The organism is Streptomyces sp. NPDC049837 (assembly GCF_040674455.1).
GTDB lineage: Bacteria > Actinomycetota > Actinomycetes > Streptomycetales > Streptomycetaceae > Streptomyces.
Genome location: NZ_JBFAMP010000007.1, coordinates 115,344 through 173,014, shown reverse-complemented (window position 1 = coordinate 173,014; position 57,671 = coordinate 115,344). Strand labels below are relative to the sequence as shown.

44 protein-coding genes, 2 pseudogenes and 1 riboswitch (2 of these 47 cut by a window edge) are annotated in these 57,671 nt (G+C 72.2%); of the genes and pseudogenes, 13 read left to right on the top strand and 33 right to left on the bottom strand.

Going from position 1 to position 57,671, the window contains the following annotated elements; genetic code table 11:
* Positions 1-220, top strand: the 3' portion of a protein-coding gene (locus AB0J57_RS20880) for a VOC family protein (protein WP_366129728.1). 557 nt of this gene lie to the left of the window's left edge; 220 of the gene's 777 nt are visible here — the last part of the coding sequence; its start codon lies beyond the left edge, outside the window; the stop codon is at positions 218-220.
* On the opposite strand, the gene AB0J57_RS20875 is transcribed toward AB0J57_RS20880, so the two are convergent.
* The 4 genes from AB0J57_RS20875 to AB0J57_RS20860 all read right to left on the bottom strand — a co-directional run bounded on the left by AB0J57_RS20875 (position 189) and on the right by AB0J57_RS20860 (position 5,733).
* Positions 189-878 (bottom strand): thymidine kinase, encoded by a 690-nt coding sequence (locus AB0J57_RS20875; protein ID WP_366129727.1) that lies wholly within the window; start codon positions 876-878, stop codon positions 189-191. The genes AB0J57_RS20880 and AB0J57_RS20875 overlap by 32 nt on opposite strands.
* Positions 879-929: 51 nt before the next feature.
* Positions 930-2,135, bottom strand: a complete 1,206-nt coding sequence (locus AB0J57_RS20870) for a nucleotide pyrophosphatase/phosphodiesterase family protein (RefSeq protein ID WP_366129726.1) — start codon at positions 2,133-2,135, stop codon at positions 930-932.
* Positions 2,135-2,719 (bottom strand): DUF5998 family protein, encoded by a 585-nt coding sequence (locus tag AB0J57_RS20865; protein WP_366129725.1) that lies wholly within the window; start codon positions 2,717-2,719, stop codon positions 2,135-2,137. The genes AB0J57_RS20870 and AB0J57_RS20865 overlap by 1 nt, the downstream gene beginning before the upstream one ends.
* A gap of 173 nt (positions 2,720-2,892) precedes the next feature.
* Positions 2,893-5,733, bottom strand: coding sequence for a GNAT family N-acetyltransferase (locus AB0J57_RS20860; RefSeq protein WP_366129724.1), 2,841 nt, complete (start codon positions 5,731-5,733; stop codon positions 2,893-2,895).
* Between the two features lie 175 nt (positions 5,734-5,908).
* Here AB0J57_RS20860 and AB0J57_RS20855 point away from each other — a divergent pair, with 175 nt between their 5' ends.
* The gene (locus tag AB0J57_RS20855) at positions 5,909-6,190 is read left to right on the top strand and encodes an HPr family phosphocarrier protein (RefSeq protein WP_003993478.1); all 282 of its coding nucleotides are present in this window, start codon (positions 5,909-5,911) and stop codon (positions 6,188-6,190) included.
* 256 nt (positions 6,191-6,446) lie between these two features.
* Here the strand turns inward: AB0J57_RS20855 and AB0J57_RS20850 are convergent, their stop codons facing one another.
* The 4 genes from AB0J57_RS20850 to AB0J57_RS20835 all read right to left on the bottom strand — a co-directional run bounded on the left by AB0J57_RS20850 (position 6,447) and on the right by AB0J57_RS20835 (position 11,288).
* Positions 6,447-7,145 (bottom strand): GntR family transcriptional regulator, encoded by a 699-nt coding sequence (locus AB0J57_RS20850; RefSeq protein WP_366129723.1) that lies wholly within the window; start codon positions 7,143-7,145, stop codon positions 6,447-6,449.
* 203 nt (positions 7,146-7,348) lie between these two features.
* On the bottom strand, positions 7,349-8,137 hold the full coding sequence (locus tag AB0J57_RS20845; RefSeq protein ID WP_366129722.1) for a M23 family metallopeptidase: 789 nt from the start codon (positions 8,135-8,137) through the stop codon (positions 7,349-7,351).
* Positions 8,138-8,149: 12 nt separating this feature from the next.
* Positions 8,150-8,315: riboswitch (cyclic di-AMP (ydaO/yuaA leader) on the bottom strand.
* A gap of 235 nt (positions 8,316-8,550) precedes the next feature.
* A complete protein-coding gene (locus AB0J57_RS20840; RefSeq protein ID WP_366129914.1) occupies positions 8,551-9,918 on the bottom strand; it encodes a pitrilysin family protein in 1,368 nt (455 codons plus the stop codon).
* A 26-nt stretch (positions 9,919-9,944) separates the two neighbouring features.
* Positions 9,945-11,288, bottom strand: coding sequence for a pitrilysin family protein (locus tag AB0J57_RS20835; protein WP_366129721.1), 1,344 nt, complete (start codon positions 11,286-11,288; stop codon positions 9,945-9,947).
* Positions 11,289-11,542: 254 nt separating this feature from the next.
* Here AB0J57_RS20835 and AB0J57_RS20830 point away from each other — a divergent pair, with 254 nt between their 5' ends.
* A complete protein-coding gene (locus AB0J57_RS20830) occupies positions 11,543-13,996 on the top strand; it encodes a DNA topoisomerase IV subunit A (RefSeq protein WP_366129720.1) in 2,454 nt (817 codons plus the stop codon).
* Between the two features lie 48 nt (positions 13,997-14,044).
* Here the strand turns inward: AB0J57_RS20830 and AB0J57_RS20825 are convergent, their stop codons facing one another.
* Complete coding sequence (locus tag AB0J57_RS20825) at positions 14,045-14,188, bottom strand: hypothetical protein (protein ID WP_366129719.1); 144 nt, start codon at positions 14,186-14,188, stop codon at positions 14,045-14,047.
* Positions 14,189-14,266: 78 nt separating this feature from the next.
* The gene (locus AB0J57_RS20820) at positions 14,267-15,331 is read right to left on the bottom strand and encodes a GTP-binding protein (RefSeq protein WP_366129717.1); all 1,065 of its coding nucleotides are present in this window, start codon (positions 15,329-15,331) and stop codon (positions 14,267-14,269) included.
* Between the two features lie 250 nt (positions 15,332-15,581).
* Between AB0J57_RS20820 and AB0J57_RS20815 the strand changes: the two genes are divergently transcribed.
* Both AB0J57_RS20815 and AB0J57_RS20810 read left to right on the top strand, forming a co-directional pair.
* A complete protein-coding gene (locus tag AB0J57_RS20815; protein ID WP_366129913.1) occupies positions 15,582-17,306 on the top strand; it encodes a sensor histidine kinase in 1,725 nt (574 codons plus the stop codon).
* Positions 17,303-17,980 (top strand): response regulator, encoded by a 678-nt coding sequence (locus AB0J57_RS20810; RefSeq protein WP_366129716.1) that lies wholly within the window; start codon positions 17,303-17,305, stop codon positions 17,978-17,980. The genes AB0J57_RS20815 and AB0J57_RS20810 overlap by 4 nt, the downstream gene beginning before the upstream one ends.
* 14 nt (positions 17,981-17,994) lie before the next feature.
* Here the strand turns inward: AB0J57_RS20810 and AB0J57_RS20805 are convergent, their stop codons facing one another.
* The 3 genes from AB0J57_RS20805 to AB0J57_RS20795 form a co-directional block, all read right to left on the bottom strand.
* Positions 17,995-19,620, bottom strand: coding sequence for a cation acetate symporter (locus AB0J57_RS20805; protein WP_366129715.1), 1,626 nt, complete (start codon positions 19,618-19,620; stop codon positions 17,995-17,997).
* Positions 19,617-20,117, bottom strand: coding sequence for a DUF485 domain-containing protein (locus tag AB0J57_RS20800; RefSeq protein WP_366129714.1), 501 nt, complete (start codon positions 20,115-20,117; stop codon positions 19,617-19,619). Before AB0J57_RS20800 ends, AB0J57_RS20805 begins: the two co-directional genes overlap by 4 nt.
* A gap of 187 nt (positions 20,118-20,304) precedes the next feature.
* A complete protein-coding gene (locus AB0J57_RS20795; protein ID WP_366129713.1) occupies positions 20,305-22,422 on the bottom strand; it encodes a DNA topoisomerase IV subunit B in 2,118 nt (705 codons plus the stop codon).
* A gap of 441 nt (positions 22,423-22,863) precedes the next feature.
* Here AB0J57_RS20795 and AB0J57_RS20790 point away from each other — a divergent pair, with 441 nt between their 5' ends.
* The gene (locus tag AB0J57_RS20790; RefSeq protein ID WP_073755413.1) at positions 22,864-23,091 is read left to right on the top strand and encodes a hypothetical protein; all 228 of its coding nucleotides are present in this window, start codon (positions 22,864-22,866) and stop codon (positions 23,089-23,091) included.
* A gap of 175 nt (positions 23,092-23,266) precedes the next feature.
* Here AB0J57_RS20790 and AB0J57_RS20785 read toward each other — a convergent pair whose 3' ends face one another.
* Together AB0J57_RS20785 and AB0J57_RS20780 are read right to left on the bottom strand one after the other, a co-directional pair.
* Positions 23,267-24,085 (bottom strand): serine protease, encoded by an 819-nt coding sequence (locus AB0J57_RS20785; protein ID WP_366129712.1) that lies wholly within the window; start codon positions 24,083-24,085, stop codon positions 23,267-23,269.
* A 142-nt stretch (positions 24,086-24,227) separates the two neighbouring features.
* A complete protein-coding gene (locus tag AB0J57_RS20780) occupies positions 24,228-25,775 on the bottom strand; it encodes an RNA polymerase sigma factor (protein ID WP_366129711.1) in 1,548 nt (515 codons plus the stop codon).
* On the opposite strand from AB0J57_RS20780, the gene AB0J57_RS20775 reads away from it, so the two are divergent.
* Positions 25,708-25,875, top strand: coding sequence for a hypothetical protein (locus AB0J57_RS20775; protein WP_179166852.1), 168 nt, complete (start codon positions 25,708-25,710; stop codon positions 25,873-25,875). The two genes, AB0J57_RS20780 and AB0J57_RS20775, sit on opposite strands and share 68 nt — an antisense overlap.
* Before the next feature lie 409 nt (positions 25,876-26,284).
* Here the strand turns inward: AB0J57_RS20775 and AB0J57_RS20770 are convergent, their stop codons facing one another.
* The 5 genes from AB0J57_RS20770 to AB0J57_RS20750 form a co-directional block, all read right to left on the bottom strand.
* Entirely contained in the window at positions 26,285-27,172 is an 888-nt protein-coding gene (locus tag AB0J57_RS20770; RefSeq protein WP_366129710.1) for a FadR/GntR family transcriptional regulator, read from the bottom strand.
* Positions 27,173-27,332: 160 nt separating this feature from the next.
* On the bottom strand, positions 27,333-29,177 hold the full coding sequence (locus AB0J57_RS20765; RefSeq protein ID WP_366129709.1) for an ATP-binding cassette domain-containing protein: 1,845 nt from the start codon (positions 29,175-29,177) through the stop codon (positions 27,333-27,335).
* A 108-nt stretch (positions 29,178-29,285) separates the two neighbouring features.
* A complete protein-coding gene (locus AB0J57_RS20760) occupies positions 29,286-30,056 on the bottom strand; it encodes an NUDIX domain-containing protein (protein ID WP_366129708.1) in 771 nt (256 codons plus the stop codon).
* A gap of 139 nt (positions 30,057-30,195) precedes the next feature.
* Positions 30,196-32,241 (bottom strand): glycogen debranching N-terminal domain-containing protein, encoded by a 2,046-nt coding sequence (locus AB0J57_RS20755; protein WP_366129707.1) that lies wholly within the window; start codon positions 32,239-32,241, stop codon positions 30,196-30,198.
* Between the two features lie 115 nt (positions 32,242-32,356).
* Complete coding sequence (locus AB0J57_RS20750; protein ID WP_366129706.1) at positions 32,357-33,784, bottom strand: DUF4192 domain-containing protein; 1,428 nt, start codon at positions 33,782-33,784, stop codon at positions 32,357-32,359.
* Positions 33,785-33,986: 202 nt separating this feature from the next.
* Here AB0J57_RS20750 and AB0J57_RS20745 point away from each other — a divergent pair, with 202 nt between their 5' ends.
* Together AB0J57_RS20745 and AB0J57_RS20740 are read left to right on the top strand one after the other, a co-directional pair.
* The gene (locus AB0J57_RS20745; protein WP_366129705.1) at positions 33,987-36,167 is read left to right on the top strand and encodes a RecQ family ATP-dependent DNA helicase; all 2,181 of its coding nucleotides are present in this window, start codon (positions 33,987-33,989) and stop codon (positions 36,165-36,167) included.
* A gap of 217 nt (positions 36,168-36,384) precedes the next feature.
* Positions 36,385-37,014, top strand: a complete 630-nt coding sequence (locus AB0J57_RS20740) for a hypothetical protein (RefSeq protein ID WP_366129704.1) — start codon at positions 36,385-36,387, stop codon at positions 37,012-37,014.
* A gap of 280 nt (positions 37,015-37,294) precedes the next feature.
* Here the strand turns inward: AB0J57_RS20740 and AB0J57_RS20735 are convergent, their stop codons facing one another.
* The 3 genes and pseudogenes from AB0J57_RS20735 to AB0J57_RS20725 form a co-directional block, all read right to left on the bottom strand.
* Complete coding sequence (locus AB0J57_RS20735; protein WP_366129703.1) at positions 37,295-37,942, bottom strand: hypothetical protein; 648 nt, start codon at positions 37,940-37,942, stop codon at positions 37,295-37,297.
* A gap of 128 nt (positions 37,943-38,070) precedes the next feature.
* On the bottom strand, positions 38,071-38,781 hold the full coding sequence (locus AB0J57_RS20730) for a ribonuclease HII (protein ID WP_366129702.1): 711 nt from the start codon (positions 38,779-38,781) through the stop codon (positions 38,071-38,073).
* Positions 38,782-38,959: 178 nt separating this feature from the next.
* A pseudogene (locus AB0J57_RS20725) lies at positions 38,960-39,459 on the bottom strand (TetR/AcrR family transcriptional regulator C-terminal ligand-binding domain-containing protein); the annotation flags it as partial.
* Between AB0J57_RS20725 and AB0J57_RS20720 the strand changes: the two are divergent.
* Positions 39,446-39,707 (top strand): annotated as a pseudogene (locus AB0J57_RS20720) (MFS transporter); the annotation flags it as partial. The pseudogenes AB0J57_RS20725 and AB0J57_RS20720 overlap by 14 nt on opposite strands.
* Positions 39,708-39,787: 80 nt before the next feature.
* Here AB0J57_RS20720 and AB0J57_RS20715 read toward each other — a convergent pair.
* The 4 genes from AB0J57_RS20715 to AB0J57_RS20700 form a co-directional block, all read right to left on the bottom strand.
* On the bottom strand, positions 39,788-41,407 hold the full coding sequence (locus AB0J57_RS20715) for a DUF4173 domain-containing protein (RefSeq protein ID WP_366129701.1): 1,620 nt from the start codon (positions 41,405-41,407) through the stop codon (positions 39,788-39,790).
* 474 nt (positions 41,408-41,881) lie between these two features.
* Complete coding sequence (locus AB0J57_RS20710; RefSeq protein WP_366129700.1) at positions 41,882-42,796, bottom strand: ADP-ribosylglycohydrolase family protein; 915 nt, start codon at positions 42,794-42,796, stop codon at positions 41,882-41,884.
* Positions 42,797-42,808: 12 nt separating this feature from the next.
* Positions 42,809-43,468 carry a histidine phosphatase family protein gene (locus AB0J57_RS20705; protein WP_366129699.1) on the bottom strand — a complete coding sequence of 220 codons (660 nt, stop codon included), beginning with the start codon at positions 43,466-43,468 and terminating at the stop codon, positions 42,809-42,811.
* A 139-nt stretch (positions 43,469-43,607) separates the two neighbouring features.
* A complete protein-coding gene (locus AB0J57_RS20700) occupies positions 43,608-44,213 on the bottom strand; it encodes a YdbC family protein (protein ID WP_366129698.1) in 606 nt (201 codons plus the stop codon).
* A 119-nt stretch (positions 44,214-44,332) separates the two neighbouring features.
* Between AB0J57_RS20700 and AB0J57_RS20695 the strand changes: the two genes are divergently transcribed.
* Together AB0J57_RS20695 and AB0J57_RS20690 are read left to right on the top strand one after the other, a co-directional pair.
* Positions 44,333-45,292, top strand: coding sequence for a DUF1152 domain-containing protein (locus AB0J57_RS20695; RefSeq protein ID WP_366129697.1), 960 nt, complete (start codon positions 44,333-44,335; stop codon positions 45,290-45,292).
* Positions 45,293-45,363: 71 nt separating this feature from the next.
* A complete protein-coding gene (locus AB0J57_RS20690; RefSeq protein ID WP_366129696.1) occupies positions 45,364-45,894 on the top strand; it encodes a TerD family protein in 531 nt (176 codons plus the stop codon).
* Between the two features lie 65 nt (positions 45,895-45,959).
* On the opposite strand, the gene AB0J57_RS20685 is transcribed toward AB0J57_RS20690, so the two are convergent.
* Positions 45,960-48,851 (bottom strand): vitamin B12-dependent ribonucleotide reductase, encoded by a 2,892-nt coding sequence (locus tag AB0J57_RS20685; protein ID WP_366129695.1) that lies wholly within the window; start codon positions 48,849-48,851, stop codon positions 45,960-45,962.
* Positions 48,852-49,005: 154 nt separating this feature from the next.
* Positions 49,006-49,518, bottom strand: a complete 513-nt coding sequence (gene nrdR / locus AB0J57_RS20680) for a transcriptional regulator NrdR (protein WP_366129694.1) — start codon at positions 49,516-49,518, stop codon at positions 49,006-49,008.
* 623 nt (positions 49,519-50,141) lie between these two features.
* Between nrdR and lexA the strand changes: the two genes are divergently transcribed.
* Positions 50,142-50,927: a transcriptional repressor LexA gene (gene lexA, locus AB0J57_RS20675; protein WP_366129693.1), complete on the top strand. Its 786-nt coding sequence runs from the start codon at positions 50,142-50,144 to the stop codon at positions 50,925-50,927.
* 392 nt (positions 50,928-51,319) lie between these two features.
* Here lexA and AB0J57_RS20670 read toward each other — a convergent pair whose 3' ends face one another.
* The 4 genes from AB0J57_RS20670 to AB0J57_RS20655 all read right to left on the bottom strand — a co-directional run.
* Positions 51,320-53,299, bottom strand: a complete 1,980-nt coding sequence (locus AB0J57_RS20670) for an ATP-dependent DNA helicase (RefSeq protein WP_366129692.1) — start codon at positions 53,297-53,299, stop codon at positions 51,320-51,322.
* Between the two features lie 46 nt (positions 53,300-53,345).
* Positions 53,346-55,184, bottom strand: a complete 1,839-nt coding sequence (locus AB0J57_RS20665; RefSeq protein WP_366129691.1) for an IucA/IucC family protein — start codon at positions 55,182-55,184, stop codon at positions 53,346-53,348.
* 251 nt (positions 55,185-55,435) lie between these two features.
* Positions 55,436-56,200, bottom strand: a complete 765-nt coding sequence (locus tag AB0J57_RS20660) for a GNAT family N-acetyltransferase (RefSeq protein ID WP_366129690.1) — start codon at positions 56,198-56,200, stop codon at positions 55,436-55,438.
* A gap of 40 nt (positions 56,201-56,240) precedes the next feature.
* Positions 56,241-57,671: the 3' portion of an IucA/IucC family protein gene (locus AB0J57_RS20655; RefSeq protein ID WP_366129688.1), read on the bottom strand. Its footprint extends 540 nt past the window's final position; only the last 1,431 of its 1,971 coding nucleotides appear in the window; its start codon lies off the right edge, out of view — the gene reads right to left on this strand; its stop codon occupies positions 56,241-56,243.

Here is a 57,671-nt window from a genome sequence, read left to right as displayed (position 1 = left end):
CTCGCTGCGCGGGGTCGGGGGCGCGCTGCCGCGCGACCGGGGCGCCCACTGGATGACCTGGTTCGAGGTCGCGGACACCGATGCCGCCGCCGAGCGGGTGGCCGAGCTGGGCGGCCGGGTGCTTCAGGCGCCGCGCGACGAACCGGCCGGGCGGCTGGCGACCGTCGCCGACCCCGAGGGCGCGGTCTTCACGATCGTACGGTCGGCCGGTCGGGCCTGAGCTCCTCGGCCGGGACCGGCAGGACGTCCGGGGAGAGGGCGGCGGCGCGGGCGGTGGCGGCCGTCATACGGCGCCGGTGGTGGCGGCGGCACAGCACCTCGTAACCGACCTCGCCGGCGTCGTCACCGGCGTTGACGTCGCCGACGACGACCTGGGCGCCCTCGACGACCATCCGGCCGCCGACGGTGCGCGCGTTGTGGGTGGCGCGTGCGCCGCACCAGCACAGGGCCTCGACCTGGAGCACCTCGACCCGGTCGGCGAGTTCGACGAGGCGCTGGGAGCCGGGGAAGAGCTTGGAGCGGAAGTCGGTGGTGATGCCGAAGGCGAAGACGTCCAGTTCGAGGTCGTCGACGACGCGGGCGAGCTGGTCGATCTGCTCGGGCGCGAGGAACTGGGCCTCGTCCGCGATCACGTAGTCGCAGCGGCCTCCCTTGGAGAGGTGGGCGACGAGGTAGGCGTAGAAGTCGAAGCCCTCGGCGGCCTCGACGGCGTCGGTGACCAGGCCGAGCCGGGAGGAGAGCTTGCCCTCGCCGGCCCGGTCGTCACGGGTGAAGATCATGCCCTGGAGGCCGCGTGCGGAGCGGTTGTGCTCGATCTGGAGAGCGAGGGTGCTCTTTCCGCAGTCCATGGTTCCGGAGAAGAACACGAGCTCGGGCATGGGGAAGTGACGACCTTTCGGGTCAGGGTCGGGCGTTGGAGGGGCCGGGTCCTACGAGCGTACTTCGAGCAGCGGAACGAGCTGCTCCACGGGCGTCATCGACCCGTGGACGCCGACCATCGCTGATTCGTTCGGCTCGTTGACGGACGCCGTGATGACGACGTCGTCGTGGGCGGCGGCGACGACGTCGCCGATCCTGCCGTGGACGCGCTCGTCGATCGTCGGGCCGAACCAGCCAGCCGCGATGGCCTCGTCGCGGCTCGCCACCCAGAACTGCTCGCCGAGCACCTCGCGCCAGCACGCCAGTACGTCGGCCTGGGCGCCGGGCACCGCGTAGACGTGGCGGGCCCGGCCCTCACCGCCGAGCAGGGCGACTCCGGCGCGCAGCTCCCAGTCCTCGTCGAAGTCGATGCGGGACTGCTCGTCGAACGGGATGTCGATCATGCCGTGGTCGGCCGTGACGTAGAGCGCGGTGCGGGGCGGGAGCTGTTCGGCGAGGCGCTGCACGAGCCGGTCGACGCACATGAGCTGGCCGCGCCAGGCGTCGGAGTCGACGCCGAAGCGGTGGCCGCTGCCGTCGACCTCGCTGTAGTACGTGTAGACGAGGGAGCGGTCCCCGGCGGCCAGTTGCTCGGCGGCGAGGTCCATGCGCTCCTCGCCGGTGAGCCGCCCGTGAAACGTTCCGCCACTGAGGGCGACCTTGGTGAGCGGGGTGTCCTTGAAGGTCGGTGAGGAGACCTGCGCGGTGTGGACGCCGGCCACGTCGGCGAGCTGGAAGACGGTCGGGTACGGCTGCCAGACGTGCGGCGGCGTCCAGGGCTTCCAGCGGAGCTGGTTCATCAGCTCGCCGATCGCGGGGTCGCGCACGGTGTAGCCGGGCAGGCCGTGCTCGCCGGGCGGCCGTCCCGTACCGACCGAGGCGAGCGAGGTCGCGGTGGTGGCGGGGAACCCGGCGGTGATGGGCCGGCCCGTGCCGCCCCGGGAGCTGCCGAGGAGGGACGTCAGGTAGGGCGCCTCGTCCGGGTGGGCCTTGATCTGCTCCCAGCCGAGGCCGTCGATCAGGAACACGCAGTTCCGGTCGGTGGGGGTCAGCTCGGCGATACGGTGCTCGAACCCGGGTACGCCCAGGCCGGCGGCGAGCGTCGGCAGCAGGTCGGCGAGGGAGCCGGAGCCGTACTCGGGCACGGGCGCGGTGTCGAGGACGAGCGGCATCGGCTCGTCGGGCCAGGCGGACGCCATGTGTGCGGGCTGGGCCATCAGCGGGTGGCCGCGGTGGCTTCGGACAGCGCCTGGGCGAAGGCGAGGGCCTGGCGGACCGTCTCGGGTCCGTCGCCGGCCTCGCTGACGCGCAGGCTCAGGTCGTCGGCCGTCGAGCTGCCGGTGTAGCCGTGGTCGGCGTCGCAGTTCGGATCGCCGCAGGCGGCGGGCTCCAGGTCGATCCGCGAGACGGCGCCCCAGCCGATGGTGAGGACCACTTCACGCGGCAGGGTGCCGGGCGTGTACGACTCGGGGTTGGCGACGACACGGCTGAGGACGACGGACGAGATCCGGCCGAGCTTGACCGACTCGGTGGAGGTGGTGGCGTACGGCGTCGGCGAGCTGGTGTCGGCGTTCTGCTCGTCGGTGTGGCTGACGATGAAGCGGTTGGCCGTCAGGACGAGGACCGTGACGTGGCGGCGCACCTCGTTGGCGTCGAAGGTGGTCTCCTGGTGGACCAGGTACGACGCGATCGGCTCCCCGCCGACGGCGGCCTCCACCGCCTCGGCCACAAGGGCCGGGTAGTAGCCGCTGCGCTCGATCGCCGCGCGCAGCCCCTGGGTGGTCGTACCGGTCTTCGCCATGGACTCCATCCTACGGGGGCGCGGTGACTGCACGGGACGCACGGGAACCGGGTCGTCGGCGGGTCGGTGGCGGGTCGCCGGCGGGTCCGTGGTGGTGGGGCCGGGGCTGTGGCTCGGTGGGCGGGGGCGGCCGTGGTGGCCGGTGGGGGCTGTGGCTCGGTGGGCGGGGGCCGTCAGTAGCTGGGGAGCCGGCGGGGGCCGATGTCGGTGCGGGCGGGGGGCGGGGCGAGCCGGACGGTCGCGCCGAGGACGGAGAGGCCGTGCGTGGCGACGACCACCGGTTCCAGGCCGACGGCGACGATCTCCGGGTGGTCGTCGACCAGCCGTGACACCCGGAGCAGCAGCTCTTCGAGAGCGGCGGTGTCGACGGGCGCGGAGCCGCGCCAGCCGAACAGGAGCGGGGCGGTGCGGATGGAGCGGATCTGCTCGGCGACGTCCCGGTCGGTGGCGGGGACGAGGCGGTGCGCGGTGTCGCCCAGCAGCTCGGAGGGGGCGCCCGCGAGCCCGAAGGACAGGACGGCGCCGACGGCGGGGTCGATGGCGGCGCGTACGACGGTGTCGACGCCGCGCGGGACCATGGCCTGGACGACCGGCTGGAGCTCCTCGGGCTTGCCGAGGGTCTCGGTCAACTCGGCGTAGGCGGTCCGCAACTGCTCCTCGGTGGCCAGGTCGAGGCGGACACCGCCGAGGTCGGGGCGGTGGCGGAGGTGCGGGGCGGTGGTCTTGAGCGCGACGGGGTAGCCGAGGCCGGCGGCGGCACGGACGGCGGCGTCGGCGGTGGGGGCGGGCAGCGCGGGGCGTACGGCGATGCCGTAGCGCCCGAGCAGCTCGCGGGCGGCGTCGGGGGCGAGGGTGACACCCCGCTCGTCCACGTCGTCCGCGAGTGTCCGCTCGATCTGCGCGGCGGCTCCCGCTTCGTCGATGCCCTCGTACTCGGGGACGCGCCCCGGGTCTGTGATCTGGCGCCGCCACTGCCCGTACCTGACGGCCTCGGCCAGCGCCCGGACGGCCCGCTCGGCGGCGGGGTACGCGGGGATGCGGTACTCACCGGCGGGGGTCGGGGCCACGGGGGGCGCCGGGGCGGGCGTATCGGGGCCGGGAGCCGTGCGCGGGGTCCCGGTCGGCGGGGGCGGGGCGGTCGGTGCCGTGCTGGCGGCGGCCGCCAGGGCGTCGGCGAGGGCGCCCATTTCCACGTGGACGACCAGCACCGGCTTGGCCGGTGCCTCGGCGGAGGCGGCCCGCAGCGCCTCGGCCAGGACCTCGCCGTCGCCGGACTCGGTCGCCCCGTTCTCCCCGACCCAGGGGATCGCGGTCACCACGACCGCGTCGCACGCGCCGTCCCGGAGGGCCTCGGACAGGGCGGTACGGAAGTCCTGCGGCGTCGCCGCCGTCGTCAGGTCGCGCGGCCGCTGGGGCCTGAGCCCTTCGGTCAGGCAGGCGTCGTACGTCAGCAGCCCCAGCGACTCGGAGTTGCCGAGGATCGCCACGCGCGGGCCCGCCGGGAGCGGCTGCCCGGCGAGGAGCAGGCCGGCGTCGACCAGTTCGGTGACCGTGTCGACGCGGATCACGCCCGCCTGCCGGAGCAGGGCCGAGACCGTGGTGTGCGGGATGCGGGTGACCGGCACCGCGTGGCCGGGCGGCGCGCTGCCGCTGTGCCGGCCGCCCTTGACGACGACGACCGGTTTCACCGCCGCCGTACGCCGGGCGAGCCGGGTGAACTTGCGCGGGTTGCCGATCGATTCGAGGTAGAGCAGCACGACGTCGGTGTCGGGGTCGTCGTACCAGTACTGAAGGATGTCGTTGCCCGACACGTCCGCGCGGTTGCCCGCCGAGACGAAGGACGACAGGCCGGCGCCGCGCCGGTGCAGTCCGGACAGCAGCGCGATGCCGATGGCGCCGGACTGGGTGAACAGGCCGATCCGTCCCGGCACCGGCGGGTGCGGGGCGAGCGAGGCGTTGAGCCGCACACCGGGCGCGGTGTTGATGATCCCGAACGCGTTGGGCCCGATGATACGCATCCCGTACGAGCGTGCCTGCCGCACCAGTTCCCGCTGGCGCTCACGGCCCTCGGCGCCCTGTTCGGCGTAACCGGCGGTCAGGACCACCAGACCCTGCACGCCGTGTTCCCCGCAGTCGGCGACGGCCTCGGGGACCCGCTCGGCCGGTACGGCGACGACGGCGAGGTCGACCGGCTCCCCGATGTCGGCGACGGAGCGGAAGGCGGGCACCCCGTCCAGGGACGTCGTCGTCTCGGGGAGGGCGCGATTGACCGCGTACGTACGGCCCGTGTACCCGGCGCCGAGGAGGTTGCGCAGGACGGTGCGGCCGACGCCGCCGGGGGCGCGGCCGGTGCCGATGACGGCGACGGAGCCGGGCGCCAGCAGCCGCTGCACGGACCGCGCCTCGGCGCGCTGTTCGCGGGCGCGCTGTACGGCGAGGGCGCGGTCGGTGGGCTCCAGGTCGAGGTGGAGGCGGACGGCTCCGTCCTCGAAGCTGCGCTTCTGGGTGTAGCCGGCGTCCGTGAAGACCTTGATCATCTTGGTGTTGGCGGGCAGGACCTCGGCCGCGAACCGCCGGATTCCACGCTCGCGAGCGACCGCCGCGATGTGTTCGAGCAGCGCGGAGGCGACGCCCCGCCCCTGGTGGGCGTCCTGGACGAGGAACGCGACCTCGGCCTCGTCGGCGGGGGCGCTCGCGGGCAGGCCCTGCGCGTTGATCCGGTCGTACCGGACGGTCGCGATGAACTCGCCGCCGACCGTGGCCGCGAGCCCCACGCGGTCCACGTAGTCGTGGTGGGTGAAGCGGTGCACGTCCTTGGCGGAGAGCCGGGGGTAAGGTGCGAAGAACCGGTAGTACTTCGACTCGTCCGAGACCTGCTCGTAGAAGCTGACCAGGCGCTCGGCGTCATCCGTGGTGATCGGCCTGATCCGCGCGGTGCCGCCGTCCCGCAGCACGACGTCGGCCTCCCAGTGGTCGGGGTACACGTGTTCCGGCTGATCCGACGGGGTCCGCATGGGCCCAGAGTACGGGGCGGACCGCCGGTCGCGGAGGTGCTGTGGACAACGCAGGGTGAGGCGGCCCGACCGGCCGCCGGGGCCCCGTGGAGGCCGGTTCGAGCACCCTGTGGGACATGAGAGACTGGGTTCGACCACTGGTCTAGACAACCGCCGAGACTCGAAGGGCAACACCATGGCTGAGCGCCGCGTCAACGTCGGCTGGGCCGAGGGCCTGCACGCCCGCCCCGCCTCCATCTTCGTCCGTGCCGCCACGGCCGCCGGCGTCCCCGTGACGATCGCCAAGGCAGATGGCAACCCGGTCAACGCCGCGTCGATGCTCGCGGTGCTGGGCCTGGGCGCGCAGGGCGGCGAGGAGATCGTGCTCGCTTCGGACGCCGAGGGCGCGGACGCCGCCCTGGACCGCCTGGCGAAGCTGGTCTCCGAGGGCCTCGAGGAACTCCCCGAGACCGTCTGACCCACCCCCAGTCGCTTCACGGAGCCGTACCCCCGGAAACGGGTGGTACGGCTCCGCTTTTATGGCCGCGAGGTCCGCCGGTACGGGTTTCGCCCCCTGGTGTTCCGCCCCGTGGTGTTTCGCCCCACGGGGTTTCGCCGCACGCTTTCAGGCGCCTCCCGCATTTCGGCGCGGGCAGCCCTTTACCGCACGCGGCCTTTTCGGGCATGCGAATTCACGGGGCACAATTCCCCCGCCTTTGTATACGGTGCCGGTGTTAATTGCGGGCGCTCGCGGTGTTTACGGGGTGTTGCGAAGTCCTCACACGGCCGGCCGGCCGCTCGGGCCGCTCCGGGCGGCGCAGCCGGTGGGAGGACAGCGAGCGTTCGACGTGCAGGGTGGTGAGCGCGCGGGCGCGGTCGGCGTCGCCGCGCGCGACGGCGTCGACGATCGCGCCGTGCTCGGCCCACGCCTCCGCCGGCCGGGCCGGCTGATCGACCGCGTACATCCAGGCGATCTTGTGCCGGAGCTGGGTGAGCAGCGCCGTCAGCGCCGGGCTGCCGGACGCCTGGGCGAGCGTCTCGTGGAACCAGCCGTCCAACGAGCGCAGGTCCTCCCGCTGGCCGCGGCGCGCCCGCTCCTGGCCCAGCCTGACCAGCCCCCGCAGCACCTTCAGGTGCGCCTCCGTGCGGCGCTGGGCGGCCCGCGCGGCGCCCAGCGGCTCCAGCAGCGTACGCATCTCCAGCAGGTCGGCCGCCTCCTGCTCGGTGGGCTCGGCGACGCACGCGCCGACGTGACGGCGGGTGGTCACGAAGCCCTCCGACTCCAGGGTCCGCAGCGCCTCGCGGACCGGGACGCGCGAGACTCCGTAGCGTCGGGCGAGCTGCTCCTCGGTGAGCCGGCTGCCCCGCTCGAACACACCGGTGACGATGTCGTCGCGGATCGCCGTGCATACCGAGTGCGCTGGAATGCGCATACCAGAACCCCCAACTTAATCCGCGCGAAACTCACCCGCTCGACGTCTGTCCAGTGACTCTATTGCAGGGGACCGGAATTTCCGATAGCCACCCTGAATCCATGGAGTTCTTTTTGGCCAGGAGGACCCGGCCAGGAGGACCCGGCACGGCGAAGGCCCCGGTTCGCGTGCCGAACCGGGGCCTTGCCTGACGAACAGGAGGGTCAGACGTTGACGCCGTGCGAGCGGAGGTAGGCGACCGGGTCGATGTCCGAGCCGTACTCGGCGCTCGTCCGGGCCTCGAAGTGGAGGTGCGGGCCGGAGGAGTTGCCGGTCGAGCCCGACAGGCCTATCTGCTGGCCCGGCATGACGGTCTGGCCGGCCGAGACGCTGATGGAGGACAGGTGGCCGTACTGCGTGTACGTACCGTCGTTCATCCGGATCACTACGTTGTTGCCGTACGCGCCGCCCCAGCCCGCCTCGACGACGGTGCCCGCGCCCACGGAGACCACGCGGGAGCCGGAGGCGGCGTGGAAGTCGATGCCGGTGTGGCTGCCGGAGGACCACATGGCGCCGCCGGTCTGGTAGCCGGTGCTGACGTACGTGCCGGCGACCGGAAGCTGGAAGGCGTTGAGCCGCTTGCGCTCGGCCTCGCGGTCGGCGCGCTCCTTGGCCTCGCGGGCCGCCTGCACCCGGATCTCGGCCTTGCGCTTGGCCTCCGCCTCGGCCTTCGCCTGGGCGGCCGCCTTGGCGGCGGCCTCCTGGGCCTCCAGCTCCTGGGCCTCGGCCTGGGCGTCGACCTGCGCGGCGAGCGTGTCGGTGATGACGGCCTGGTTGAGGCCGGTGTCCTCGAGCGAGAGGGGTGCGGCGTCCGGGTTGGCGGCGAGCGCCGGGGAAGCGAGGGTTCCGATGACGCCGGTGGTGGCGAGGGCCGCGACTCCGGCGACGTGTGCGCTCTTACGGCTCAGGCGGCTCGGGGCACGGTGCTTCCCGGTGGCACGGGTGAACGCCATGAAGTGGCTGGTCCTTTCCTTCCTTCTCGCCTACCGGGTTAGCTGACGGGTTCGGAGCAGGAAGGTCTCCTACGGGCCCCTCCGCAACGGGTGCGAAGGCGTCCGATTCACCCCAGGGACTGCGTGGGTCCCCGGCTCCCCAGGCTCGCGCCTGTTGGGGACTCGGCGATGGCTGTCCGGTGCCGCGGGTGCGGCGGGTACCGGTCGGACAGCGCATCAGACGCTAAGCGGCCGATCTTTCAATCACCAAACAGACACGGTTTTTTGTAGCGCACGCCACAGGGCAGACACCGAATCTCCGCAACAAAGCGGACATACGGGCGGACCCCGGCATCGAGCGATGCCGGGGTCCGGTGAGCGGCCGCTCGTGAGAGAGGAACCGCGTCGACTCGTATGAGCGGAAACCGCGTCAATCAGCCGGTGACGACTGTCACTTCACCGATTCCGAGCGCCTCGACGGGCTCCTTGATCTGTGCCGCGTCACCGACGAGGACCGTGACCAGACGGTCCGTCGGGAACGCGCTGACGACCGCCGCGGTGGCCTCCACGGTGCCCGTCTCGGCCAGCCGGGCGTACATCTGGGCCTGGTAGTCGTCCGGGAGGTGCTGCTCGACCTGGTCGGCGAGGGTGCCCGCGACGGCGGCGGCCGTCTCGTACTTGAGCGGGGCGACGCCCACCAGGTTCTGCACGGCCGTCTCGCGCTCGGCGTCGGTCAGGCCCTCGGCGGCGAGGGTGCGCAGCACCTTCCACAGGTCGTCGAGCGCCGGACCCGTGTGGGGTGTGTCGACGGAGCCGCTGATGGCGAGCATGGCCGCGCCGTTGCCCTCGGGGCCGGAGCGCAGCACCTGGCCGAAGGCACGTACGCCGTAGGTGTAGCCCTTCTCCTCGCGCAGGACCCGGTCCAGGCGGGAGGTGAGGGTGCCGCCCAGGCAGTAGGTGCCGAGCACCTGGGCCGGCCAGACCCGGTCGTGCCGGTCCGGGCCGATACGGCCGATGAGGAGCTGCGTCTGCACGGCGCCGGGGCGGTCGACGATGACGACGCGGCCGGTGTCGTCGGCCGTCACGGGCGGTACGGGGCGGGGCTCGGCCATGTCGCCGGTCCAGGCGCCCAGGGTGTCGGCGAGCACCGCGTCGAGGTCGACGCCGGTGAGGTCGCCGACCACGACCGCGGTGGCGGTGGCGGGGCGGACGTGCGCCTCGTAGAAGGCGCGTACGGCCGAGGCGTCGATCCGGGCGACGGTGTCCTCGGTGCCCTGGCGGGGGCGCGACATGCGGGACGTGGCCGGGAACAGCTCCTTGGAGAGCTGCATGGCGGCGCGGCGCGAGGGGTTGGCGATCTCGTGGGGGATCTCGTCGAGCCGGTTGCGGACGAGGCGCTCGACCTCGCTGTCGGCGAAGGCGGGCGCGCGCAGGGCCTCGGCGACCAGGCCGAGGGCCTTGGCGAGCCGGGAGACCGGGACTTCGAGGGAGATCCGTACGCCGGGGTGGTCGGCGTGCGCGTCGAGGGTGGCGCCGCAGCGCTCCAGCTCGGCGGCGAACTCCTCCGCCGAGTGCTTGTCGGTGCCCTCGGACAGGGCTCGCGCCATGATCGTGGCGACGCCGTCGAGGCCCTCCGGCTCCGCCTCCAGCGGGGCGGCGAGGAAGATCTCGACGGCCACGACCTGCTGGCCGGGGCGGTGGCAGCGCAGCACGGTCAGGCCGTTGTCCAGCGCGCCCCGGTCGGGGGCGGGGAAGGCCCACGGCTTGGCGGTCCCGGGGCGGGGCTGCGGGTGGAACTCCATGGACGTCAAGGACGTGGCGGCGTCGCTCACTGGTCGGCCCCCTCTTCTTCCTGCTCGCTGTGGTCGGTGCTGACGGGTTCGTAGACCAGCACCGCCCTGTTGTCGGGGCGGAGGCGGGCCTTGGCGACCGCCTGGACCTCCTCGGCGGTGACGTCCAGGACGCGCTGGACGGCGGTCAGGGCGAGCTGCGGGTCGCCGAACAGCACGGCGTACCGGCACAGTTCGTCCGCGCGGCCCGCGACCGTACCGAGCCGGTCCAGCCACTCGCGTTCGAGCTGGGCCTGGGCGCGCTCCATCTCCTCGGGCGTCGGGCCCTCGGCGGCGAAGCGGGCCAGCTCGTCGTCGACGGCCGCCTCGATGTCGGGCACCTCGACCCCGCCGGACGTCTTGACGTCCAGCCAGCCGAGCGAGGGTGCCCCGGCCAGGCGCAGCAGGCCGAAGCCGGCCGCCACGGCCGTGCGGTCGCGGCGTACCAGGCGGTTGTGCAGCCGCGACGACTCGCCGCCGCCGAGGATGGTGAGGGCGATGTCGACGGCGTCGCACTCGCGCGTGCCGTCGTGCGGGAGCCGGTAGGCGGCCATCAGGGCGCGGGCCGGGACCTCCTCCTCGACGACCTCGCGCAACTGCTCGCCGATGATCTCGGGCAGCGTCCCGTCCCTCGGCGGCTGCTTGCCGTCGTGGGCGGGGATGGAGCCGAAGTACTTCTCGATCCAGGCGAGCGTCTGCGCCGGGTCGATGTCGCCGACGACCGACAGGACGGCGTTGTTCGGCGCGTAGTACGTACGGAAGAAGTTCCGCGCGTCCTCGAGGGTGGCGGCGTCCAGGTCGGCCATGGAGCCGATCGGGGTGTGGTGGTAGGGGTGGCCCTCCGGGTAGGCGAGCGCGGTGAGCTTCTCGAAGGCCGTGCCGTAGGGAACGTTGTCGTATCGCTGGCGGCGCTCGTTCTTGACGACGTCCCGCTGGTTCTCCATGGACTCCTCGTCGAGCGCGGCGAGCAGGGAGCCCATCCGGTCGGCTTCCAGCCACAGGGCCAGCTCGAGCTGGTGGGCGGGCATGGTCTCGAAGTAGTTGGTGCGCTCGAAGCTGGTGGTGCCGTTGAGGGAGCCGCCGGCGCCCTGCACCAGCTCGAAGTGGCCATTGCCCTGGACCTGCTTCGAGCCCTGGAACATCAGGTGCTCGAAGAGGTGGGCGAGGCCGGTACGGCCCTTGACCTCGTGGCGCGAGCCGACGTCGTACCAGAGGCAGACCGCGGCGACCGGGGTCAGGTGGTCCTCGGAGAGCACCACGCGCAGGCCGTTGGCCAGGCGGTGCTCGGTTGCTGTCAGGCCGCCGGAGCCGGCCTGGGCTGTGGCCGTGTGACCCATGGGCATGTACGTCCCTTCGATCGCTGTGTGAAAGGTCCAGCCGCGGACCGCCGCGGTGGTCCTGCCACTGTATGCACCTGCTGCGACCTGCCGCGGACCGCTGTGAAAGTCCTGCCACTGTATGCAAGCGGACTGACACCCGGCGAAGTTCCCCGAATCCGCTTGCGTCCCTCTTCCGGGTCGCGGTCGGCGTTGTCAGTGGGACGGTCCACAATGGTCGGCGTCAGATCAACCTTGTTGGTGAAGGAGCCGCAGCCGCGATGGCCCGCCGCAGCACGAAGACCACGCAGCCCGACGACTTCGAGGAGAAGATCCTCGACATCGACGTCGTCGACGAAATGCAGGGCTCCTTCCTCGAGTACGCGTACTCGGTGATCTACTCCCGGGCCCTGCCGGACGCCCGCGACGGCATGAAGCCGGTGCACCGCCGCATCGTCTACCAGATGAACGAGATGGGCCTGCGGCCCGAGCGCGGCTTCGTGAAGTGCGCCCGGGTCGTCGGCGAGGTGATGGGCAAGCTCCACCCGCACGGTGACGCGTCGATCTACGACGCCCTGGTGCGCATGGCGCAGCCGTTCTCGATGCGCCTGCCGCTGGTGGACGGACACGGGAACTTCGGCTCGCTGGGCAACGACGACCCGCCGGCCGCCATGCGGTACACCGAGTGCCGGATGGCCGACGCGACGTCCCTGATGACGGAGTCGATCGACGAGGACACCGTCGATTTCACGCCGAACTACGACGGGCAGGAGCAGGAGCCGGTGGCGCTGCCCGCCGCCTTCCCGAACCTGCTGGTCAACGGCGCGTCCGGGATCGCGGTCGGTATGGCGACCAACATGCCCCCGCACAATCTGGGCGAGGTCATCGCCGCCGCCCGGCACTTGATCAAGCACCCGGGCGCCGACCTGGAGACCCTGATGCGGTACGTGCCGGGTCCGGACCTGCCGACCGGTGGCCGGATCGTGGGCCTGTCGGGGATCAAGGACGCGTACGAATCGGGCCGCGGCACCTTCAAGATCCGCGCGACGGCGACCGTGGAGAACGTGACGGCGCGCCGCAAGGGCCTGGTCGTCACCGAACTGCCCTTCGCGGTCGGCCCCGAGAAGGTGATCGCCAAGATCAAGGACCTGGTGGCGTCGAAGAAGCTCCAGGGCATCGCGGACGTCAAGGACCTCACCGACCGCGAGCACGGGCTGCGGCTGGTCATCGAGGTCAAGAACGGCTTCATCCCCGAGGCCGTCCTGGAGCAGCTCTACAAGCTGACGCCGATGGAGGAGTCCTTCGGCATCAACAATGTGGCGCTGGTCGACGGTCAGCCGCTGACGCTGGGCCTGAAGGAGCTGCTGGAGGTCTACCTGGACCACCGCTTCGAGGTGGTCCGGCGCCGCAGCGAGTTCCGGCGCGGCAAGAAGCGCGACCGGCTGCACCTGGTCGAGGGCCTGCTCGTGGCGCTGCTCGACATCGACGAGGTCATCCGTGTCATCCGGTCGAGCGACAACTCGGCGCAGGCCAAGGAGCGGCTGATCGAGCGCTTCTCGCTGAGCGAGATCCAGACGCAGTACATCCTCGACACGCCGCTGCGCCGGCTGACCAAGTTCGACCGGATCGAGCTGGAGGGCGAGCGCGACCGGCTGAACCGGGAGATCGAGGAGCTGACCCGGATCCTGGAGTCGGACGCCGAGCTGCGCAAGCTGGTCTCGTCGGAACTGGCGGCGGTGGCCAAGAAGTTCGGTACGGAGCGGCGCACCGTGCTGCTGGAGTCGGCGGGCGCGCCGGTCGCGGCCGCGTCCCTGGAGGTCGCGGACGACCCGTGCCGGGTGCTGCTTTCGTCGACGGGGCTGCTGGCGCGTACGGCGAGCGGTGAGCCGCTGCCGGACAGCGGCGGCAAGCGCACCAAGCACGACGTGATCGTCTCGGCGGTGCCCGCGACGCAGCGCGGCGAGGTCGGCGTGGTGACGTCCACCGGGCGGCTGCTGCGGCTGTCGGTGATCGACCTGCCGCAGTTGCCGGACACGGCGTCCGCGCCGAACCTGTCGGGCGGGGCGCAGGTGTCGGAGTTCCTGACGCTGGAGAAGGATGAGTCGGTCATGTGCCTGACGACGCTCGACGAGTCGTCGCCCGGCCTGGCGATCGGCACGGTGCAGGGCGTGGTCAAGCGGGTGGTGCCGGACTATCCGGCGAACAAGGAGGAGCTGGAGGTCATCTCCCTCAAGGAGGGTGACCGGATCGTCGGCGCGGCCGAACTGCGCACGGGCGAGGAGGACCTGGTCTTCATCACGTCGGACGCCCAGTTGCTGCGGTTCCAGGCGTCCCAGGTGCGGCCGCAGGGCCGCCCGGCGGGCGGTATGGCCGGTATCAAGCTGGCGGCGGGCGCCGAGGTGATCTCGTTCACGGCGGTCGACCCGGCGGACGACGCGGTGGTGTTCACGGCCGCGGGTTCGTCCGGTGCGCTGGACCCGACGGCGGCCACGTCGGCGAAGCTGACGCCGTTCGACCAGTACCCGCGCAAGGGCCGCGCGACGGGCGGTGTGCGCTGCCAGCGGTTCCTGAAGGGCGAGGACGTCCTGGTGCTCGCCTGGGCGGGCGCGGCTCCGGCCCGCGCGGCGCAGAAGACCGGCACCCCGGTGGACCTCCCGGACATCGACCCCCGCCGGGACGGCTCGGGCACCCCGCTGGCCAAGCCGGTGGCGGTGCTGGCGGGGCCGGCGTCGTAACGGCCATGCGTGGGCGCGCCCGTCGAAGGGCGGGCGCGCCGGCGGTCGTCAGCGCCAGGGGATGTTCCGCCAGGGGCTGCCCTCGTCGTCGGTGAGCAGCCGGTGGGCGGCGAGGGCGCCTTCGTCGCCCCGCAGCCCCGCCTCGTAGAGCTGCCGCTCGACGGGCGTGGGCGGCACCCACGTCATGCCCACGGCACGCTCCGGTCCCGGCTCGCGTCAGCTTCGGTCGGCGGTATCCGGTGTGTTGTCCCCGTTATCACGGGAACGATCTTATGGACGGTCCTCGCCGGCAGGTTCCGCAGGCTCCGGTACGTAGCGCAGGACGCCCCACATGGTGTGCTCTTCCGGTACGTCGTGCGGGCCGGTGACGCGGCAGTCGTCCAGGGCCTTGTGGAGGGCCTCGCCATTGGTGCCGGAGCCGATGAGGACGAGCTGGGTGAGGCGCTGTTCGCCGCGGGGCCAGGGCTCGGGGTAGAAGCGGAGGAAGCGGCCGACCGCGTGCAGGGAGTAGCGGTTGGCGGGGTCGGCGGCGCCGAAGTCGATGAAGCCCTTGATCCGGTAGAGGCCCTCGGGCCGGGAGTCGAGGAAGTCCAGCAGCTTGCGGGGGTGCATCGGCTCGCCGGCCGTGAAGGAGACCGTCTCGTACCCGGCGTGCGGGTGGGTGTCCTCGACGACGTACAGGTCGTCGAGGTCCTCGAAGGTGAGCTGGCGTGGGCCGCCGTCGTCGGTGCGGGCGGCGCGGTCGAAGAGCAGCTCGGGGTCCACCCTGCCGTAGGCGGCGTCGATCACCGCGGCGCGGCCGGCGAGTTCGGTGACCGCCGCGTGGACACGCCGTAGCTCGTCCGGGCTGACGCGGTCGACCTTGTTGACGACGACGAGGTCGGCGATGGCGAGGTGCCGGTCGGTCTCGGGATGCCGTTCGCGGGTGGCGTCGAACTCGGCCGCGTCGACGACCTCGACCAGGCCGCCGTACACCACGCGCTCGTTGTCGCTGGCGAGGATCATCCGCACCAGCTCCTGCGGCTCGGCGAGGCCGCTCGCCTCGATGACGATGACGTCGAGGCGGGAGGAGGGCCGGGTGAGGGTCTCCAGGTAGGTGTCCAGCTCGCTCGCGTCGACGGCACAGCACAGGCAGCCGTTGCCGAGGGAGACGGTGGAGCCGACCTGTCCGGCGACGGTCATGGCGTCGATCTCGATGGAGCCGAAGTCGTTGACCATGACGCCGATGCGGGTGCCTCTGGCGCTGCGGAGCAGATGGTTCAGCAGGGTCGTCTTGCCCGACCCCAGGAAACCCGCGAGGACGACGACGGGGATCTGCTGCGGCACGCTGCTCAAGGGGCACCCTTCTCGGTCGGCTCCGCGTTCGGCGGCTTTTTCGGCCCTCAGGATAGGCGGGGACGCGGTCCCGTATGGGCGAGGGCGTGACGCCGGACATTTCGTAAAGGGGGAGGCTGCCCTTACGGTTCCTGGCATGAGCCCCGCAACGACCTCGCCGCCCGCCTCCGCCGCGCCGCCCGCGCGCCGGCCGGCGGTGCGACGCCGACGGTTCGGCTGGCCGCAGCGGGTGTTCTCACAGGTCCTGCTGATGCAGTTGGCCATCGTGGTCGGTGTGACGGTACTGGCCACCGGCCTGTTCCTGGCCCCGCTCAGCGCCCAGCTCGACGACCAGGCGATGCGGCGCGCCCTGGCGATCGCCGAGGCGACCGCGTCCAGCGACGTCGCCGATGAGCTGGTACGTACGCCGCCGAGCGCCATCGGCCCCGTACAGGCGGAGGCCGAGCGGATCAGGCAGGCCACCGGCGCCGAATACGTGGTGATCATGGACCGGCGCGGGGTGCGGTGGTCCCACACCGACCCGGCCAAGATCGGCGAGGTCGTCTCCACCGACCCCAGCGACGCGCTGGCGGGCAAGGACGTGATGGAGATCGACAGCGGCACGCTGGGGCGCTCGGCGCGCGGAAAGGTGCCGCTGCGGAACGGGTCGGGCGAGATCGTCGGCGCGGTGTCCGTCGGTATCGAGTACGACAGCGTGCGGGCCAGGCTGCTCGCGGCGATCCCGGGGCTGTTCGCGTACGCGGGCGGCGCCCTGGCGGTCGGGGCGCTGGCCGCCTATCTGATCTCGCGCCGCCTTCAGCGCCGTACGCACGACCTGGCCTTCTCCGACATCTCGGCGCTGCTCGCCGAACGCGAGGCCATGCTGCACGGCATCCGGGAGGGCGTCGTCGCGCTGGACGGGGCCGGGCGGATCCGGCTGGTGAACGACGAGGCGCAGCGGCTGCTGGGCGTGGGCCCCGAGGCCACCGGCCGGCCGCTGGAGGAGGTGCTCGGCGAGGGCCGTACGACGGACGTGCTGGCCGGACGGGTCACCGGCGAGGACCTGGTCACCGTACGCGGGCACCGGGTTCTGATCGCCAACCGGATGCCGACGGACGACGGGGGCGCCGTCGCCACGCTGCGCGACCGGACGGAGCTGGAGCGGCTCGGGCGTGAGCTGGACTCCACGCGCGGCCTGATCGACGCGCTGCGGGCCCAGGACCATGAGCACGCCAACCGCATGCACACGCTGCTGGGGCTGCTGGAGCTGGAGATGCACGAGGAGGCGGTGGAGTTCGTCACCGAGGTGGTGGGTGTCCACCGGGCGACGGCCGAGCAGGTCACCGAGAAGGTGCACGATCCGCTGCTCGCCGCGCTGCTCGTGGGCAAGGCCACGGTGGCGGCCGAGCGCGGCGTCTCGCTGCGCCTGGCGCCCGGGACGCTGCTGCCCGACCGGCTGGTCGAGCCGCGCGAGCTCGTGACCGTCGTGGGCAATCTCGTCGACAACGCGGTCGACGCGGCGGCCGGGTCGGCGGAACCGCTCGTGGAGGTCGAGCTCCGCGCGGAGGGCCGTACGGCGGTCCTGCGGGTCACCGACAGCGGGCCCGGCGTCCCGCCCGAGCGGCGGGAGCTGGTCTTCACGGAGGGCTGGTCCACCAAGGACCGCCCCGCGCACGGCGGACGCCGCGGGCTCGGCCTGGCCATGGTGCGCCGCCTGGCAGAACGCCAGGGCGGCAACGCCCGCGTGTCCGAGGCGCCGGGGGGCGGGGCCGAGTTCACCGTTGTCCTCCCGGAAGCCCTGACGGAACCGGGGCCGGGGGCGGGACTGGGGCCGGGACTGGGACTGGGGCCAGGACTGGGACTGGGGCCGGGGCCGGAACCGGAACCGCGACTGGGGCTCGAACCGGGGCCGGGGGCCGAACCGGCAGAAGGCCCGAAGCCGCCGCAGACGCGCACCTCCGGGACGGAGACGGCCGCACCGGGAGCGTCGCGATGATCGGCGTCCTGGTCGTGGACGACGACGTCCGGGTGGCGGAGATCAACGCCGCGTACGTGGCCAAGGTGCCCGGCTTCGAGGTCATCGCGCTGGCTCACACGGCGGCGGAGGCCCTCGCCCGGGTCGAGGAGGTGCCGGTCGACCTCATCCTGCTCGACCACTACCTGCCGGACGAGAACGGCCTCGCGGTCGTACGGGAGCTGCGCCGGCGCGGGCACCAGACCGACGTGATCATGGTGACGGCCGCCCGTGACGTGGCCACCGTGCAGGCGGCTCAGCGCCATGGCGCGCTCCAGTACCTGGTGAAGCCGTTCAACTTCGCGGGCCTGCGGCCCAAGCTGGAGGCGTACGCGGCGCTACGGCGCACGCTCGACGGGGGCGGTGAGGCCGAGCAGGCGGAGGTGGACCGGATCTTCGGCGCCCTGTCGGTGAGTTCGGGCGCGCCCGACCTGCCCAAGGGCCACTCCCCCACCACGGCCGAGCTCGTGCGGCAGGTGCTGCTGGCCGCCGAGGGACCGCTGTCCGCGCAGGAGATCGCGGAACTGGCGGGGGTGAGCCGGCAGACGGCCCAGCGGTACCTGAAGCTGCTGGAGCGGGCGGGCCGGGTGCGCCTGTCGCTGAAGTACGGCGAGACGGGCCGCCCGGAGCACCGCTACACCTGGGCCACGTCCTGAGCCGGGTCCCCGGCCTACACCGCGCCCGCGCCCGTCAGGGCACGCACCTCCGTCTCGGCGTGCCTGGCCTCGTCCGGGGCCTCAGGGGAGGTGACGGTGCCGAGCCAGCCGGCGAGGAAGCCCAGCGGGATGGAGACCAGGCCGGGGTTCTGGAGCGGGAAGACCTGGAAGTCCAGGCCGGGGAAGAGCGCGTCGGGGCTCCCGGAGACGACCGGCGAGAACACCACCAGCAGCACGGCCGGGACGAGCCCTCCGTACACCGACCAGACCGCGCCGCGCGTGGTGAAGTTCCGCCAGAACAGCGAGTACAGCAGCACGGGCAGGTTCGCGGACGCGGCGACCGCGAAGGCCAGGCCGACCAGGAAGGCGACGTTCAGGTCCCGGGCCAGCAGGCCGAGGCCGATCGCCACCGCGCCGATGCCGACGGCCGCGACGCGCGCCACCGCCACCTCGCCGTACCGCCGCTCGCCACGCGGCCGCTCCCCGTGCGGCCCCTTCCCGTGACGGCGCCTCACGGAGGCGTACAGGTCGTGCGCGACCGACGCCGACGAGGCCAGAGTGATGCCCGCGACGACGGCCAGGATCGTCGCGAAGGCCACCGCCGCGACCACCGCGAACAGCACCGCACCTCCCGTCGAACCCGCTCCCCCGCCCAGGTCGAGGGCGAGCAGCGGCACCGCCGTGTTGCCCGCGGCGTTCGACGCCCGCACCTCATCCGTGCCGACGATCGCGGCGGCGCCGAAGCCCAGGACGATCGTCATCAGGTAGAAGCCGCCGATGAGGCCGATGGCCCAGACGACCGAGCGGCGGGCGGCCCGCGCGGTCGGCACGGTGTAGAAGCGGGACAGGATGTGCGGCAGTCCGGCGGTGCCGAGGACCAGCGCGAGCCCGAGGCTGATGAAGTCCAGGCGCGAAGTCCAGTCCCCGCCGTACTTGAGGCCGGGCGAGAGGAACTCCCGGCCGTGACCGCTGCGTTCCGCCGCGGAGGTGAGGAGTTGGTTGACGTCGCCGTGGAAGCGCAGCAGCACGAGCACGGTGAGCGCGATCGCGCCCGCCATCAGCAGCACGGCCTTGACGATCTGGATCCAGGTGGTGGCTCGCATCCCTCCCAACGACACATAGATCACCATCAGTGCGCCCACGCCGATCACGGTCCACGAGCGCGCGGCCTCGCTCGTACCGCCCAGCAGCAGCGCGACGAGGCTGCCGGCCCCCACCATCTGCGCCACCAGATAGAGAACGGACACCGTGACCGAGGAAGTTCCCGACGCGATACGGACGGGCCGCTCCCGCATACGCGCCGCGATCACGTCGGCGAGCGTGAACCGGCCGCAGTTGCGGACGAGTTCGGCGACCAGGAGCAGCACGACGAGCCAGGCCACCAGGAAGCCGACCGAGTACAGCATCCCGTCGTAGCCGAAGAGCGCGATCAGGCCGGAGATGCCCAGGAAGGACGCGGCGGACATGTAGTCACCGGCGATGGCGAAACCGTTCTCCATGGGGGAGAACAGCCGCCCCCCGGCGTAGAACTCCTCCGCCGAACCACGCCGGTTGCGGCTCACCCAGGTCGTGATCGCCAGTGTGCCCGCGACGAACGCGCTGAACAGCAGGAGGGCCAGTACCTGGTGGTCTCCGGTCAACGCTCGACCGCCCCTCGCGTCAGCTCCTGCTCCCGCTCCTGGTCGAAGACGGCCCACCGCAGGTCGAGCGCGGCGCGATCGCGGTGCAGCCGGGCATGGCGGACGTACGCCCAGGTCAGCAGGAAGGTGGTGAGGAACTGCCCGAGCCCCGCGACCATCGCCACGTTCACCGCCCCGGCCACCGGGCGCGACATCAGCCCCGGGGCCGTGGTCGCCGCCACGACGTAGGCCAGGTACCAGGTGAGGAAGGCCAGGACGGCCGGCCCGACGAAGCGCCGGTAGCGGCCGCGCACCTCCTGGAAGGCGGCGCTGCGCTGCACCTCCAGGTAGATGTCGGCCGCACTGCGCCGCTGCTCCTGCGGCGGCCGGCCCGGGCCGGGCACGGCTGCCGCCGGCGCCCCCGTACCATCCGCCTCGCCCCAACCGGAGGCCAGCGCGTCGTACCACGGGTCATCGATCCGCACCGTGGCGGGATCGAGCCCTTCCCTGTTCTCCACCGGTCAACTCTCCTTGTCGGCGAACCGTTTCAGCCGCGTGCACAAGGATGGGCAGACCGGGAAGATCCCGGACTCTTCTCTCCGCGCTCTTCACCCCATCAGGTGACCTTGACGACCGATGCCCCGGCGTCGCCCACTCATGGGGGGGCCGGGGCATCGGGAAAACCGATCAGGCGGACCGGGCGGATCAGGCGTCGATGCGGGACCGGTCGAGGGTCGCGGCGGAGCTGGTGATGAACTCCTTGCGCGGCGCCACGTCGTTGCCCATCAGCAGGTCGAAGACCTGCTCCGCCGACTCCAGGTCACCGATGTTGATCCGGCGCAGCGTGCGGTGGCGCGGGTCCATCGTGGTCTCGGCGAGCTGGTCGGCGTCCATCTCACCAAGGCCCTTGTACCGCTGGATGGAGTCCTTGTACCGGATGCCCTTGCGCTGGAACTCCAGCAGCGTCTGCCGCAGCTCGTTGTCCGAGTACGTGTACACGTACTTGTCCTGGCCCTTCTTGGGCTGGATCAGCTCGATGCGGTGGAGCGGCGGTACGGCGGCGAAGACGCGGCCCGCCTCGACCATCGGCCGCATGTAGCGCTGGAACAGCGTCAGCAGCAGGCAGCGGATGTGGGCGCCGTCGACGTCGGCGTCCACGAGCAGGACGATCTTGCCGTACCGGGCGGCGTCGATGTCGAAGGTCCGGCCGGAACCCGCCCCTATGACCTGGATGATCGCACCGCACTCGGCGTTCTTGAGCATGTCCGAGACGGACGACTTCTGGACGTTGAGGATCTTTCCACGGATCGGCAGCAGGGCCTGGAACTCACTGTTCCGGGCGAGCTTGGCCGTGCCGAGCGCGGAGTCACCCTCGACGATGAAGAGCTCGCTGCGCTCCACGTCGTCGCTGCGGCAGTCGGCCAGCTTGGCCGGCAGCGAGGAGGACTCCAGCGCGGTCTTGCGGCGCTGCGCCTCCTTGTGCTGACGGGCCGCGATCCGCGTACGGGCGGCGGCGACGGCCTTCTCCAGCACCGCGCGGGCCTGGGCCTTGGCGTCGCGCTTGGTGGAGGTCAGGAAGGCCTTCAGCTCCTTGGCGACCACATTGGCGACGATGCGGTTGGCCGCCGACGTACCGAGGACCTCCTTGGTCTGGCCCTCGAACTGCGGCTCGGCGAGCCGGACGGTCACCACGGCGGTGAGGCCCTCCAAGGCGTCGTCCTTGACGATGTCGTCCTCGGCGACGCGCAGCAGCTTCGTTGAGCGCAGTACCTCGTTCACCGTCTTGGTGATCGCGCGCTCGAAGCCGGTGACGTGCGTGCCGCCCTTGGGCGTGGCGATGATGTTCACGAACGACTTGATCGAGGAGTCGTACCCGGTCCCCCAGCGCAGCGCCACGTCCACGCCGAGCTCACGGGTGACCTCGGTGGGCGTCATGTGCCCGCGCTCGTCGAGGACGGGCACGGTCTCCTTGAACGTGCCCTGGCCGGTCAGCCGCAGCACGTCGCAGACGGCCTTGTCCTGCGCCAGGTACTCGCAGAACTCGCTGATGCCCCCGTCGAACCGGAACGTCTCCTCGCTCTTGCCCTCGCCGTCCAGGTCGCGCTCGTCCCGGACGACGATGGTCAGGCCGGGCACCAGGAAGGCGGTCTGGCGGGCGCGCTGGTGCAGGTTCTCCAGGGAGAGCTTGGCGTCTTTGAGGAAGATCTGGCGGTCCGCCCAGTACCGCACGCGGGTGCCGGTGCGGGTCTTCGGCACCCGCTTGATCTTGCGCAGCCCGTTGGCGGGGTCGAACGGGGCGTCGGGGCCCGACTCGGTGAAGATCCCGGGCACACCGCGGCGGAAGCTGATCGCGTGCGTGGAGCTGTTGCGGTCGACCTCGACGTCGAGCCGGGCCGACAGCGCGTTCACCACGGAGGCGCCCACACCGTGCAGACCGCCGGACGCGGCGTACGAGCCGCCGCCGAACTTACCGCCGGCGTGCAGCTTGGTCATGACGACCTCGATGCCGGAGAGGCCGGTCTTCGGCTCGACGTCGACGGGGATGCCGCGGCCGTTGTCGCGGACCTCCACCGAGCCGTCGTCGTGGAGGATGACCTCGATGTGGTCGCAGTAGCCACCGAGGGCCTCGTCGACCGAGTTGTCGATGATCTCCCACAGGCAGTGCATCAGGCCCCGGCTGTCGGTGGAGCCGATGTACATGCCAGGTCGCTTACGAACCGCCTCGAGCCCCTCAAGGACGAGCAGGTGCCGAGCGGTGTAGTTGGAACCGTCACGGTCTGCGGTCAGCAGCGCACTGGACGGCACGGACGTCTCGGCGGTCACGCGGTTCGCTCCTCGCTGAATTTGGGAAGTGGCCTGTGGGGGTAAGGCCCGGCGTCTGTCACCGGGTCAGAGGGTACAGAGGCCTGGTAGAGCCGTTGTAACGCCACCCTCGTGAAAACTCATGCTAGTCCAGAGTCGCAAGGGTGTTCGATCCCTCGATGGAGTGACGTGGACATCACGTTCCCTTCCAGGCATGAACCATTTAGGCTCCGGGCACGTCCTCATGAACAACCGGCAACCAGCCGGGAGGGCTGAACGAGACTGAACGAGACAAGCAACGCGAAACCCGTAGAGCACAGCAATACGGCTCATTCGCCGCCAACCGGCAGCAGACAGCCTCCTTGGAAAAACTTTCAGGGAAAAGCCACGAGCGGGAACGTTTTCGGCCTGGTTGGATGTTGACCCTGGTACGACAGCTCGTCGAGCTAGAGAAGAGGCGACGTGACTACTGTTCTGACCCCCGCGAGCCCGCTGACGGCCGCCGACCGCTGCGACCGCTGTGGCGCCCAGGCATATCTGCGCGTCGTGCTGACCAGCGGTGGTGAACTGCTCTTCTGTGCCCACCACGGGCGCAAGTTCGAGCCGGAACTCAAGAAGATCGCCGCGGAAATACAGGATGAGACGGACCGGCTCACCACCGTGCCGAACGCAGTCGAAGAGGACCGCTGACACTCGCATCCACGACGAGCCAGGGACCGGTCCAGGACCGGCCGACGGGCGACCGCCCCCCACCGAGGGGGCGGTCGCCCGTTCTCATGCCTTGTCCCGGGCCGCGGCCCCAGCCCCGGCCGCGGTGCCGGCTCGCCCTACAGCGCCCCGCTGAGGCCGCCCGGCGCGGTTGCCCTCACAGCGGCGGCAGGACGGCCGAGACGCGCGTGTAGACCCCCGGGCTGCCCGGCTCGCCGCAGCCGCTGCCCCAGGACACCAGCCCGATGAGGCGCCCGCGCGCCACCAGCGGTCCCCCGCTGTCGCCCTGGCACGCGTCCCGCCCCCCCTCGGGGTCCCCCGCGCACAGCATCGTGGCAGGCAGGTACCCCCCGCCGCCCTGGGCCGGGTACGCCCGCGCGCACACGTCGTCCGGCAGCACGCGTACGTTCGCCGATCGCAGCGTGTACGCGTAGGAGCCGCCGCCGGTCGTATCGCCCCAGCCGTACACCGTGGCGGTCGTGCCCGGCCGGTAGGCCGGGTCGCCGCGCCGGGCGGCCTTGATGACGTACGTACGCGGCAGCGCGCTCGCCAGCGTGAGCACGGCGAGGTCGCCGGACTGCGTATCGGCGTCGTACGCGGGGCTGGTCCACACCTTGGTCACCGGAATCTCCCGCCCTCCGGCCTCCCGCAGCTCCGTGCGGCCCGCGATGACCTTGAGGTCGCTCAGTTCCCTCGCCTCCGTACCGAGCACCGTCGGCCCCAGGCAGTGCGCGGCGGTCACCACCTTGGTGGGCGCGACGACCACACCGCCGCAGAACTGCCCCGCGCGCGTACCCCCGAACCGGTCACGGCTGGAGAGGGCCACGGCCCAGGGACTGTCGGAGGCGCGTACCGGCTGTCCTCCGACGACGACGCTGTCGGCGGTCGCGGGCGCGGGCGTACTGAGTGGCAGGACCGCCGTGGCCACGATGGCGGCCACGGCCGCGGTCCGCTTCCGGCTGATGGGACGACGCATGCGGTCTCCTGACTCTCCGGTGAACCAGCTTCACCCAGAGTCGGCCAGCGTGGCGCGGCCCGCACCCCAGCGGCGCGGACACGCCAGAGGGCCCGGCTCCCCTCGGGGAACCGGGCCCTCCACGTCGTACGACCGCCTGACCTCAGTCGAGGTAGTCCCGCAGCACCTGCGAGCGCGACGGGTGACGCAGCTTCGACATGGTCTTGGACTCGATCTGACGGATCCGCTCACGGGTCACGCCGTAGACCTTGCCGATCTCGTCGAGCGTCTTCGGCTGGCCGTCGGTCAGGCCGAAGCGCATGGAGACCACGCCGGCCTCACGCTCGGAGAGCGTGTCGAGCACCGAGTGGAGCTGCTCCTGGAGGAGCGTGAAGCTGACCGCGTCGGCCGGGACGACGGCCTCGGAGTCCTCGATGAGGTCACCGAACTCGCTGTCGCCGTCCTCGCCCAGCGGGGTGTGCAGCGAGATGGGCTCACGGCCGTACTTCTGGACCTCGATGACCTTCTCGGGGGTCATGTCGAGCTCCTTGGCCAGCTCCTCCGGGGTGGGCTCGCGGCCCAGGTCCTGGAGCATCTGGCGCTGCACGCGCGCGAGCTTGTTGATGACCTCGACCATGTGCACCGGGATACGGATGGTGCGGGCCTGGTCGGCCATGGCGCGGGTGATCGCCTGACGGATCCACCAGGTGGCGTACGTGGAGAACTTGTAGCCCTTGGTGTAGTCGAACTTCTCGACCGCGCGGATCAGACCCAGGTTGCCCTCCTGGATCAGGTCCAGGAAGAGCATGCCGCGGCCGGTGTAGCGCTTGGCCAGGGAGACCACGAGGCGGAGGTTGGCCTCCAGCAGGTGGTTCTTGGCGCGGCGGCCGTCCTCGGCGATGATCTCCAGCTCGCGCTTGAGCTTCGGGGCCAGCTTGTCGGAGTTCGCCAGCTTGTCCTCGGCGAACAGACCGGCCTCGATGCGCTTGGCGAGCTCGACCTCCTGCTCGGCGTTGAGGAGGGGGACCTTGCCGATCTGCTTCAGGTAGTCCTTGACCGGGTCGGCCGTGGCACCGGCGACGGCGACCTGCTGCGCGGGCGCGTCGTCCTCGTCCTCGTCCGAGAGCACGAAGCCCTTGTTCTCGCCCTCGGCCTCCTCGTCCTCGCCCTTGCCGGGCGCGACGTCCTCGAGCAGCTCCTCGCCCTCGAGGACCTCGTCGGCGTCCTTCTTTGCCGTGGTCTTCTTGGCGGCGGTCTTCTTGGCGGCGGTCTTCTTCACCGCCGTCTTCTTGGCGGCGGTCTTCTTGGCTGCCGCCTTCTTGGCAGGGGTACCGGCCTCGTCGGCCGGCGCGTCCGCGCTCTGGGCCGCCGGAGCCGCGGCGGCCGCGACGGACTTCGTCACGGTCGTCTTGGCGGTGACGGTCTTGGTGGCGGTGCGCTTTGCCGGGCTCTTCGCTGCGACGCTCTTGCGGGTGCGCTTCGGCGACTCCGCTGCACTGACCATCAGCGTCACACCCTCTTCCTCGAGGATCTGATTGAGGCTGCGCAGAACATTCTTCCACTGGGTTGGCGGAATCTGGTCAGCCTCGAAGGCCCGACGCACGTCATCGCCGGCGATCTGCCCATCAGCCTTTCCCCGCTCGATGAGCGCCATCACAGACTCGGACTCGGCGATCTCCGGCGGGAGCGTACGGGATGTGCTGGCCGACACGAACAACCTCTCGGAACGATGGAAACGGCTTCCGGCCCCGCCCATGATCGGGCCGGAGCCGACGACCGTCGGCTGGGGATGTGCCGACGACGCGGGCTGAACCTCGGAGGTGCACAGCGCCATGAACGGCGGCTGTATTCCCTCCTCGGCTGTCACCTCTTAGGTCATCGCAGGGCATCGAGGAGCGTTACGCCCAATCCGCGTGGCCCGAGTCACACCCCGTATGCATCCAAATACCCCCAGACCCGGAGGTCACCCCCTATCGTGCCGCCGAATCCCTCTCTTCCCTCAGGTGTACGGGCCAGGTGTACGGGCTCGGCCGAGCCTCGGTTCGGGCGCGCCGGGCCCCTCGGGTGGTCCCTGGGGCCCGGCGACACACGCCGCGTACGCGAAGGCGGACACACCGTGTGACACACGGCGCCGGACGGCCTGCCGCCGTGGGCCTGCTCAGTGCTGGAGCCTCAGCGTTCGAGCGGCTCAGCGCTGGAGCGGCTCACCGCTCGGGCGGCTCAGTGCTCGCGGGGGGCGGGGACGACCCGCTCCACCTCCGGGTGCACCGTCAGCAGTTGGCGCATGGCGGCCTCGGCGGCCGGGCCGTCACCGGTGGCCAGGGCCTCGACGATGCGCGCGTGGTGGGCGAGGCAGGGCTCGCTGGGGCGGTCACAACTGATGGCGGGGGCGCCGGAGACCTGGAGGGCGGCGGAGACGATGCCGGAGAGGTGCTCCAGCATCCGGTTGCCGGCGAGCTGGATCAGCAGGCTGTGGAACTCCGCGTCGGCGCGGGAGAAGGTGATCGCGTCACCCTGGGCGAAGGCGTGGCCCATGATCTCGACCATGTCGCCGAGCCGCTGCTGGACGTCCTCGCGGCCGTGACCGGCGGCGAGGCGGGCCGCGAGGGGCTCGATCGTCCACCGCAGCTCGCTGAGTTCCCGGCGCTGATCCTCGCGCTGGGGGCCGAAGGCGCGCCACTCGATGATGTCCGGATCGAGGAGGTTCCAGTCGCTCACCGGGCGGACGCGGGTGCCGACGTTGGGGCGGGCGCTGACCAGCCCCTTGGCCTCGAGGACGCGCAGCGACTCGCGCACGACGGTGCGGGAGACCTCGAAGCGCTGGCCGATCTCCTCGGGTACGAGCGGCCGGTCGGCGCCCAGGTCGCCGGAGACGATCATCTGGCCGAGCTGCTGGACGAGTTGGCCGTGCAGGCCACGGCCGCGGCTGCCGGCCGTCCGCCGGCCCACCCGGCCCAGCTCCGTGTCGGCGCCCTCCCAGGCGGGAGGCCCGACGCGGTCGGCGACGGGGGCCTCCGTGTAGGGGTAGCGGTCCAGTCCGCCCGGGGCCGTGAGGCCGGTCTCCACGGGGCGGGCGGCGGTCATCATGGTGTGCGCAAGGGTACTCACGCATCCTTTGTCGGCGCGGCCTCCACGACCCTTGAGGTCTTTGGTGAAAAGCACACGAAAGGGTGATCGGCGCTCGCTCTTCAATTGACGCCTTATCGGAAGGAACCGGGCAATTTCCAAGGGAGTTGTGACCGTTTGGAGCGCTTTGGTCACCGCTCGGTCACCAACGAGCTCTCCGGCGCAGCCCGGTGAACAGATAAGCGCACGCGAGAGCCGTGAGCGACAACACCAGTGCCGCGCCCACCGGTTGGGCCACCAGCCGCGCCGCCGCCAGGAGCCAGCGGTCGATCTCGTACGGCCACTGCGTCCAGGCCAGTTCGCGCAGCCTGGCCGGGAGACCCACGATCGAACGCACGGACGGGCCCACCAACGCCTTCTGTACGAGCTGTACGAGCGGGGCGATGACGACCGGCACGGCGAGCACGGCGGCGATCCCCGCGGCGGTCGCCCGGAAGAGCCCGGCCGCGAGCAGCCCGGCCCAGGCGCAGCCCACCGAGAGGCCGGCCCAACTGGCACAGAGCGCCGGCCAGTTTTCCGGTACGGGGATCACGTCGCCGCCGTACACCAGGCGCAGCGCCCCGAGGTCGGCGAGGGCGACGAGGAGGGCGAGCAGCAGGGCGGTGGCCGCGGTGACGGTGAGCTTGGCGAGGAGCAGCCCGAGGCGGCGCGGGACGGTGCCACGCCCGGAGGAGAGGACGGGGTGGCGGTACTCGTCACCGAAGGACAGCGCGCCCAGCAGACCGGCGCCCAGGGCGGCGGGCGGCAGCGGGAGGAGCCCCGGCCAGGCGGCCAGGGCGGTGGGCAGAGGGGTGCCGCCGGAGCGGGCGAGGAACACCGCGAGGACGGCGGACGCGACGAGGACGGCGACGGCGGTCATGGGCGTGACGGGAACCCCGAGGAGGCGGCGCAGCTCGTACCGGAACGGCCGGAGCGGGCTGCGTACGGGCTTGGGCGCGAGCGGGGGCGGCAGGGCGCCGGCGTTCGGCCCGGGGCGGGGTGCCGGTTCGCCGGCCGCGTCGGCGGGGGTGGGGGTGGAGGTTGCGGTGGGTTCGGGGGTTACGGGGGCGGGGGCGGCGGTGGCGGCCTCGGTCGCCGGGGACGGGGACGGGGCGGGGGTGGGGGCCGGGGCGGGGCCCGTGTCGCCGGTTTCGTCGGCGAGTTGGTGGAGGAGGACACCGTGGCGGAAGGCGGTCTCGCCGATCTCGGCGCAGTCACTGCCGTACACGCACAGCCGGTTGCCTTCCTCGGTGACCACTTCGACGGAGCGCTGAGCGGCGCGCGCCTCGCGGCTGACGACGGCGGCGAGGCGGGCGGCGTGTGGTGTGCGGACGGCGACGCGGGGGCGCAGCCGGGTGCGGGCGAAGGCGGCCGCGTCCTGGTCGGCGACCAGCCGCCCTTGGTCGATGGTGACGACGTGGTCCGCCGTGCGGGCGGCTTCCTTGGGGTCGGCGGTGGTGTAGAGCACGGTGCCGCCGTGGGCGGCGTGGGCACGCAGCAGGCCGAACAGCCAACTGTTCTCGCGGGGTGACAGCCCGGTGGCCGGTTCGTCGAGCAGGAGGGTGTGCGGGTCGCCCAACAGTGCGGCGGCGAGGGCGAGTCGGCGTTCCATGCCGAGGGAGAGGGCGCCGAGCCGCTGGTCGCGCAGACCGGCGAGGCCGACGATGTCGAGCATGTCGTCGGCACGTGAGGCGGGCGCCCCGGCGGCCGCGCAGAGCATCCGCAGTTGGCCGCGGCAGGTCCGCGCGGGGTGGCCGGGTACGTCGCCGAGGAGTACGCCGACCTCGCGGGCGGGGTGGGCGATGCGGTGCAGTGGGCGGCCACGGAAGTAGGTCACCCCTCGGCCCGCTTCGAGCTCGAGCATCATGCGCAGGGCGGTGGTCTTGCCCGAGCCGGTGGCGCCGAGCAGTGCGGTGACACTGCCGGGCCGGGCCTCGAAGGTCAGATCGTCCACGGCGGGCGGACGGTCTCGGCGGGGGGTGCTGGTCAGTCCGATTGCCTGGAGCATCGCTTCTCCCGCGGTAGAGGACACCGCTCGGCGGCAGGGCGGGTACCGCAGCAAGATAACGCGATATTTCGGACTTTTTGCGCAGGGTTGAGGGTGGTGCCCGTGGTGTCAGACCTCGGGGCGCAGCATCGGGGGGTTGAGCAGGGTCGCGCCTCCGGCCCTGAAGAGCTGGGCGGGACGGCCTCCCTGACGGGTCGTCGTGCCGCCGGACGGCACCAGGAATCCCGGCGTACCGGTCACTTTGCGGTGGAAGTTGCGCGGGTCGAGGGCGACTCCCCACACCGCCTCGTAGACCCGGCGCAGCTCGCCGACCGTGAACTCGGGCGGGCAGAAGGCCGTCGCCAGCGACGAGTACTCGATCTTGGAGCGGGCGCGCTCCACTCCGTCGGCCAGGATCCGCGCGTGGTCGAAGGCGAGCGGCGCCGGCTGCTCGCCCTCCCGGCCGAAACCGCCCTCCTGGTCGAGCAGCTCGTCCACGGGCGCCCAGCGGGCGCTGTTGGCGTCGCCGCCCGCCCGGGGTGCGGGCAGGTCGGGCGCGAGCACCAGGTAGGCGACGCTGACGACGCGCATACGGGGGTCCCGCTTGGGATCTCCGTACGTGGCGAGCTGTTCGAGGTGGGCGCCATTGCCGGCTTCGGGGAGCGGGGTGCCCGGGTCGTGCGCGCACAGGCCCGTCTCCTCGCCCAGCTCGCGTGCCGCGGCGGCGCCCAGGTCCTCGTCGGGCCGCACGAACCCGCCCGGCAGGGCCCAGCGTCCCTGGAACGGCGGCTCTCCGCGCCGTACGACCAGTGCGCACAGCGCATGGCGGCGAACCGTGAGCACCACCAGGTCGACAGTCACGGCGAAGGGCGGAAAGGCCGACGGGTCGTAGGGCGACATGTGGCGATCATAGTCGTCTTCCTGACGATAAACACGTCCCCCGGCGTTCCCGGCAGTCACTTCTTCCTCCCCCATGACGGCCTGTTCCTCCCCGATGACGGCCTGCGCGCCTTCGTGATCCGATCGGACGCGCACCGGGTCACACCCCGAGCTGAAGTCCGGGGGCGGCCTCCTCGACCATGCCCAGCCCCAGCCTGCTGACCCGTACCGCGAACGGCTCACCCGCGACGCACAGCCCGGACAGCCGGAGCGCGCCCAGAGGGGCACCGCGCATGGGGTGCAGGGAGACCGTGCCCGCCGGTACGTCGGGGCGGATCCCGGCCACGGTGGTGAGCAGGTGGACGCCGGCGGCCGAGGCGATGGCGGCCGGGCGGCACGCGGCGGGGTGCGGCACGGGGTGGCTGTCGGTCGCGCGCTGGTCGCCCGCGTACATCTCGGGCAGCCGGTACGCGAAGGCCTCGGCCGCGTCGAGCAGGCCGCGCAGCAGGGAGGTCGCCTCCTTGTCGTACCCCGCCGCGGCCAGGCCGGTGACGGCGACGGCCGTCTCATGGACCCGGACCGCGCCGGAGCGGTGGCCGAAGGGGTTGTGCCCGGGCTCCTTGGCCCCGAGGCCGCGCAGGCCCCAGCCGGTGTCCATGGCCGGGCTCCCGAGCAGCCGGGCCAACTGCTCGGTCTGTACCTTGTCGAGCAGGCCCTCGGCGAACCCGCCGCCAGCGAGGAGTCCGGTGTCCAGGAGGTGCGCGGCGCCGCCGCCCAGGTGCGGCAGCGGCCGGCCCCCGGGTGTGCGCGCGGCGGCGGGGCGCCCGCCCGTGCGGTCGTCGAGCCAGAACTCCTCCCGGAACCGGTGGCGCAGGGCGTGGGCCCAGTCGCGCCACTCGTCCGCGCCGGGACGGCCGCAGGCCTCCAGGAGGTCGGCCCCGAGGAGGGCGGCCCGGTGGGCGTGGGCCTGCGTCTCGGCACGCTGGAGCCCGACGGGCCCCGGCTCGCACAGCAGGCCGCTCTCGCCGGCGGCGGCGCGCAGCCAGTGCAGGCACCGCTCGGCGGCCGGGAGCAGTTGTGCCAGGTCCTGCTCGGGCAGGCCCCAGCGCCGGGCCTCGGCCAGGACGACCGGGAAGGCGAGGGTCGCCTCGGTGCCGGTGCAGCTCGGCGGCAGGTGCGGGCCGCTGTCGCGGAGCGGCCCGGGGATGCGTCCGGCACCGGGGCCGGGGCCGGTGAGCTGGGCGCGGGCGAGGGTGCGCAGCGTGGTGGCGGCGAGCTGGGTGCCGAGCGGCAGGGCCATGCGGGCGGCCCACAGCGCCTCCGCCGGGGCGGGGCCGCAGCGCCAGGGCACGCCCGCGGCGGGGTGGAGGTCGGCCGGGTGGGCCGGATCGCGGACCAGGAGGGCCCGCAGATCGCCAAGGCCCGCCCGGAGGAGCTTCTCCACGCGCGGATCGTCGCCCTCGGCGCGGGCGTCGGGAAGACCGTGGCGTCCCGTCCGGCCGCCCGCCGGCCGCGCGGTGCGCGCGGAGCCCGAGCGCACGTCGATGGTGATGGTGCGGGCAGCGCCGGGCCGGAGCTCCAGCTCCCAGCGCAGCAGGCCGGCGGAGGCGAGGGTGTCCTTGGGAGGCGGGTTGACGGTGACGGTCGCACAGCCGCCGTCGGGCGCCGACCAGCGCAGCCCCGAGCCGTGGACGGTCGGGCGCGGTTCGGGACAGGGCCGGCCGGACGCGACGGCACCGAGGTCCGCGAGGTCGGTGCCCAGGGCGATCTCGACGGGGAGCCGGAGAGCCCGGCCCACCGAGCTGCGGAAGGTGATCCGCTCGGTGCCGTCCGCGTCCCTGGACCGTTCCACCACGATGCCGGGATCGGGTCCGGGGTCCGCGGCGGTGCGCACCACCGCGACGAACCGGGCCCGGTCGGCGGAGAGCATCCGGCCCTGCACCGTGACCGGCTCCCGGCCGGCCACGCGGAGGTGGCAGCGGGAGAGGACCCGGCGGCCCGAGTGGTAGACGCCTTCGAGGCCCTGGCCGGTGAGCTGCCCGTGCTGCGCCGAGACGGCGAAGGAGGGCAGGGCGACGCAGATGAGGGCATCGTGCACGGGCGGCAGCTCACCGGGCGGCCGCCCCGGACCCGGGAGTGCGAGTCCGGCGGCGGACGATTGGCGGAACGGCGGGCTGGGGTGCCGGGACGGAACAGTGAGGTCCATGGGTGGTGTGCCGAGCCTTCTGTGCGCTCCGGACAGTCGCTGGAGGTACGACGGAACGGGTCGGGCGACTCCGCCACAGAGGGGAACGGCGCCACCCCGGTCGCGGTCACGGCCGTCATCGCCCGCTCCTGCTCCCGCGCCCTCCGCTGCGACGGGCCACCCGGCCACGGGCACGGGCCACGGCCCCGTGCGGGCCGTCCGCCCCGGGACGCGGGCCGGAGCCGCCCTTCCCGGCGGCCGGCAGCCGCACCGGCCGGGGCCTCGTACGACGGCCGGCCGTGCGCGCGCCTGATGCCGCCCGTGCACGGGACCGGGAACCCGCACCGGACCCGGCCCGTGCACCGGACCCGGACCGCCCACCGGGTGCTGCCGGGGCACCGGAACCGGCCCGTGCCTCGGCCGCGGCACGCGCGTCGCGCTCCTGGCGGAGGCACCGGCGCAGCGACTCGGGGTCGAGGCCCTCGTTGCAGGCCTGGTGCAGGAGTCTGGCGAAGACGTACTCGGGGTCGACCTCCAGAGCGAGCCCCAGCGCCACCCGGGCGGCGGGCTCGTCACCGGTCGACCAGGCGACCCAGCCGGCGAGGGTCAGCGGCGCGGCGGAGTGCTCCACGTAGGCCCCCACACAGCGGCGGGACAGTGCCCGCCAGAGCCGCAGGGCCGGGGCCGCCTCCTCCCCCTCCATCCACTCCGCCACCCTGTCCCTGGTCTCCCGGTCCTGAAGCCCGAGAATGACCGCGGCCGCCTCTTCATGACCGATCAGCGCGTCGTCCTGGGCGTCGGCCGCCGCCGGCTCCATGATCCGCGGGCCGTCCGCGAGGCGCTTCGCGAGCTGTTCCGCCAGCCGGACGGTCTCCTCGCGCACCGCGTCACGACCGTCCTGGTCCAGGATTCTGGGCACCAGCGCGGCGCCGGTGGCGTCGAGCGCCTGAAGCTGCTCGGCGGCCGCCGCCTTCTCGTACCGCCACGGCCGCAGCCGCCCCTCCATGTCCCGCAGCGAACCGCGTACCTGGATGCCGGCGTACGCGGCGGCGGCCGCCATCACCGACGTACCCGGCAGGGCGAGGGGGTTGCCCTCGGGCGGGCAGCAGCGGGTGTCGGGGCAGCAGTAGGACCAGAAGCGGCCGTCGGAGATGCAGAGCGCTTCGTACACCGGAACGTCGAGGGTGCCGCAGGCGGTGCGCAGGCGCTGGGCGAGCGGACGGAGGCGCTCCATGACGCGGCGGCCGGTCTCGCCCTCGGCCGGGTCCTGGCACAGGAACACCACGATGCCGTCGGGCCGGGAGCCGCGCCGCTCGCATCCCTCGATGAGACATTCGGCGAGCTGCTCGGCGACAGGAGGCCACTCCCGCGGCGAGCGCGGGATGCCGAGCCTGAGGCGGCCGCCGAACCGGCCCCGGTCGCCGTGGAGCGCGACCATCACGATCGAGTCGGTGGGGTGATAGCCCATCATGTACGGCAGCGCGTCGGCCAGTTCGGCCGGGCCGCGCAGGGTGATCTGCTGCTGGTCGTCGGTGGGTCCGGTGGTGTCGTGATGCTTGTTCATGGCCACGACGGTCCCGCGAACGACGTCGGCCGTCGACCCCTGTGGATAACCGTGGGTCACCGAGGAACGTCGCTGTCCACAGGCCCGGCGGTCCGCTCGCGCGACCGGGTGCCGGGCTGGTATACGCGCGCGGCGCGACGCGTCGTGCCGCCGCTCGGCCGCTGGTTCGCCAGTTGTCAGACCCGTGCTGTTGCATGGGGGCATGGAGCACACGAGCAACGCAGGACCCAGCACTCTTCGCGCAGCCGCCGATGCCGTGCTCGCCCGGCTCGTCGGGGACGGCAGCGGTGCCGCACGGCTGCGGGAGGACCAGTGGCGTGCGATCGAGGCGCTGGTCGCCGACAAGCGGCGGGCGCTCGTCGTGCAGCGCACCGGCTGGGGCAAGTCGGCCGTGTACTTCGTCGCGACCTCACTGCTGCGGGAGCGGGGAAGCGGCCCGACCGTGATCGTCTCGCCGTTGCTGGCACTCATGCGCAATCAGGTGGAGGCGGCGGCCCGGGCCGGTATCCACGCCCGGACGATCAATTCCTCCAACACCGAGGAATGGGAGACGATCCAGCAGGAGGTGTCCGCGGGCACGGTGGACGTGCTGCTCGTCAGTCCCGAACGGCTCAACAACCCCGACTTCCGGGATCAGGTCCTGCCACGGCTCGCCGCCGCCACCGGGCTGCTGGTGGTCGACGAGGCGCACTGCATCTCCGACTGGGGACACGACTTCCGGCCCGACTACCGGCGGCTGCGCACCATGCTCGCCGAGCTGCCGCCCGGCGTTCCCGTCCTGGCCACGACCGCGACGGCCAACGCGCGGGTGACGGCGGACGTCGCCGAGCAGCTCGGCACCGGGGCGGGCACCGACGCGCTCGTCCTGCGCGGCCCGCTGGACCGGGAGAGCCTGAGCCTGGGGGTGCTCCAGTTGCCGGACGCGGCACACCGCCTGGCCTGGCTGGCCGACCACCTCGGGGAGCTGCCCGGCTCGGGGATCATCTACACGCTCACGGTCGCGGCCGCCGAGGAGGTGACCGCCCACCTCCGCCAGTGCGGCCACACCGTGGCCTCGTACACGGGCCGCACGGAGAACGCGGACCGGCAGCAGGCGGAGGAGGACCTGCTGGCCAACCGGGTCAAGGCGCTGGTGGCCACGTCGGCCCTCGGCATGGGGTTCGACAAGCCGGACCTGGGTTTCGTCGTGCACCTCGGTTCGCCGTCCTCCCCCATCGCGTACTACCAGCAGGTGGGCCGGGCCGGGCGCGGTGTGGATCACGCGGAGGTGCTGCTGCTGCCCGGCAAGGAGGACGAGGCGATCTGGCAGTACTTCGCCTCGGTCGCCTTCCCGCCGGAGGAGCAGGTGCGCCGGACCCTCGACGTGCTGGCGCACGCTGACCGGCCGCTGTCGCTGCCGGCCCTGGAGCCGCTGGTCGAGCTGCGCCGCACCCGCCTGGAGACGATGCTCAAGGTGCTGGACGTCGACGGCGCGGTACGCCGGGTGAAGGGCGGCTGGACCGCCACGGGTCAGCCCTGGTCGTACGACTCCGAGCGGTACGCGTGGGTGGCGCGGCAGCGGGAGGCCGAGCAGCGGGCGATGCGTGACTACGCGTCGGCGACCGGCTGCCGGATGGAGTTCCTGCGGCGGCAGCTCGACGACGAGGAGGCCGCTCCGTGCGGGCGCTGCGACAACTGCGCGGGGCCCCGGTTCGACACCAAGGTGTCGGCGGCGGCGCTGGACGCGGCGCGCGGCGAACTGGGCCGCCCCGGTGTGGAGGTCGAGCCGCGCAAGATGTGGCCGACCGGGCTGCCGGCGGCCGGGGTCGACCTCAAGGGCCGTATCCCCGCCGGCGAGCAGTCCTTCCCCGGGCGGGCGCTCGGACGGCTCTCCGACATCGGCTGGGGCAACCGGCTCCGCCCGATGCTGGCGCCCTCGGCGGCCGACGGGCCCGTACCGGACGATGTGGTGAGCGCCGTGGTCCACGTGCTGGCCGACTGGGCGAAGGGGCCGGGCGGTTGGGCGTCAGGGGCGGCGGACGCCCCGCCCCGGCCGGTCGGGGTCGTCACGGTCGCCTCGCGCACCAGGCCGCTGCTGGTGGGCTCGCTGGGCCGGCGTATCGCCGAGGTGGGCAGGATGCCGCTGCTCGGCTCCGTCGAGTACGTACCGGAGGCGGCGGACGCCCGGATCTCCCGGACCAACAGCGCCCAGCGGGTGCTGGGGCTGCACCGGGCGCTGACCGTTCCGCCCGCGCTGGCCGAGGAGTTGGCCGCGGCCGGTGGGCCGGTGCTGCTGGTTGACGACCTGTCGGACAGCGGCTGGACACTCGCGGTGGCGGCACGGCTGCTGCGCCGGGCCGGAGCAGAGGGGGTGTTTCCGCTGGTCCTCGCCGTTCAGGGCTGACGCCACGCGTCATCCCGGAATCGACTGGGAAGGATATGAGTGCCATTCCAGCCCATTCCAGGCAGCAGCCCCAATTGCTCGTTGCCGCTTGCCCGTTCCGCCAGCAAGAATTGGAATCCGCTCCCCGCACGGCCCGTTCGCGGTCCAGAAGGGCTGTGCCGGTGCGTCCCTCACTCGACCCTGCCCGCTCTGTGGGCGCGTATGCGAAGGGAGGACCGTGACCTTCGGATTCGCTTCGTCCGCAGCCACCTCGATCAGCACGCCCGCCGACTCCGCCAGCCGCCTGGCCCGGATGCTCGAACCCGCCGAGTGGGCTGCGGCCGGCATCCCGCTGCTGCGCAATCCGCGCGAGGTCGTCAGCGGCCTGCACGCCCGCCACCGGCCGACGCCCGCCACCGCTGTCGTCGCCGTCCTCGACCACGAGGAGCGGCTGACCGCCAGCGCCTCGTTCGCGCGCCGCGCCGTGCCCACCGACGGCTGGGAGTTCCGCAACGCCCTGCTCGCGCACCTCCGCAGGGTCATACCGCACGACCTGCGGCGCCGGACTCCGGTACGCACCGCCGTCCTGCTCTACTGCCGTGACGGCGACGAGCGGTGGACGGAGGAGGACGGCGCCTGGATGTGGGGCCTGCGGGACGCCTGCACGCTGCACGGACTGCGCTGCGGCGCCTACATCACGCTGACCCGCAGCGGCTGGCAGGTACTGGGCGAGGGCCGCGGCGGCCGTCGCCCGCACTCGGGCTCGACGCCCGGCGATCTGGCGGACGCCTCGGCCGACGAGCCCCTGCCGGCCCCGCGCACCGCGAGCGGCGCGGCGGAGCCACTGCGCCGTACGGCGGCCCGCTGACGCGGGCGCCGGCCGTCGCTGCACCGGCGACACCGACGACGTCCCTGTTGACGGCCGCTGTCGAGACCGACGGCCGAGACATGATCCGGTGCCAGGGCGGGCCACGGCGGCTGCCGGGCACCGCGGCCGCGGGGTCACGCCGCGGTCGTGGCCCGGCACCGGCGCGGTACGTCCCGGCGCACGGCACACCGCCATGCCCAGCCGTCACGCGCACGCCCAGCCCGCCGTCCAGGCCCGGCACGGCGCCCCGGCGCCCAGGCGGCGCCGGGGGCGGGGCGGATCAGACGCCCGCGCCGAGCACGGAGTTGATCCGCTGCGGGTCGCCGCACACGATCAGCAGGGCGCTCGCCCGGGACATCGCCGCCGGGAGGGCGCGGGCGGCCGCGTCGTCGCCACCGCCGTTGACCGCGACGACCACCACGGGGCGGGCCGAGGCGCGCTCCACGGCGGCCGCGTCCGCGAAGAACACGTCGTCGCGGGCGTCGTGCTGGGCCCAGTAGGCGGCGTCGCCGAAGGACAGCTCGTGGGTCGCCCACGGGTGCTGGTCACCGGTGGTCAGGACGAGGATGTCGCCCGGCGCGCGGCCGGTTTCGAGCAGCAGGTCGACCGCGTCTTCGGCGGCGTCGAGGGCGCCGTCCGTGGGAGCGGGGATCAACTGGATCTGCGGTTGGGTCCGCGACGGGGACCGCTGCACGGAACGATTCTCCGGCCGGGACGTCGGCGACTGCGCCGCACCGCTGTGCTGGCGGGGCGTCGCCGGAGGGGTCGGCCGGGCCGGGCCGGGGCCCGGGCGGCCGGGACGCGGCGAGGCCGCGGAACGCGGACCGGGTACGGGTCGGGGGGTCGGCGCGGGGCGGCCGGCGGCCGGAGTGGCGCGGGGACCCTGGGCACTCTCGTGAATCTGAGGCTCCTCGGGGATGAGAGGCATAACTGGATGTCTATCAAACGCCGGTGCGAGTGGCACCGGCGGGTGGCGCATACATGCGACGTGTACCGGTGACGCGTACACGCGTTGCTTTCATGCGGCCTGCTGTTGGGCGGGGCGCTGCCAGGCGTTCAGAAATCGAAGCCGAGTTGGCCCCCGCTTTCCAGTTCGGCCGCCTCCGCGGAGACGCGGACCTTCTTGAGGTGCCGCCACTGGGGCAGCGCGTCGAGGTACGCCCAGCTCAGCCGGTGGTACGGCGTGGGGCCCCACTCCCGGAGCGCCGCCTTGTGCACCGGCGACGGGTAACCGGCGTTGTCCCCGAACCCGAAGAGGGCGTACTGGGCGGACTCCGCCGCCAGCTCGGCCATCATCGCGTCCCGCCGCACCTTGGCGATCACCGAGGCGGCCGCGACCGCGATACAGGACTGGTCGCCCTTGATCACCGTACGGACCTGCCAGGGTTGCCCCAGGTAGTCGTGCTTGCCGTCCAGGATGATCGCGTCCGGGCGCACCGGGAGGGCGTCCAGGGCGCGGATGGCGGCCAGCCGCAGTGCCGCGGTCATCCCGAGCTCGTCGATCTCCTCCGGAGAGGCATGCCCGAGGGCGTGCGAGGTGACCCACTTCTCCAGTTCCTCGGCCAGTTCGGCACGGCGTTTGGGACTGATGAGCTTGGAATCGGTCAGTCCGGCGGGTGGCCGGCGCAGTCCGGTGACGGCGGCACAGACCGTGACGGGACCGGCCCACGCCCCGCGTCCGACCTCATCGACTCCGGCGATGATCTTGGCGCCGGTGGTCGCTCTGATCGAGCGCTCGACGGTGTGGGTGGGTGGTTCGTACGGCATGGCGCCAGACAGGTTACGCCGCCCGACCCCGCCCGCGATACCCGGATTGCGATCAGGCCCCCGGAGGCCCGCCGCGCCTCCGGCCGCGCCAACGACCGCCCCCCGGACGGCGACGGCGGTGGCGCCGACTTGCCCCGCCGCTGCCCCGCCGCATCCGGAGCGCAGTCCCGCCACTCCTTCAGCCGGCCGGAGGCCTCAGGAGCGGAATCATGACCCGATCGATCATCTCCGCCACATCGACTCGGTCCATTCGCTGCCGCACATCTTGGACCGGTACATCATGAGGGCGGGCACCACGTCGACGACCAAGTCGCCGGATGCGTCGGCCCGGACGTCGCCGCGCTCGATTCCACAGCGCACGGCGTCCTTGATGAGGCGAGTGGAGAGCTCGATCACTCCCTTGCGGATCAGCCCATGGAACCGATCGGCCGTCACGCTGTCGCATTCGTGAATCACGGAGCGGAGCGCGAAGCCGGGCTTGGAGTACATCGCGTCGCGCAACCGGAGGCAGAGCCGGTACAGGTCCTCGCGGACGCTGCCATGGTCGGCCGCCTCGTCGAACGTGGGCAGACCGGCCTTGAGCGCGTCGGCGACCAGGTCCTCCTTCGAGGGCCGGCGACGGTAGACGGCGGCCTTGCCGGTCCGGGCGCGGGCCGCGACACCTTCCATGGTCAGCCCGACGTTCCCCGAAGGGCCCGAGCGGCACCGGGCGTTCGGGGTGTTCGCCGCCGTCTCGGCGGGAGGTGGCGCGATCGGGCTGCTGGTCGGCGGGATGCTCACCGAGTGGCTCGGCTGGCGCTGGGTCCTCTTCGTCAACGTACCCATCGATGTGCTGATCGCCCCTCCTCACGCCCCTGTACATCAACGAGTCGGAACACCATCCCGGCCGCTTCGACGTCGCGGGCGCACCCACCCCGACACTCGGCGCAAGAGCGACCTGGAGGCGCTCAACGGCTCATCGGACGCGCCCGCGCCAGCCGTCCAGTAGTCGTACTCGACCGGTCGTCTAGTAGTCGTACTCGTCGAACTCGTCGTGCTCGTCGAACTCGTCGCCGATGTCGTTGCGCTGCGGTGTGCAGGCGTGGCCCTCGACCGAGATACCGCGCTCGTCGAGGATGCCCCGGGCGCGGGTCTCGCCCCGGCTGACCGCGTACCAGGGTGTCTCGTCGCCCTCCAGGCTGCTCGCGATGTCCCTCAGCGCGCACGAACGCAGGGGCTCGGGAAGCCTGTCGAGCGCGGGCACGGCGTCCGCGGAGAGGCCGTCCAGATAGCCGACGTCGATCTTGCCGGTCCTCTCGTAGCGCTGGACGTTCCGTTCCGCGATGAGCCCGTCCGGTGACACCAGCCCGAAGACGAGGACGCCGGCCGCCGCGCTCACCGCGATGGCACGCGGCAGTCGCAGCCGGCGCGCGCCGACGATGCCGGCCGCCATGATCAGGACGATTACGAGGCCGAGCCAGAGTTCCATGGCGGCGACCGACACCCTCAGCCGGGTGAGGCCGTAGGCATCGACGTACAGGTCCATCCGGCGCAGCGCGGACGCCACCACCACCAGGGTGAGCAGGCAGAGCGTGCCGAGGACGGACCGGACCAGGGTGCGGTCGCGGGCGCCGTCGCGGGGAGCCCAGCGGAGGGCCAGGCCGATGACGACGAGCGTGAGCAGGGTGGCCCAGAGGAGCTGCCAGAAGCCCTGGCGTGCGTACTCGGCGTAGGTGAGGCCCGTCTGGCTCAGCACCTTCTCGTAACCGCCGAAGAGCACGGTGAGCTGGACGGCGTTGAAGGCGGCGAAGAGCAGGTTGAGCACGATGAGCGGAAGCGCCCATTCCAGGCGGGCCCGCGGCCGGCCGGGGCGGGCCTTGAGGCTGTCCCACCGCAGTGGCGCGGCGGCCGTGCGGGCGGCGGCGAGCGCACCCACCAGGCCCAGGGCGAACAGCACGAAGCGCCAGGGCCCGTCGGTGACCGACACGTCCGGCACGAGCGAGCCGATCAGGTCGGCGAAGGCGGCGTCGGCGCCCGCGAACAGCGCCCCGAACACGATGAGCAGGCCCGCGGCCACCGCGATCGTACGCAGCACCGGCGCCACCCGGCCCTGTGCGCCGCCCGCCCGCTCACGCAGTCCGCGCCAGGCCCAGACCAGGCCCGGGCCGATCGAGTCGAACAGGCCGAAGGGGCTGAACAGGATGCCGGGCCAGGTGCGGCTGCCGTGCAGGGCGAGCGACGCGAGGCCCACGGCGGAGACGATGGCGAGGAAGGTGGGCCAGCCCGCGTCGCGCAGTGCGGGCACCACCAGCAGGGCGAGGCCGCCCACGCCCCAGACCACGGTCCAGGGGCGGATGCGGCGTCCGGCCGCCACGGCGGCGAAGTAGGCGGTGAGGGTGGCCGGTACGGCGACGATCAGAAGGTTCAGGCCGAGGCCGTCGCCGAGCAGGAGCGCGCTGAGGACGGCGGTGGCCAGGGCCGACCAGAGGGCGGCCGCCGGTATCGGGGCGGGCGGGTGCGGGCGTATCCGCGTCAGCCAGGTCTCGACCGGCGGGGGCGGTCGCAGCCCGGGCTGTGCCATGGCCGGCGCCCAGGGCACCGCTCCCGCGCGGGCGCGGGCACCGGCGTCGATGGGCGCCTTGTCCATGGAGGGTGGGGTCGGTGAGCCCGGGGGCGGTGAGTCCTGCGGGACCGGCGGGGCCTGCGCGGCCTGTGGGCCCTGCGCAGCCTGTGGCTCCTGGGCGGTCGGCGAGCCCTCCGAGCCGTGCGGCGACGAGGGTGACGGCTGCGACGCCGACGACGACGGTGACGACTGCGGCCCCGGCGACGACAGCTCCGGTGCCGGCTCCGGAGACTGCGGCGACGGCTCCGGAGACTGCGGCGACGGCTCCGGTGATGCCGATGGTGATGGTGATGGTGATGGCGATTCGGACGGCGTGTCTGGCACGGGACCCCCTCCCGACCGGGGCCCGCACACGTCGAAGCGGCAGTTGCGTACGGTCCCGGTGTCTGGTCAGCGCGCCTGTCATGATCAAGGCAGCGGCGTGGCCGAAAGGGTATGCCCGGAACCGGGCCTGATCCCGTTCGGCCCCCGCTCTGTGTCAGGACCGTGACACGTACGTCAGCGGCCGGCCGGCCCGGCGGGCACCCAGTCGGGCAGCGCCTCGGTACGGTCCAGCCACTCGGCCGGCGGCGCACCGGCCGCCGTCGCGGCCACCACTCCCCCGGCGATGGCGCACGTCGTGTCGACGTCCCCGCCGACCTGGGCGGTGGTCCAGAAGGCCCGCTCGAAGTCGCCCAGGGCGCGGGCGGCCGACCAGAGCGCGAACGGCACCGTGTCATGCGCGCTCGTACGCCGACCGCTGCCGAGCACCGCCGCGACCGTCGCCGCGTCGCCGTAGTCGAGCATGTCCCGGGCGCGGCGCAGCCCCGCGCCCACCGCGCTGCGCGGCACGAGCGCGACGACTCCGTCGAGCAGCTCCTCCGGTTTGGGCGGCCCCGCCGGATCGGCGGCGAGGGCGGCGGCGGCCGCGACGGCCATGCACCCCACGACGGCTTCCCGGTGCTGGTGGGTGGTGTACGAGGAGATCTCGGCCTGGTGCGTCGCCTGCTCGGGGTCGTCGGCGTACCAGGCGCCCAGCGGGGCGATGCGCATGGCGGCGCCGTTGCCCCAGGAGCCCTGGCCCTTGAACAGCCCGGCGGCCAGTTCGCGCCAGTCGCCGCCTTCCCGGATCAGCCGGAGCATCCGGTTGACGGCCGGTCCGTAGCCCCGGTCGAAGTCGTGGTGCTCGGCGAACGAGCGGGCGAGCGCGTCCTGGTCGATACGGCCGTGCTCGGCGAGGACGGCCAGCACGGAGCAGGCCATCTCGGTGTCGTCGGTCCACTGCCAGGTGCCGGGCGGCAGCTCGCGCCGCTTGAGCAGTGGATAGTTGGCGGGTACGAAGAACTGGGAGCCCAGGGCGTCTCCCACGGACAGCCCGCGCAGGCTGGCCAGGGCGCGTTCGAAGCGCCGGTCGGAAGAGGAATCAGCGGTCATCGCACTGCCACTCTATCCGGTGGTGCCGTACGACTCGGGGGTCCGCCAGCGCTCGAAAGGGCGGTCCAGTGTGTACCGCCCGTTCTCGCCGAGCAGCAGCATGCGGGTTTCGCCGTTGGGCGGGTTGGACAGCGACTCGAAGTCCGCGACCGTCCAGTGGAACCAGCGCATGCAGAACAGCCGCATGGTCAGGCCGTGGGTGACCAGCAGGACGTTCGGCGGGTGGTCGGGCGCCTCGAAGCTGCGGTGGAGGCTCTCCAGGAACGCCCCGACCCGGTCGTACACGTCGGCCCCGGACTCGCCCTGCGCGAAGCGGTAGAAGAAGTGCCCGTACGCGTCCCGGTAGGCCTTCTGGAGCCGGACGTCGTCCCTGTCCTGCCAGTTCCCCCAGTCCTGCTCGCGCAGCCGTGGCTCCTCCCTTACCCGTACGAGCGCGGGGTCCAGCCGGAAGGCCTGGAAGGTCTCGTGGGTGCGGCGGTACGGGGAGATGTAGACGCTCACCCGCTCGTCCCCGAACAGTGCCCGCAGCCGCTCGCCCGTCTCCTCCGCCTGCCGCCGCCCCCGCTCGGTGAGCCTCAGCGCGTGGTCGGGCTCGCGTTCGTACACGGTGTCATCGGCGTTGCCCTCCGATTCGCCGTGCCGTACGAGAACGATGCGCCGTGGTCGTGCCATGCCACGACCCTAGATCGGCCGTTCCGGCGGGGCCCGGCCGGCCGGGGGTCCGGGCTCCATCCGGCGTACCAGCCGCCGCGAGCACGGGGCACGGAACGCCAGGACCGGGCACGCGCGCGTGGCCCCCCGCCTGACACCCTCACACCGTCCAGGCGGACTCCAGGTCCACGACGTCACCCGCCAGCGCCGCGACATCCGCCTCGATCTGCGCACGCAGCGCGAGCCGCTCCACGCGTTCCGTGCGGTACTTGCCGTGTTCGGCCGCCGACTGCCACATGGACAGGACGAGGAACTCGTTGCCCGGCGCTTCCCCGAACATCCCGCGCAGCATCCCCGGCGATCCGGCCATCGCCGGATTCCAGACCTTCTCCTGCATCAGCGCGTAGTGCTCGACCCGTTCCGCGTGGATCCTGCTGTGCGCGACGCGGACGACATCGGCGTCGGTGAAGCGCGGCTCGAACCCGGTCTTCACGTCGAAGCGGTGATCGAACAGCTTGACCTGCATGTCCTTGTACGTGCCCGACTGCGCGGCCGCCAGTCGGTCGTGCGAACGGGCCATGAAGGAGTCGTAGAAGGGCCGGCTCTCCCAGAAGGCGAAAACGTGCGCGACACCGGGTCGGCTCCGGCTCCAACCGCCGCCCTGCCCACGGAATCCCGGCTCACCCAGCAGCCCCGCCCACTTCCGCTGCCCCCGCTCGAACCCCCGACGGTCCACCACGGTGCAGCGAATCCACTTGACCAGCACCGCGCCATCGTACGGCGCCCGACGTGGCGCCGGTCCCGGTCTCGCGCACTGCGCCCCCATCGGCTGCCGGCCCTGGCACACACGTCCGGCCGCGGTCGAACACCCCGCACAATGACCGGATGACCTCGCTGCACCTCAATCCGCTCTTCGCCCGCCTCGAATCCGCCGAACGCGTCCTCGTCGCGGGCGCCGGCGGCGGGTTCGACATCTACGCGGGACTGCCGCTGGCGCTGTCACTGCGTCACCAGGGCAAGGAGGTCCATCTCGCCAACCTGGCCTTCAGCGCCGTCGAGGGCCTTCCCCTCGGCTCCTGGCTCGCGCCCGACGTCGCCGTCGTCACCCCCGAATCGGCGCCGCACCAGACGTACTTCCCCGAGCGCACCCTCGCCGAATGGCTCGCCCTGCACGGCTACCCCAGCACCGTCCACGCCTTCGCCCGCGTCGGCGTCCAGCCGCTGCGCGCGGCGTACAAGGCGCTGATCGAGCACTACGACATCGACGCGGTCGTCCTGGTCGACGGCGGGACCGACATCCTCATGCGGGGCGACGAATCCGGACTGGGCACCCCGGAGGAGGACCTGACCAGCGTCGCCGCCCTCGCCGGCCTGGACGTGCCCGAACGCCTCATCGCCTCGATCGGCTTCGGCGTCGACGCGTACCACGGTGTCAGCCATGGCCTGGTCCTGGAGAACATCGCCGCCCTGGAGCGGGACGGGGCCTATCTGGGGGCGTTCTCCGTCTCGCGTACGACACGCGAGGGTGCTCTTTTCGTGGACGCCGTCGCGCACGCGCAGAGCCGTACGCCCGACTTCCCGAGCATCGTGAACGGCTCCATCGCGGCCGCCGTCCAGGGCTCCTTCGGGGACGTCCGGTTCACCTCACGCACGCGTGGCAGTGAACTGTTCATCAACCCTCTGATGTCGATCTATTTCGCCTTCGAGCTGGCGGGGGTGGCCCGCCGCTGCCTGTACCTGGACCGCATCGAGGACACGCACCTGATCCGTCAGGTCAGCAGCCGTATCGAGACCTTCCGGGACGAGGTTCCCCGGCAGCGTCCGCCGCGCCGGATCCCGCACTGAGCGTGACACCATGGGCAAGGAGCTTCGGGCCGCGGGCAGTTGACCCCGCCCGTACGAGAGAGGGGAATCCCGTGAGCAGTGCCAACAAGGGGGTCGGCAAGGTCGAGGTGACACTCAAGTGGGATCCGAGCCCCGCGGGAGTCCCCGACCATGATCTCGACATCATCGCCGCCGTCTACCGGGCCGACGATCCCCATGGTGCCCCGGTGTATCTGGTGCACTTCGGCAGCCGTTCGCCGGACGGGACCATCACCCTTCAGCGGGAGAGCAGCACCGGGCAGGGGTTCGGCTTCGACGAGGCCATGACGCTGGAGCTGAACCGCCTGGCACCGGAGTACGCGCGCGTGGTGGTGGGCGTGGCCATACAGCAGGGTGGCGGCCGGACGACGTTCTCCGACATCACCAACGCCCTGGTCCTCATCAAGGAGGGCTACAAGGAGCTGGACAGCTACGACTTCGCCGGCCTCGGCGACGCCACGGCCGTGACCGTCGTGGAGTTCCTCCGCGACGACACGGGGGGATGGGGCTGGCGCCGCGCCATCCGCGGCTTCGACGCGGACCCGCAGTCCTTCACCGAACTGATGGGCGCCGAACGGTCCTGAGCCCGGACATACGTGGGCGGGAGAGCCCGAACCTCCGGCTCTCCCGCCCTGGTCAGTCAGTCGGCTCAGCTACAACCGCTGGTCGAGCCGCAGCCCTCGCAGATGTAGCAGGAACCGGCCCGCTGCATCTTCGTACCGCATGAGAAGCAGAGCGGCGCGTCCGCGCTGATGCCGAGCTGCATCTCGACGAGCTCCGCCGAGGTGTGCGCCTGCTTCGGGGCCGGGACCTCGGCCTTCGCCGGGGCGGCGGCCACGGCCTTCGGGGCCTCCTGCTGGCGCGGGGCGGACTGGGCCAGGCCCTCGACGTCCACCTCGTCGTCGGCCGGCTCGTACGAACCGGTCTCCAGGTGGCGCTGGCGCTCCTCGGCCGAGTGGATGCCGAGCGCCGAGCGGGTCTCGAAGGGCAGGAAGTCCAGCGCCAGGCGGCGGAAGATGTAGTCGACGATCGACTGCGCCATCCGCACGTCCGGGTCGTCCGTCATACCGGCCGGCTCGAAGCGCATGTTGGTGAACTTCGAGACGTACGTCTCCAGCGGCACGCCGTACTGGAGGCCGACGGAGACCGCGATGGAGAAGGCGTCCATCATGCCCGCGAGCGTCGAGCCCTGCTTCGACATCTTCAGGAAGACCTCGCCGAGACCGTCGTCCGGGTAGGAGTTGGCGGTCATGTAGCCCTCGGCGCCGCCCACCGTGAAGGAGGTGGTGATGCCGGGACGGCCCTTGGGGAGACGCTTGCGGACGGGACGGTACTCGACGACCTTCTCGACCGCCGCGCGGATCGTCTCCTCGGCCTTCTCGGTGACCTCGGCCTTCTCCTGCTCCTTCTTCTTGGCGGAGAGGGGCTGGCCGACCTTGCAGTTGTCGCGGTAGATGGCGAGCGCCTTGACGCCCATCTTCCACGCCTCGAAGTAGACCTCCTCGACGTCCTCGACGGTGGCCGTCTCGGGGAGGTTGACCGTCTTGGAGAGGGCACCGGAGATCCAGGGCTGGATGGCGGCCATCATCCGGACGTGGCCCATCGCGGAGATGGAACGCTCGCCCATGGCGCAGTCGAAGACCTCGTAGTGCTCCTGCTTGAGGCCGGGCGCGTCGATCACATTGCCGTGCTCGGCGATGTGGGCGACGATCGCCTCGATCTGCTCCTCCTGGTAGCCGAGACGGCGCAGCGCCTGCGGCACGGTGCCGTTGACGATCTGCATCGAGCCGCCGCCGACCAGCTTCTTGAACTTGACCAGCGCGAGGTCGGGCTCCAGGCCCGTGGTGTCGCAGGACATCGCCAGGCCGATGGTGCCGGTCGGGGCGATGACGGACGCCTGGGCGTTGCGGAAGCCGTTCTTCTCGCCGAGGCGGATCACGTCCTGCCAGGCCTCCGTGGCGGCGGCCCAGATCGGGGTGTCCAAGTCGTCCATCCGGACGGCCTTGGCGTTGGCGTCGGCGTGCTGCCTCATGACGCGCTTGTGCGGCTCGGCGTTGAGGGCGTAGCCGTCGTACGGGCCGACGACCGCGGCCAGCTCGGCGGAGCGCTTGTAGCTGGTGCCCGTCATCAGGGAGGTGATGGCACCGGCGAGCGCACGGCCGCCGTCGGAGTCGTACGCGTGACCCGTCGCCATCAGCAGGGCGCCGAGGTTGGCGTAACCGATGCCGAGCTGGCGGAAGGCGCGGGTGTTCTCGCCGATCTTCTGGGTCGGGAAGTCCGCGAAGCAGATGGAGATGTCCATCGCGGTGATGACCAGCTCGACGACCTTGGCGAAGCGCTCGGAGTCGAACGACTGGTTGCCCTTGCCGTCGTCCTTGAGGAACTTCATCAGGTTCAGCGAGGCGAGGTTGCACGAGGTGTTGTCCAGGTGCATGTACTCGCTGCACGGGTTCGAGCCGTTGATCCGGCCGGACTCCGGGCACGTGTGCCAGTGGTTGATCGTGTCGTCGTACTGGATGCCCGGGTCGGCGCAGGCCCAGGCGGCCTCGGCCATCTTGCGGAAGAGCGCCTTGGCGTCGACCTCCTCGATGACCTCACCGGTCATCCGGGCACGCAGGCCGAACTTCCCGCCCGACTCCACGGCCTTCATGAACTCGTCGTTCACGCGGACGGAGTTGTTGGCGTTCTGGTACTGGACGGACGTGATGTCGTCGCCGCCCAGGTCCATGTCGAAGCCCGCGTCGCGCAGGGCGCGGATCTTCTCCTCCTCCTTGACCTTGGTCTCGATGAAGTCCTCGATGTCGGGGTGGTCGACGTCGAGGATGACCATCTTGGCGGCACGGCGGGTGGCGCCACCGGACTTGATCGTTCCGGCGGAGGCGTCGGCGCCACGCATGAAGGAGACGGGACCGGAGGCGTTGCCGCCGGAGGAGAGCAGCTCCTTGGAGGAGCGGATGCGGGAGAGGTTCAGGCCGGCACCGGAGCCGCCCTTGAAGATCATGCCCTCTTCCTTGTACCAGTCGAGGATCGACTCCATGGAGTCGTCGACGGACAGGATGAAGCAGGCGGAGACCTGCTGGGGCTGCGGCGTGCCGACGTTGAACCACACCGGCGAGTTGAAGCTGAAGATCTGATGCAGGAGGGCGTAGGCCAGTTCGTGCTCGAAGATCTCGGCGTCGGCGGGCGAGGCGAAGTAGTTGTACTCCTCGCCGGCCTTCCGGTAGGTCTTCACGATCCGGTCGATCAACTGCTTGAGGCCGGTCTCGCGCTGCGGGGTGCCGACGGCCCCGCGGAAGTACTTGCTGGTGACGATGTTGACCGCGTTCACCGACCAGAAGTCGGGGAACTCGACGCCACGCTGCTCGAAGTTCACCGAGCCGTCGCGCCAGTTGGTCATGACGACGTCACGACGCTCCCACACGACCTCGTCGTACGGATGCACGCCGGGGGTGGTGTGGATGCGCTCGATACGCAGACCCTTGTTCACCTTGGACCCCTTGGTACGGGACCCACGTGCCGGGCCGCTCGCCGTCTCTGTCATGCCGCCTCCCATATACGGGCAAAAACACCCTGAAGTGCCCAGATCTTCCCAAGGCACGGTTTCTGTCTGTTGTCCCGGGCACCACGCACAGCACCCGTGACACGTCATGTGCCGCTCAACGGCCGATCGCCGGTCGTACGCCGGACCGGAACGATCAGTCGGCGGCGCCCGCGGGAACCGGGACCTCTGGCGTCGCGCCGGTCCCGCTGTCCTCCGCGGGGGGCCGGCCATCGCGGAGCTCCGCGATGGCGGCCTCGAAGTCTTCGAGTGAGTCGAACGCCCGGTACACGGACGCGAAGCGCAGGTACGCGACGAGGTCGAGTTCCCGCAACGGGCCGAGTATGGCGAGTCCGACGTCGTGAGTGGTCAGCTCCGCGCTGCCGGTGGCGCGCACCGCCTCCTCGACCCGCTGGCCGAGCTGGGCGAGAGCGTCCTCGGTGACCGGCCGCCCCTGGCACGCCTTGCGCACTCCGGAGATGACCTTGGTGCGACTGAAGGGCTCGGTGACCCCGCTGCGCTTGATCACCATGAGTGACGCGGTCTCCACCGTGGTGAAACGGCGGGAGCAGTCGGGGCACTGGCGGCGGCGGCGGATGGCCGTCCCGTCGTCGGTGGTGCGACTGTCGACGACACGGCTGTCGGGGTGCCTGCAGAAGGGGCAGTGCATCTCCCAACCCTCCTTCACAGCACGACTGAATAGCCTCGTCAAGGCCCGTCAGAGCCCCCCGAAGCAGCCACAAGCATAGGCGATCGCCACGCCCCCGTAAGACCCGGGACCACAACTTGTGGGTGGCCGGTGCAATCCAACCACTAGATCTGGGGTCCGGCCGTCTTTTCAGCTCCTGGCGCGTGTCGCGCGCGGGGGCATCGCCGCGGCGCCACCGCGGCATCGGCGACCGGCCCAGAGCCTACGCGAGGGGCGCGGCGCCACGGATCGCGGGGGCCGGGATGACAGACTGGAGACACGCCGGAACGCGCCGGAGGCCGCCCGATCACACGGCTCGCCGTGGCGGTCACGCTCCGGATTCGTCCGGGCGACCGGCCGGTCCGGTCGGCAACGCCCCGGCGGCCGCCCCCGCCCTACCCGGCTTCGGCGGCGGACGTTACGGTGATGGCCTGAAATCGCCACCGCAGCACAGGCCCGGACCCGGCAAGCGATCGCACATACACCTAGTCACACGCACATGTAAGCCAATCTGCGATTTTTCACTCGAACGTGTGTTTGGCGCAACCTTTCGAAAGCAACTACCGTTGTCCAGCTAGGGAGACCATTCGAGAGGGGCCGACGACGTGACCACCACCGCAGACAGTGCCACCATCACTGCCCAGGACCGCTCCCAGAGCCGACTCGAGCCGGTGCATGCCATGAATGAAGCGAACACGAACGCGGAGGGGCCCAAGCCCACGCGCTCTCTGCCCGGGCGACCTCCAGGCATCCGGGCGGACAGCTCGGGGCTCACGGACCGGCAGCGGCGGGTCATCGAAGTCATCCGGGACTCGGTGCAGCGGCGCGGTTACCCGCCGTCGATGCGGGAGATCGGCCAGGCGGTGGGGCTGTCCAGCACCTCGTCGGTCGCCCACCAATTGATGGCACTGGAGCGCAAGGGGTTCCTGCGCAGGGACCCGCACCGGCCCAGGGCCTATGAGGTCCGCGGATCCGATCAGCCGAGCACCCAGCCCACCGACACCACGGGCAAGCCCGCCGCGTCCTACGTCCCGCTGGTCGGCCGTATCGCGGCCGGTGGCCCCATCCTCGCCGAGGAGTCGGTCGAGGACGTGTTCCCCCTCCCCCGCCAGTTGGTCGGTGACGGAGAGCTGTTCGTGCTGAAGGTCGTCGGCGATTCGATGATCGAGGCCGCCATCTGCGACGGCGACTGGGTGACCGTGCGCCGCCAGCCGGTCGCCGAGAACGGCGACATCGTCGCGGCGATGCTGGACGGCGAGGCCACCGTCAAGCGCTTCAAGCGCGAGGACGGCCATGTCTGGCTGCTCCCGCACAACGCGGCGTACCAGCCGATTCCGGGCGACGAGGCGACGATCCTCGGCAAGGTGGTCGCGGTACTGCGGCGGGTGTGACCACCACGCCGGCTCCGACCGGGCCCCGGGACCCCTGCGCCGGTCCCGGGGCCCTGCGTATGCGTGGACCGGGTGCCCGGGGTGGGCGCCGGCCCCGAGGCCCCGGTGCGGGCGCGCGCGGGGGCGGCGGTGCGGGGGCGCGCGGGAGCGGCGGTGCGGGGGCGCTGGGTGCGCGCCGCTGTGGGGCATGCCTGTGCCGGTCACCCCGGTCCGGTGCCAGGGTGTGTGCCTCGCCCACCAGGCGCCGGGTGCGCGGTGGGGGGCGCGGTGTGCGGCGGTTCGGGACCGCGCCGGGGCACGCCGAGGGCCGCGCCCCGGGTCTGCGGGCCGACAGGGCCACCGCGCGGACCCGCGCCCAGGTCATCGTGCGCGGCGCCGGCGCGGGGCGCGGCCTAGGCGGTGGCGGCCTTGGCGGCGGCGTCGATGGCGGCGAGTGAGCGGCGCACCTGGTTGCGGTCCGTGGTGTACCAGAAGTCCGGCAGCGAGGCGCGGAGATAGCTACCGTACCGGGCATTGGCCAGGCGGGGGTCCAGGACGGCCACGACCCCACGGTCGCCCGTGGCGCGGACCAGCCGGCCGGCGCCCTGGGCCATGAGCAGCGCGGCGTGCGTCGCCGCGACCGCCATGAAGCCGTTTCCGCCCGATTCCTCCACGGCCTTCTGACGGGCGCTCATCAGAGGATCGTCGGGGCGGGGGAACGGGATGCGGTCCATGACGACGAGCTGGCAGTTCGGCCCCGGGACGTCCACGCCCTGCCACAGCGAGAGCGTGCCGAACAGGCAGGTCTCGGCGTCGTTCGCGAAGTTCTTGATCAGCTCGCCCAGGGTGTCCTCGCCCTGGAGCAGGATCGGCTTGTCGAGCCGGCCGCGGAGCTCCTCGGCCGCGGCCTGGGCGGCCCGCATGGAGGAGAAGAGGCCGAGCGTGCGGCCGCCGGCGGCTTCGACCAGCTCGGCGAGCTCGTCCATCATGTCGCCGCGGCTGCCCTCCCTGCCGGGGGTGGCCAGGTGCCTGGCGACGTACAGGATTCCCTGCTTGGGGTAGTCGAAGGGCGAGCCGACGTCGATGCCCTTCCACACCGGCACGTCCTCGTCCTCCGTGCCGACGGTGCCCTCCGGGGGAAGGCCGAGCGAGGCGCCGACCCCGTTGAAGTCGCCGCCGAGCTTGAGCGTCGCGGAGGTGAGGACGACCGACCGCTCGGCGAAGAGCTTCTCGCGCAGCAGCCCGGAGACGGACAGCGGCGCCACCCTCAGGGACGCCCCGAAACGGTCGTGCCGCTCGTACCAGACGACGTCGTACTCGGAGCCCTGGGTGATGCGCTCGGCGACATCGTGGACGGTCTCCACGGACGCCATGGCCTGCTTGCGGACCGCGTCCTCGTCCTGGACGGACTTGTCCCGCGTCGAGCCGAGGGACGAGATGACCGCCCGCGCCGCGTCACGCAGCGCCATCAGCGCGTACGCCAGATCCTCGGGGATCTCCTCCAGGCGGCCGGGCAGCGCCAGCTCCATCAGCCGCTCGAAGCCCTCGGCCGCCGTCTGGAGCTGGTCGGCGACCTTCTCGTCGACCAGCTTGGCCGCACGGCGGACCGCGCGGTTGACCTGCCCGGGCGTGAGCTCGCCGGTGGCGACGCCGGTGACGCGGGAGACCAGCTCATGGGCCTCGTCGACGATCAGGACCTCGTGCTGCGGGAGCACCGGGGCGCCCTCGATCGCGTCGATCGCGAGCAGGGCGTGGTTGGTGACCACGACGTCGGCGAGCTTGGCGCGCTCCCGGGCGGCCTCGGCGAAGCACTCCGCCCCGTACGCGCACTTCGAGGCGCCCAGGCACTCGCGGGAGGTGACGGAGACCTGCGACCAGGCGCGGTCCGACACGCCGGGTGTCAGGTCGTCCCGGTCGCCGGTCTCGGTCTCGTCCGACCAGTCACGCAGGCGCAGCAGGTCCTGGCCGAGCTTGCTGGTGGGCGCGGCCGCCTCGAAGGGGTCGAAGAGCCCCTCCTCCTCGTCCTGCGGGACGCCCTCGTGGAGGCGGTGCAGGCAGAGGTAGTTGGAACGTCCCTTGAGCATCGCGAACTCCGGGCGGCGCCGGAGCTGCGGGTGGAGCGCGTCCACCGTGCGGGGCAGGTCGCGCTCGACGAGCTGCCGCTGGAGGGCCAGCGTCGCGGTCGCGACCACGACCCGGTCCCCGTGCGCCAGCGCGGGCACCAGGTAGCCCAGGGACTTTCCGGTGCCCGTGCCGGCCTGGACCAGGAGGTGGGAGCCGTCGTCGATGGCCTGCGCGACGGCCTCGGCCATGGTGACCTGGCCTGGCCGTTCCACGCCTCCGACGGCGGCGACGGCGGCGTGGAGGAGCTCGGGGAGGGATGGCTTCGTCATAGCCAGTCCACCCTATGGCGCGCCACTGACAATCGGATCACACGAGTCACGCGAGCGGATTGGGGACGGTGCCGTGAATGGCGGCGTGCGGCCGTTCGGAACGGTCGCGGTAGCCGTCCAGGTGCAGCCGGTTGCGGTTCAGACACAGCCGCTCGATACGCGGCGTGAGCAGGTCGAACAGTTCGTAACGCTCCTTGAGGTCCGGGAAGCGCGCCTGGTGCCGCAGGATCTCTGCCCGTACGAGTGACCAGAACTCCCCCTCCGGTACGCCCAGTTGCTCCTCGCACAGCGGTGCCAGGTAGCGGAAGACTCCGACGAAGAGCCCGGAGTGGATGAACTGGGTCAGGAATCCGGGCTCCTCGGTCAGGAGCACGGCCCGCACCTCCGCGGGCATCGTGTCGTGCTCGGGCAGCGGACGGGCGCTGACGTTGATGTCGTCGACGAAGTCCTTGATCGCCAGCCGTACGGGGACGTCCTGGTCGTTGAAGACGACGATGGCGTTCTCGCCGTGCGGGGAGAAGACGGTGCCGTAGCGGTACAGGAAGTGCAGCAGGGGCGGCAGCAGTGCGGCGAAGAGGTGGCGGAGCCAGATCTCGGGGCGGAGCCCCGATCTTGTCACCAGTTCGGCGGTGAAGGCGCGGCCGTGCGGGTCGGTGTGGAGGAGGGAGGCGAGGGTGCGGCCGCGTTCGCCGGGCGGGAGGCGCAGCGGTTCGCGCCAGATCGCGCCCAGCAGCTCCTTGTACTGGTACGGGGCCTCGGGGAGGTGGTCGTACAGGGGGTGCTCGACGGTGACGGAGGCGACCTCGCCGAGCAGGATCACCCCGCATTCGTCGCGCAGAAACGGATCGCCGTCACGCAGTGCGTGGACCCACGAGGTGACGGCGGGGGCGGCGAGGGTGCGTTCGGTGGGCAGTCCGCGCCAGACGAGGGTGTTGAGGACGGACAGCGGGAGCTTGACGCTGAACCGGTCGGGCCGGCTGACGTTGAGGAACGTACGGATGGACTGCTGCGGCAGCCGTAGGTCGCCGTCGGTGGGGAGCGGCACGATGGCTCCCTCGGCGATGGCGGGCGCGTAGAGCGGCAGCAGCACCTCGTCCCACTGCCAGGGGTGCACCGGGAGGTAGAGGTACGTCGCGGGGTCGAGGCCCCGGGTCCGGAGCGCGGCGGCGAAGGTGTTGCGTACGGCCGGGGTCAGCTCACGGTCGTAGAGGTGTGCGGCGGTGTCGAGCGTGGGCACGCCCCGGTAGGCGGCGAGGGCGGTGCTGACCGCGATCCAGGGCAGCGGGGCGGCCCGGCGTACTTCGGGCGCCCAGCGCGCGGCGTCGGTGGCGGAGAAGCCGATGCGCCCCTTGTTGAAGACGATCCACGGGTGGCCGGTCTGGTGCCCTTCGAGTTCGGCGTAGCCCAGGTCGGCGAGGCGGCCGGCCGGGAGGGCGGTGTGGTCCAGCCGGGCGTCGGCCGCGAGCGTGATCGTCAGCTCGCGGAGGAGGTGGCCGAGCGTGGCGCCGTCCAGGCGGAGCAGGTGGCGGGCCTGGACCAGGAAGTCCAGCGGGTCGGTGAAGGGGCGGCCGTCGCGGGTGATCGAGTCCGGGTCGACCCGCCAACTGCCGTAGGCGGTCCGGCGCGCTGCGAAGGTGAGTACGGAGCCGTCGTCGAGCGTCAGTCTGTACGGGTCGGCCGGTGGCCGGTCGTACGGGTCGGCCGGTGGCCGGCCGGTCGGGGCGCCCTGGGGGTCGGCCGGTGTGTGCGGGCGGCCGGCCGGTGTGTGCGGGGACCCGGCCGGGTCGGCGGCGTGGCCGGGCCGGGGGGCGGTGGAGGTGTCGTCCGGCGCGGTGGGCAGCGAGGCCGGCTCGATGAGTGCTTCGTAGGCGAATTCGCCCAGCATCTTCGCGAGCAGGTGCCTGGAGGCCCGGGCCCACGCCCGCGGGTTCAGTTCGGGCGGTGCGGCCGTGGTGGCCGGAGTGGCGTGAGTGGCCGTAGTGGCCGGAGCCGGTTGTGCGGTGGCGGCTTTCGGCGGGGCGGGCGGCTCCGCGGAGTCATGGGTGGCAGGGGATTTCGGCACAGGGCCTCCTCCGGGTGGAACCGATGCGGGTCGAGCGGTGTATGCGCGGCAGCGGGCTGGTCACAGTGGGGGGCTCACAGCAGGTGTCGCAGGGTGCGGTCGCGGACCATGAGGGCGGCTCGCTTGTCCGGAAGGTCGAGTTCGGCGGAGAAGCGGAAACCGGCGCTCAGGAAGGCCGAGACGGAAGGGGTGTTGCGGATGTCCGGCTCGGCGATGACGCGGGCGCAGTGGGGGCGGTTGTCGAGGACGAGGTCGGAGACGGCTCTGAGCAGGGTGGTGCCGACGCCCCGGCCGCGGTGGGCGACGCCCCCGATCAGCAGGTGGACTCCGGTGTCGTGGGGGCGGGCCGGGTAGTGGCGGGCCAGCGGGTCGAGGTCGGCGCGGTAGATCTCGAAATAGCTCATGGGCGTGCCATCGAGCACGCCCAGGCACGGCACGCTGCGCCCGTCGCCGTCGAGCTGCGCGCGCAGGTGGGCCTCCGTGACGGATTCGGGTCCGGCCAGTTCCCAGAACGCGGCGACCGCGGGGTCGTTCATCCACCGGCTGATCAGCGTGAGGTCCCGTTCGACGCGTACGGGGACGAGCCGGAACCGGCCGAGGGCGGTGACGGCGGGGCCCCAGCCGGCGACGGTGTCGAGCAGGTCGTCGGCCAGGCCGGCCAGGTCCGCCGGGTCGTCGGCGCCGTCGGCCGGCGCCTGGGGGCCGGTGGCCGGGTCGTCCGTGCCGAACAGCGTGATCAGCTCGTCCGGCAGCCGTAGCTCCAGGGTGTCCTCCGTGCCCACGCCGGCCGGCGCGTGGGAACGGGGACCGGTGTCGGAGCTCGCATCGGTGGGAGGCACGGGGCGCTGTCCTCTCGGCGGTTCGGGTGGGGGTGTTCCGTCAGCGACGAAGGGGGTTGGCGATGGTGACGTAGACGGACTGGGTGTCGACGGGGCCGACGAGCTCGTCCAGGCCGTGGAGCCGGGTCAGGAGGTTGGCCTTGCAGCGCAGGGTCGGGCTCTCCAGGAGGCGGGCCGGCAGGGGTGAGCCGAGCCCGGCGGCGGTGGTGAGGAACTGGCGGAAGGCGGCCAGGAGGAGCCGTTCGTCGGCGAGGCGCTGCGCGCCGAAGGCGCCGATCAGGCCGAGGACGTTGTTGATGCCGAGGTAGTAGGCGAAGCGTTCGTCGGTGACGTCGTCGGAGACGAAGGTGTCGCTGTGGGTGCCGATGCCGGGGAGCCGGCCTTCCAGCGCGGCGCGGTGGGACTCACGGAAGTAGTAGCCCTGGTTGTCGCGGTAGCGGCCGCCGCGCGGCCAGCCGTCCGGGTCGAGGATCACCAGGGTGTTCTGCTGGTGGGCCTCCAGGGCGACGCCGGCCGTGCCGTCCAGCCAGAGCACGGGGCGCACGACCTGGTCGAGGTAGCGCAGGAACCACTCGGCGGCGACGGCTCCGGTGGGCCGGCCGGTGCGGGCGGCGAGCCCGGAGACGGTGACGGCGAGGCGCGACCGCATCCGGGCGCTGCCGGGCCATGGCCGTGGCGCGGTGAGGCTCGCGATGCAGACGGCGTCGTCGCCGAGGCCGAAGGGGTTGTGGCGGAGCATGACGTCGAGCCCGGGGACGGGTTCGCCGGACGTGGTGTCGACGGCCAGCCACGCCGGGTCGCGCACGATGTCGAAGCCGGGGTGGACGGCCTGCCACTCCTTGGCGAGGCCGGTGCGCAGCAGCCGGTGCACCTCGACGCCCCGGTGGAGTTCCTTGCGGAGGTTCTCGCGGCGGGAGTTGGTGATCCGTACGCCGAGGGACAGCTTGAGCATGGCCGGGGCGCCGGGCCGGTGGACGGTGCGGACGGAGGAGGTGGGGTGCCAGGGGTCGCCGTGCGGGCCCAGGTCGTGGAGCAGGCCGGCGGAGAGGAGTTCGGTGACGGCGGGGCGGTGGAGCAGGTCGCGGGCCTGCCAGGGGTGCAGGGGCAGGGCCGCGGTGTTGTCGGGGAGGGTGAGGCCGCCGGCGAGGCGGGAGGTCAGGTACTCGGCGGTGCGTGGGCGGCCCTGTTCGGTCCAGGCCGAGTCGGTGGCGAGTACGGACCGGTCGACGGCCATCCAGTGGAGCGGGAAGGAGCCGTGCAACTCGGGTGAGTAGAGCCTGGCTTCGGAGTCGGAGAGTCCTTCGCGGCTCTTGGCCGTGGGGTGGAGGGGGTGGCCCAGCAGCAGGGACTGCTCGGCGGTGAGGAAGAGGTCCGCGTCGGCGGTGGGGCCGGGGTGCCTGCGCCGGTGGGCGATGAAGTCGGCGGTGCGGCGTACGGAGTCGGCGACGCGGCCGACCAGGTCGGCGCCGTC

Coding starts and splice junctions, on each gene's coding strand:
- AB0J57_RS20750 (WP_366129706.1), bottom strand. CDS start 33,784: ATGAACAAGCATCACGACACCACCGGACCCACCGACGACCAGCAGCAG.
- AB0J57_RS20665 (WP_366129691.1), bottom strand. CDS start 55,184: ATGCTGGGCGAATTCGCCTACGAAGCACTCATCGAGCCGGCCTCGCTG.
- AB0J57_RS20735 (WP_366129703.1), bottom strand. CDS start 37,942: ATGCCTCTCATCCCCGAGGAGCCTCAGATTCACGAGAGTGCCCAGGGT.
- AB0J57_RS20730 (WP_366129702.1), bottom strand. CDS start 38,781: ATGCCGTACGAACCACCCACCCACACCGTCGAGCGCTCGATCAGAGCG.
- AB0J57_RS20810 (WP_366129716.1), top strand. CDS start 17,303: ATGATCGGCGTCCTGGTCGTGGACGACGACGTCCGGGTGGCGGAGATC.
- AB0J57_RS20835 (WP_366129721.1), bottom strand. CDS start 11,288: ATGCCCATGGGTCACACGGCCACAGCCCAGGCCGGCTCCGGCGGCCTG.
- nrdR (WP_366129694.1), bottom strand. CDS start 49,518: ATGCACTGCCCCTTCTGCAGGCACCCCGACAGCCGTGTCGTCGACAGT.
- AB0J57_RS20870 (WP_366129726.1), bottom strand. CDS start 2,135: ATGGCCCAGCCCGCACACATGGCGTCCGCCTGGCCCGACGAGCCGATG.
- AB0J57_RS20855 (WP_003993478.1), top strand. CDS start 5,909: ATGGCTGAGCGCCGCGTCAACGTCGGCTGGGCCGAGGGCCTGCACGCC.
- AB0J57_RS20715 (WP_366129701.1), bottom strand. CDS start 41,407: ATGGACAAGGCGCCCATCGACGCCGGTGCCCGCGCCCGCGCGGGAGCG.
- AB0J57_RS20785 (WP_366129712.1), bottom strand. CDS start 24,085: ATGCGTCGTCCCATCAGCCGGAAGCGGACCGCGGCCGTGGCCGCCATC.
- AB0J57_RS20710 (WP_366129700.1), bottom strand. CDS start 42,796: ATGACCGCTGATTCCTCTTCCGACCGGCGCTTCGAACGCGCCCTGGCC.
- AB0J57_RS20745 (WP_366129705.1), top strand. CDS start 33,987: ATGGAGCACACGAGCAACGCAGGACCCAGCACTCTTCGCGCAGCCGCC.
- AB0J57_RS20685 (WP_366129695.1), bottom strand. CDS start 48,851: ATGACAGAGACGGCGAGCGGCCCGGCACGTGGGTCCCGTACCAAGGGG.
- AB0J57_RS20875 (WP_366129727.1), bottom strand. CDS start 878: ATGCCCGAGCTCGTGTTCTTCTCCGGAACCATGGACTGCGGAAAGAGC.
- AB0J57_RS20840 (WP_366129914.1), bottom strand. CDS start 9,918: ATGGAGTTCCACCCGCAGCCCCGCCCCGGGACCGCCAAGCCGTGGGCC.
- AB0J57_RS20705 (WP_366129699.1), bottom strand. CDS start 43,468: ATGGCACGACCACGGCGCATCGTTCTCGTACGGCACGGCGAATCGGAG.
- AB0J57_RS20765 (WP_366129709.1), bottom strand. CDS start 29,177: ATGCTCCAGGCAATCGGACTGACCAGCACCCCCCGCCGAGACCGTCCG.
- AB0J57_RS20830 (WP_366129720.1), top strand. CDS start 11,543: ATGGCCCGCCGCAGCACGAAGACCACGCAGCCCGACGACTTCGAGGAG.
- AB0J57_RS20775 (WP_179166852.1), top strand. CDS start 25,708: ATGAGCGCCATCACAGACTCGGACTCGGCGATCTCCGGCGGGAGCGTA.
- AB0J57_RS20755 (WP_366129707.1), bottom strand. CDS start 32,241: ATGGACCTCACTGTTCCGTCCCGGCACCCCAGCCCGCCGTTCCGCCAA.
- AB0J57_RS20760 (WP_366129708.1), bottom strand. CDS start 30,056: ATGTCGCCCTACGACCCGTCGGCCTTTCCGCCCTTCGCCGTGACTGTC.
- AB0J57_RS20860 (WP_366129724.1), bottom strand. CDS start 5,733: ATGCGGACCCCGTCGGATCAGCCGGAACACGTGTACCCCGACCACTGG.
- AB0J57_RS20845 (WP_366129722.1), bottom strand. CDS start 8,137: ATGGCGTTCACCCGTGCCACCGGGAAGCACCGTGCCCCGAGCCGCCTG.
- AB0J57_RS20670 (WP_366129692.1), bottom strand. CDS start 53,299: ATGACGAAGCCATCCCTCCCCGAGCTCCTCCACGCCGCCGTCGCCGCC.
- AB0J57_RS20850 (WP_366129723.1), bottom strand. CDS start 7,145: ATGCGCATTCCAGCGCACTCGGTATGCACGGCGATCCGCGACGACATC.
- AB0J57_RS20865 (WP_366129725.1), bottom strand. CDS start 2,719: ATGGCGAAGACCGGTACGACCACCCAGGGGCTGCGCGCGGCGATCGAG.
- AB0J57_RS20815 (WP_366129913.1), top strand. CDS start 15,582: ATGCAGTTGGCCATCGTGGTCGGTGTGACGGTACTGGCCACCGGCCTG.
- AB0J57_RS20695 (WP_366129697.1), top strand. CDS start 44,333: ATGACCTCGCTGCACCTCAATCCGCTCTTCGCCCGCCTCGAATCCGCC.